Source organism: Sporolactobacillus sp. Y61 (assembly GCF_040529185.1).
Taxonomy (GTDB): domain Bacteria; phylum Bacillota; class Bacilli; order Bacillales; family Sporolactobacillaceae; genus Sporolactobacillus.
The window spans coordinates 2,479,872-2,537,542 of record NZ_CP159510.1; the positions used below are offsets into that span (position 1 = coordinate 2,479,872).

The 57,671-nt window shown below is 44.9% G+C and carries 58 protein-coding genes (2 of these 58 cut by a window edge); 11 read left to right on the forward strand and 47 right to left on the reverse strand.

Annotation, left to right across the window (positions count from 1 at the left end):
* The 10 genes from sigF to ABNN70_RS11795 all read right to left on the reverse strand — a co-directional run.
* Positions 1 to 744: the 5' portion of an RNA polymerase sporulation sigma factor SigF gene (gene sigF, locus ABNN70_RS11750; RefSeq protein ID WP_353947893.1), read on the reverse strand. 15 nt of this gene lie to the left of the window's left edge; 744 of the gene's 759 nt are visible here — the first part of the coding sequence; the start codon lies at positions 742 to 744; its stop codon lies off the left edge, out of view.
* 12 nt (positions 745 to 756) lie between these two features.
* Positions 757 to 1,197 carry an anti-sigma F factor gene (spoIIAB, locus tag ABNN70_RS11755; RefSeq protein ID WP_129928911.1) on the reverse strand — a complete coding sequence of 147 codons (441 nt, stop codon included), beginning with the start codon at positions 1,195 to 1,197 and terminating at the stop codon, positions 757 to 759.
* Position 1,198: 1 nt separating this feature from the next.
* On the reverse strand, positions 1,199 to 1,549 hold the full coding sequence (gene spoIIAA, locus ABNN70_RS11760) for an anti-sigma F factor antagonist (protein ID WP_129928910.1): 351 nt from the start codon (positions 1,547 to 1,549) through the stop codon (positions 1,199 to 1,201).
* Positions 1,550 to 1,695: 146 nt separating this feature from the next.
* Positions 1,696 to 2,868: a D-alanyl-D-alanine carboxypeptidase family protein gene (locus ABNN70_RS11765; RefSeq protein ID WP_353947894.1), complete on the reverse strand. Its 1,173-nt coding sequence runs from the start codon at positions 2,866 to 2,868 to the stop codon at positions 1,696 to 1,698.
* A 320-nt stretch (positions 2,869 to 3,188) separates the two neighbouring features.
* Positions 3,189 to 3,998 (reverse strand): purine-nucleoside phosphorylase, encoded by an 810-nt coding sequence (locus ABNN70_RS11770; protein ID WP_353947895.1) that lies wholly within the window; start codon positions 3,996 to 3,998, stop codon positions 3,189 to 3,191.
* Positions 3,999 to 4,022: 24 nt separating this feature from the next.
* Positions 4,023 to 4,913 (reverse strand): tyrosine-type recombinase/integrase, encoded by an 891-nt coding sequence (locus ABNN70_RS11775; RefSeq protein WP_353947896.1) that lies wholly within the window; start codon positions 4,911 to 4,913, stop codon positions 4,023 to 4,025.
* 4 nt (positions 4,914 to 4,917) lie between these two features.
* Positions 4,918 to 5,172, reverse strand: coding sequence for a DUF4227 family protein (locus ABNN70_RS11780; RefSeq protein ID WP_353947897.1), 255 nt, complete (start codon positions 5,170 to 5,172; stop codon positions 4,918 to 4,920).
* A gap of 418 nt (positions 5,173 to 5,590) precedes the next feature.
* Positions 5,591 to 6,091, reverse strand: coding sequence for a Fur family transcriptional regulator (locus ABNN70_RS11785; RefSeq protein ID WP_129928905.1), 501 nt, complete (start codon positions 6,089 to 6,091; stop codon positions 5,591 to 5,593).
* Positions 6,092 to 6,284: 193 nt separating this feature from the next.
* A complete protein-coding gene (gene spoIIM, locus ABNN70_RS11790) occupies positions 6,285 to 6,929 on the reverse strand; it encodes a stage II sporulation protein M (protein ID WP_353947898.1) in 645 nt (214 codons plus the stop codon).
* Between the two features lie 112 nt (positions 6,930 to 7,041).
* Positions 7,042 to 7,599 (reverse strand): NUDIX hydrolase, encoded by a 558-nt coding sequence (locus tag ABNN70_RS11795; RefSeq protein ID WP_353949430.1) that lies wholly within the window; start codon positions 7,597 to 7,599, stop codon positions 7,042 to 7,044.
* Positions 7,600 to 7,760: 161 nt separating this feature from the next.
* Here ABNN70_RS11795 and ABNN70_RS11800 point away from each other — a divergent pair, with 161 nt between their 5' ends.
* Positions 7,761 to 9,020: an MFS transporter gene (locus ABNN70_RS11800; RefSeq protein ID WP_353947899.1), complete on the forward strand. Its 1,260-nt coding sequence runs from the start codon at positions 7,761 to 7,763 to the stop codon at positions 9,018 to 9,020.
* Here the strand turns inward: ABNN70_RS11800 and ABNN70_RS11805 are convergent.
* Positions 8,961 to 9,602: a DNA-3-methyladenine glycosylase I gene (locus tag ABNN70_RS11805; protein WP_353947900.1), complete on the reverse strand. Its 642-nt coding sequence runs from the start codon at positions 9,600 to 9,602 to the stop codon at positions 8,961 to 8,963. The genes ABNN70_RS11800 and ABNN70_RS11805 overlap by 60 nt on opposite strands.
* Positions 9,603 to 9,625: 23 nt before the next feature.
* Complete coding sequence (locus ABNN70_RS11810; protein WP_165364243.1) at positions 9,626 to 10,168, reverse strand: isochorismatase family cysteine hydrolase; 543 nt, start codon at positions 10,166 to 10,168, stop codon at positions 9,626 to 9,628.
* Between the two features lie 155 nt (positions 10,169 to 10,323).
* On the opposite strand from ABNN70_RS11810, the gene ABNN70_RS11815 reads away from it, so the two are divergent.
* Complete coding sequence (locus ABNN70_RS11815; protein WP_129928900.1) at positions 10,324 to 10,638, forward strand: thioredoxin family protein; 315 nt, start codon at positions 10,324 to 10,326, stop codon at positions 10,636 to 10,638.
* A 117-nt stretch (positions 10,639 to 10,755) separates the two neighbouring features.
* Here the strand turns inward: ABNN70_RS11815 and ABNN70_RS11820 are convergent, their stop codons facing one another.
* A complete protein-coding gene (locus ABNN70_RS11820; RefSeq protein ID WP_353947901.1) occupies positions 10,756 to 11,694 on the reverse strand; it encodes a cation diffusion facilitator family transporter in 939 nt (312 codons plus the stop codon).
* A 204-nt stretch (positions 11,695 to 11,898) separates the two neighbouring features.
* Between ABNN70_RS11820 and ABNN70_RS11825 the strand changes: the two genes are divergently transcribed.
* Complete coding sequence (locus ABNN70_RS11825; protein WP_129928898.1) at positions 11,899 to 12,291, forward strand: VOC family protein; 393 nt, start codon at positions 11,899 to 11,901, stop codon at positions 12,289 to 12,291.
* A gap of 70 nt (positions 12,292 to 12,361) precedes the next feature.
* On the forward strand, positions 12,362 to 13,066 hold the full coding sequence (gene deoD / locus ABNN70_RS11830) for a purine-nucleoside phosphorylase (RefSeq protein WP_353947902.1): 705 nt from the start codon (positions 12,362 to 12,364) through the stop codon (positions 13,064 to 13,066).
* Positions 13,067 to 13,111: 45 nt separating this feature from the next.
* Here the strand turns inward: deoD and ABNN70_RS11835 are convergent, their stop codons facing one another.
* The 6 genes from ABNN70_RS11835 to ABNN70_RS11860 form a co-directional block, all read right to left on the reverse strand.
* Complete coding sequence (locus ABNN70_RS11835; RefSeq protein ID WP_353947903.1) at positions 13,112 to 13,564, reverse strand: NUDIX hydrolase; 453 nt, start codon at positions 13,562 to 13,564, stop codon at positions 13,112 to 13,114.
* A gap of 70 nt (positions 13,565 to 13,634) precedes the next feature.
* Complete coding sequence (locus ABNN70_RS11840; RefSeq protein WP_129928895.1) at positions 13,635 to 14,711, reverse strand: AI-2E family transporter; 1,077 nt, start codon at positions 14,709 to 14,711, stop codon at positions 13,635 to 13,637.
* 193 nt (positions 14,712 to 14,904) lie between these two features.
* Positions 14,905 to 16,158, reverse strand: a complete 1,254-nt coding sequence (locus ABNN70_RS11845) for a dihydrolipoamide acetyltransferase family protein (RefSeq protein ID WP_353947904.1) — start codon at positions 16,156 to 16,158, stop codon at positions 14,905 to 14,907.
* 95 nt (positions 16,159 to 16,253) lie between these two features.
* Positions 16,254 to 17,288 carry an alpha-ketoacid dehydrogenase subunit beta gene (locus tag ABNN70_RS11850; RefSeq protein WP_129928893.1) on the reverse strand — a complete coding sequence of 345 codons (1,035 nt, stop codon included), beginning with the start codon at positions 17,286 to 17,288 and terminating at the stop codon, positions 16,254 to 16,256.
* A 29-nt stretch (positions 17,289 to 17,317) separates the two neighbouring features.
* Positions 17,318 to 18,313 (reverse strand): thiamine pyrophosphate-dependent dehydrogenase E1 component subunit alpha, encoded by a 996-nt coding sequence (locus ABNN70_RS11855; protein ID WP_129928892.1) that lies wholly within the window; start codon positions 18,311 to 18,313, stop codon positions 17,318 to 17,320.
* Between the two features lie 123 nt (positions 18,314 to 18,436).
* Positions 18,437 to 19,219 carry an SDR family oxidoreductase gene (locus tag ABNN70_RS11860; protein WP_353947905.1) on the reverse strand — a complete coding sequence of 261 codons (783 nt, stop codon included), beginning with the start codon at positions 19,217 to 19,219 and terminating at the stop codon, positions 18,437 to 18,439.
* Positions 19,220 to 19,479: 260 nt separating this feature from the next.
* Between ABNN70_RS11860 and ABNN70_RS11865 the strand changes: the two genes are divergently transcribed.
* Together ABNN70_RS11865 and ABNN70_RS11870 are read left to right on the forward strand one after the other, a co-directional pair.
* Complete coding sequence (locus ABNN70_RS11865; RefSeq protein ID WP_353949386.1) at positions 19,480 to 20,790, forward strand: IS1380 family transposase; 1,311 nt, start codon at positions 19,480 to 19,482, stop codon at positions 20,788 to 20,790.
* Between the two features lie 337 nt (positions 20,791 to 21,127).
* Positions 21,128 to 22,360 carry an ammonium transporter gene (locus tag ABNN70_RS11870; protein WP_353947906.1) on the forward strand — a complete coding sequence of 411 codons (1,233 nt, stop codon included), beginning with the start codon at positions 21,128 to 21,130 and terminating at the stop codon, positions 22,358 to 22,360.
* Positions 22,361 to 22,504: 144 nt separating this feature from the next.
* On the opposite strand, the gene rnz is transcribed toward ABNN70_RS11870, so the two are convergent.
* The 3 genes from rnz to ABNN70_RS11885 are packed head-to-tail and all read right to left on the reverse strand — an operon-like array spanning position 22,505 to position 25,837.
* On the reverse strand, positions 22,505 to 23,443 hold the full coding sequence (gene rnz, locus ABNN70_RS11875; RefSeq protein ID WP_353947907.1) for a ribonuclease Z: 939 nt from the start codon (positions 23,441 to 23,443) through the stop codon (positions 22,505 to 22,507).
* A gap of 56 nt (positions 23,444 to 23,499) precedes the next feature.
* On the reverse strand, positions 23,500 to 24,702 hold the full coding sequence (locus ABNN70_RS11880) for a DNA polymerase IV (protein WP_129928889.1): 1,203 nt from the start codon (positions 24,700 to 24,702) through the stop codon (positions 23,500 to 23,502).
* Positions 24,703 to 24,721: 19 nt separating this feature from the next.
* Complete coding sequence (locus ABNN70_RS11885; protein ID WP_129928888.1) at positions 24,722 to 25,837, reverse strand: M20/M25/M40 family metallo-hydrolase; 1,116 nt, start codon at positions 25,835 to 25,837, stop codon at positions 24,722 to 24,724.
* 157 nt (positions 25,838 to 25,994) lie between these two features.
* Between ABNN70_RS11885 and prli42 the strand changes: the two genes are divergently transcribed.
* Entirely contained in the window at positions 25,995 to 26,099 is a 105-nt protein-coding gene (gene prli42 / locus ABNN70_RS11890) for a stressosome-associated protein Prli42 (RefSeq protein ID WP_165364242.1), read from the forward strand.
* Positions 26,100 to 26,102: 3 nt separating this feature from the next.
* Here prli42 and ABNN70_RS11895 read toward each other — a convergent pair whose 3' ends face one another.
* The 10 genes from ABNN70_RS11895 to ABNN70_RS11940 all read right to left on the reverse strand — a co-directional run bounded on the left by ABNN70_RS11895 (position 26,103) and on the right by ABNN70_RS11940 (position 36,245).
* Positions 26,103 to 27,182, reverse strand: a complete 1,080-nt coding sequence (locus ABNN70_RS11895) for a HAMP domain-containing sensor histidine kinase (RefSeq protein ID WP_129928887.1) — start codon at positions 27,180 to 27,182, stop codon at positions 26,103 to 26,105.
* Positions 27,182 to 27,856, reverse strand: a complete 675-nt coding sequence (locus tag ABNN70_RS11900; RefSeq protein ID WP_353947908.1) for a response regulator transcription factor — start codon at positions 27,854 to 27,856, stop codon at positions 27,182 to 27,184. The genes ABNN70_RS11895 and ABNN70_RS11900 overlap by 1 nt, the downstream gene beginning before the upstream one ends.
* A 299-nt stretch (positions 27,857 to 28,155) precedes the next feature.
* Complete coding sequence (locus ABNN70_RS11905; protein WP_353947909.1) at positions 28,156 to 29,412, reverse strand: dihydrolipoamide acetyltransferase family protein; 1,257 nt, start codon at positions 29,410 to 29,412, stop codon at positions 28,156 to 28,158.
* 17 nt (positions 29,413 to 29,429) lie between these two features.
* On the reverse strand, positions 29,430 to 30,416 hold the full coding sequence (locus tag ABNN70_RS11910) for an alpha-ketoacid dehydrogenase subunit beta (protein ID WP_353947910.1): 987 nt from the start codon (positions 30,414 to 30,416) through the stop codon (positions 29,430 to 29,432).
* A 12-nt stretch (positions 30,417 to 30,428) separates the two neighbouring features.
* Positions 30,429 to 31,424: a thiamine pyrophosphate-dependent dehydrogenase E1 component subunit alpha gene (locus tag ABNN70_RS11915; RefSeq protein ID WP_353947911.1), complete on the reverse strand. Its 996-nt coding sequence runs from the start codon at positions 31,422 to 31,424 to the stop codon at positions 30,429 to 30,431.
* A 26-nt stretch (positions 31,425 to 31,450) separates the two neighbouring features.
* Positions 31,451 to 32,869, reverse strand: a complete 1,419-nt coding sequence (lpdA, locus tag ABNN70_RS11920; protein ID WP_129928882.1) for a dihydrolipoyl dehydrogenase — start codon at positions 32,867 to 32,869, stop codon at positions 31,451 to 31,453.
* A 275-nt stretch (positions 32,870 to 33,144) separates the two neighbouring features.
* Entirely contained in the window at positions 33,145 to 34,143 is a 999-nt protein-coding gene (locus tag ABNN70_RS11925) for a DUF4003 family protein (RefSeq protein ID WP_353947912.1), read from the reverse strand.
* Between the two features lie 62 nt (positions 34,144 to 34,205).
* Complete coding sequence (locus ABNN70_RS11930) at positions 34,206 to 34,877, reverse strand: ABC-2 transporter permease (RefSeq protein WP_353947913.1); 672 nt, start codon at positions 34,875 to 34,877, stop codon at positions 34,206 to 34,208.
* Between the two features lie 99 nt (positions 34,878 to 34,976).
* A complete protein-coding gene (locus ABNN70_RS11935) occupies positions 34,977 to 35,870 on the reverse strand; it encodes an ABC transporter ATP-binding protein (RefSeq protein WP_353947914.1) in 894 nt (297 codons plus the stop codon).
* A gap of 6 nt (positions 35,871 to 35,876) precedes the next feature.
* Positions 35,877 to 36,245 (reverse strand): GntR family transcriptional regulator, encoded by a 369-nt coding sequence (locus ABNN70_RS11940; protein ID WP_353947915.1) that lies wholly within the window; start codon positions 36,243 to 36,245, stop codon positions 35,877 to 35,879.
* Positions 36,246 to 36,424: 179 nt separating this feature from the next.
* Here ABNN70_RS11940 and ABNN70_RS11945 point away from each other — a divergent pair, with 179 nt between their 5' ends.
* Positions 36,425 to 37,552 carry a mechanosensitive ion channel family protein gene (locus ABNN70_RS11945; RefSeq protein ID WP_353947916.1) on the forward strand — a complete coding sequence of 376 codons (1,128 nt, stop codon included), beginning with the start codon at positions 36,425 to 36,427 and terminating at the stop codon, positions 37,550 to 37,552.
* 137 nt (positions 37,553 to 37,689) lie between these two features.
* Here ABNN70_RS11945 and ABNN70_RS11950 read toward each other — a convergent pair whose 3' ends face one another.
* The 4 genes from ABNN70_RS11950 to ABNN70_RS11965 all read right to left on the reverse strand — a co-directional run bounded on the left by ABNN70_RS11950 (position 37,690) and on the right by ABNN70_RS11965 (position 42,584).
* Positions 37,690 to 38,004 carry a hypothetical protein gene (locus ABNN70_RS11950; protein ID WP_129928876.1) on the reverse strand — a complete coding sequence of 105 codons (315 nt, stop codon included), beginning with the start codon at positions 38,002 to 38,004 and terminating at the stop codon, positions 37,690 to 37,692.
* A gap of 260 nt (positions 38,005 to 38,264) precedes the next feature.
* A complete protein-coding gene (locus ABNN70_RS11955) occupies positions 38,265 to 40,061 on the reverse strand; it encodes an ABC transporter transmembrane domain-containing protein (protein WP_353947917.1) in 1,797 nt (598 codons plus the stop codon).
* Complete coding sequence (locus tag ABNN70_RS11960; protein ID WP_353947918.1) at positions 40,051 to 41,814, reverse strand: ABC transporter transmembrane domain-containing protein; 1,764 nt, start codon at positions 41,812 to 41,814, stop codon at positions 40,051 to 40,053. Before ABNN70_RS11960 ends, ABNN70_RS11955 begins: the two co-directional genes overlap by 11 nt.
* 335 nt (positions 41,815 to 42,149) lie before the next feature.
* Positions 42,150 to 42,584 carry an Hsp20/alpha crystallin family protein gene (locus ABNN70_RS11965; protein WP_129928873.1) on the reverse strand — a complete coding sequence of 145 codons (435 nt, stop codon included), beginning with the start codon at positions 42,582 to 42,584 and terminating at the stop codon, positions 42,150 to 42,152.
* Between the two features lie 234 nt (positions 42,585 to 42,818).
* Here ABNN70_RS11965 and ABNN70_RS11970 point away from each other — a divergent pair, with 234 nt between their 5' ends.
* The gene (locus ABNN70_RS11970) at positions 42,819 to 44,921 is read left to right on the forward strand and encodes a DNA topoisomerase III (protein ID WP_353949431.1); all 2,103 of its coding nucleotides are present in this window, start codon (positions 42,819 to 42,821) and stop codon (positions 44,919 to 44,921) included.
* 86 nt (positions 44,922 to 45,007) lie between these two features.
* Here the strand turns inward: ABNN70_RS11970 and ABNN70_RS11975 are convergent, their stop codons facing one another.
* From ABNN70_RS11975 to ABNN70_RS11985, 3 genes are all read right to left on the reverse strand, one after another.
* Positions 45,008 to 45,700 carry a GDSL-type esterase/lipase family protein gene (locus ABNN70_RS11975; RefSeq protein WP_129928871.1) on the reverse strand — a complete coding sequence of 231 codons (693 nt, stop codon included), beginning with the start codon at positions 45,698 to 45,700 and terminating at the stop codon, positions 45,008 to 45,010.
* A 120-nt stretch (positions 45,701 to 45,820) separates the two neighbouring features.
* Positions 45,821 to 46,306, reverse strand: coding sequence for a threonine/serine exporter family protein (locus ABNN70_RS11980; RefSeq protein ID WP_129929075.1), 486 nt, complete (start codon positions 46,304 to 46,306; stop codon positions 45,821 to 45,823).
* Positions 46,306 to 47,106: a threonine/serine exporter family protein gene (locus ABNN70_RS11985; protein WP_353947919.1), complete on the reverse strand. Its 801-nt coding sequence runs from the start codon at positions 47,104 to 47,106 to the stop codon at positions 46,306 to 46,308. The genes ABNN70_RS11980 and ABNN70_RS11985 overlap by 1 nt, the downstream gene beginning before the upstream one ends.
* A 389-nt stretch (positions 47,107 to 47,495) precedes the next feature.
* On the opposite strand from ABNN70_RS11985, the gene gpmA reads away from it, so the two are divergent.
* On the forward strand, positions 47,496 to 48,239 hold the full coding sequence (gene gpmA / locus ABNN70_RS11990; RefSeq protein WP_129928869.1) for a 2,3-diphosphoglycerate-dependent phosphoglycerate mutase: 744 nt from the start codon (positions 47,496 to 47,498) through the stop codon (positions 48,237 to 48,239).
* Positions 48,240 to 48,666: 427 nt separating this feature from the next.
* Here the strand turns inward: gpmA and ABNN70_RS11995 are convergent, their stop codons facing one another.
* The 5 genes from ABNN70_RS11995 to ABNN70_RS12015 form a co-directional block, all read right to left on the reverse strand.
* Positions 48,667 to 50,061 carry an amidase gene (locus ABNN70_RS11995; RefSeq protein WP_353947920.1) on the reverse strand — a complete coding sequence of 465 codons (1,395 nt, stop codon included), beginning with the start codon at positions 50,059 to 50,061 and terminating at the stop codon, positions 48,667 to 48,669.
* A 136-nt stretch (positions 50,062 to 50,197) separates the two neighbouring features.
* Positions 50,198 to 50,389: a FeoB-associated Cys-rich membrane protein gene (locus ABNN70_RS12000; RefSeq protein ID WP_165364253.1), complete on the reverse strand. Its 192-nt coding sequence runs from the start codon at positions 50,387 to 50,389 to the stop codon at positions 50,198 to 50,200.
* A gap of 20 nt (positions 50,390 to 50,409) precedes the next feature.
* On the reverse strand, positions 50,410 to 52,407 hold the full coding sequence (gene feoB, locus ABNN70_RS12005) for a ferrous iron transport protein B (RefSeq protein WP_129928867.1): 1,998 nt from the start codon (positions 52,405 to 52,407) through the stop codon (positions 50,410 to 50,412).
* A complete protein-coding gene (locus tag ABNN70_RS12010) occupies positions 52,404 to 52,643 on the reverse strand; it encodes a FeoA family protein (RefSeq protein ID WP_353947921.1) in 240 nt (79 codons plus the stop codon). Before ABNN70_RS12010 ends, feoB begins: the two co-directional genes overlap by 4 nt.
* Positions 52,644 to 53,036: 393 nt before the next feature.
* Positions 53,037 to 54,365 (reverse strand): IS1380 family transposase, encoded by a 1,329-nt coding sequence (locus tag ABNN70_RS12015; protein WP_353947865.1) that lies wholly within the window; start codon positions 54,363 to 54,365, stop codon positions 53,037 to 53,039.
* Positions 54,366 to 54,596: 231 nt separating this feature from the next.
* Between ABNN70_RS12015 and ABNN70_RS12020 the strand changes: the two genes are divergently transcribed.
* Positions 54,597 to 55,670, forward strand: a complete 1,074-nt coding sequence (locus tag ABNN70_RS12020) for an ATP-binding protein (RefSeq protein WP_353947922.1) — start codon at positions 54,597 to 54,599, stop codon at positions 55,668 to 55,670.
* 113 nt (positions 55,671 to 55,783) lie between these two features.
* Here ABNN70_RS12020 and ABNN70_RS12025 read toward each other — a convergent pair whose 3' ends face one another.
* The 3 genes from ABNN70_RS12025 to ABNN70_RS12035 form a co-directional block, all read right to left on the reverse strand.
* Entirely contained in the window at positions 55,784 to 56,077 is a 294-nt protein-coding gene (locus tag ABNN70_RS12025) for a YxcD family protein (protein ID WP_129928864.1), read from the reverse strand.
* Positions 56,065 to 56,508, reverse strand: a complete 444-nt coding sequence (locus tag ABNN70_RS12030; protein ID WP_129928863.1) for a hypothetical protein — start codon at positions 56,506 to 56,508, stop codon at positions 56,065 to 56,067. Before ABNN70_RS12030 ends, ABNN70_RS12025 begins: the two co-directional genes overlap by 13 nt.
* A 162-nt stretch (positions 56,509 to 56,670) precedes the next feature.
* Positions 56,671 to 57,671, reverse strand: partial view of a MalY/PatB family protein gene (locus ABNN70_RS12035; RefSeq protein ID WP_353947923.1) — the 3' portion only. 187 nt of this gene lie beyond the right edge of the window; only the last 1,001 of its 1,188 coding nucleotides appear in the window; its start codon lies beyond the right edge, outside the window; the stop codon is at positions 56,671 to 56,673.

Here is a 57,671-nt window from a genome sequence, read left to right on the forward strand (position 1 = left end):
ACTTTTTATTTCTTCAAGTATCTTTTTTTCCAGCCGGGAAACCTGTACCTGTGATATTCCAAGACGCTGAGCCACCTCAGTTTGTGTCTGGTCCTTGAAATAGCGCAGATAGACAATCAGCCGCTCTCGTTTATCAAGCTGTTCCAGAGCTTCTCTGACCACCATTTTGTCAAACCACTTTCCGTTGTCACCATCCGATATCTGATCGAGAATTGTAATTGGGTCACCATCGTTTTCAAAAACCGTTTCATGAATAGAAGAAGGTGAGCGGATCGCTTCCTGCGACAGCACGATATCTTCAGCGGGAAGTTCCAGCGCTTCAGCAAGTTCACTGATTGTCGGATTTCTTCCCAGTTTTTTAGACAATTCATCTTTTTTTTTCCGGACCTTAATGCCGGTTTCCTTCAGTGACCGGCTGACCTTTACCGCCCCGTCGTCACGGATAAAGCGCTGGATTTCCCCGATGATCATTGGGACGGCATATGTTGAAAATTTGACATCAAATTTCAAATCAAATTTATCCACCGATTTAAGTAAACCGATACATCCGATCTGAAATAGATCATCCGGTTCATACCCTCTGTTGATAAAACGCTGGACAACCGACCATACCAGTCGCATATTTTTTTGAACCAGGCGGTCCCGTGCATCATGATCACCTGTCTGGCTGCGTCTGATCAACTGCTTGACTTCTTTATCATCAAGAAGCGGCTCTTTCGCCTCTTTCCGGGGATTTAACTCCATGTGCATGTCTCCCTACTTGCATACTGCCTTGTTATGGGTTATCGCCTTAGTCATGAAAATCGTCGTACCCTTTCCCTGCACGGATTCGATAGTCACGTGATCCATAAAGTTTTCCATAATCGTAAAACCCATACCGGATCTTTCAAGCTCGGGTTTCGTCGTAAACAATGGCTGACGCGCCTGCTCAATATCCTGAATCCCTGCCCCGTCGTCATGAATACTGAGACTGAGCGCGCCATGATCCAGCTCAGCGCAGACACGGACGATACCCTTACCGGTGTTTCCGTATCCGTGAATAATGCAGTTGGTTACAGCTTCTGAAACCACCGTCTTAATTTCAGTCAGTTCTTCTAAAGTGGGATCCAGCTGGGCGACAAAAGATGCAACGGTTACACGGGCAAATGATTCATTACTGCTTATTGCGGAAAAGGTCAGCGTCATCTTATTTGTCATTTTAGGCCACCCCCAGGGAATGAAGTGCATATTGTTCATCTGTCTCAAGCCGGATGATTTTGAACATACCACTCAGTTCAAATAGTCTGCGAACTGTCGGGGAAATGGAGCAGACGACCATTTCTCCTCCAAGTCCGGCAATTTTTTTATATCGGCCAAGTATCACCCCAAGTCCTGAACTGTCCATAAATTCCAGTTTCCCGAGATTCAGAAGAATATGATGAACCGGCTCTTCATCCATTATCCTGTTCACCTGATTACGAAGATCATCAGCTGTATGATGATCAAGTTCTCCCTCCAGCCGGATACAGAGGACACCGAATTTAACTTCTAAATTGGTTTTTAAAGCCATGTGATGATTTCCCCTCTCTCATTTCTGTACTGAAAAGACGTGATTCTATTTAAATACACTTTTCTATGCAGAATGTAGTGATTCCTTCACACTGACATAACTAGTGTCCATTCGGCAAAATACGGACTGATCAGCCATCCATTAAATCAGTGTGCCAGAATAGACCCGGCACTTCTCTTAAATAACTGCCACCATGAGGCGCGTTTGATATTTTCTTTAACGACGAGAGGTGTACGTGAGATCGTTTTCCCTTTACTGCTGATGGTGTAATACCCAATCACGGTCCCTGCTTTGATCGGTGCCTGCAGATCTTTCTTAATTTGTGCGTGCTTTTTAAAGCCTTTTACGGATTCGCCTTTTTTCAAGAGCAGGATCACCGGCCTGCCTGTTACAACATCAATCTTTCCCGGATTCCCTTTATTGACATGTGCAACTGCTACGGTGTTATTTTTTTCAAGCAATTTCTGCGTGCTGTACCGTGCAAAAGCCTGATCCATCAGGCCGGCAATTTCTTTATTTCTTTCTTTAGGTGAACCCGCACCCATGACAACGGCAATCACTCTCATGCCATTCCGCTTTGCCGTTGCCGTCAGACAATACTTTGCTTCATTGGTGTACCCGGTTTTCAATCCGTCTGCACCCGGATAGGTTTTAATGAGTTTATTGGTGTTCACCAGCCAGAACTTCTTGTCCGTGTCCTCCCTCAGGTAGTCTTCGTACTTCGAAGTGTATCCAAAGACCTGTTCATATTGTGCAAGTTCACGCGCCATAATCGCCATGTCCCGTGCCGTTGTAAAATGATTCCCGACAGGAAGCCCGGTGGTATTCTGGAACCTTGTATGTTTCAAGCCAAGCCTTTTCGCCTCCCGATTCATATGACGGACAAAAGCCTCTTCAGTGCCACTTACATGCTCAGCCATAGCTACCGATGCATCATTACCTGAGGCAATGGCAATCGCACGCAGCATTTCGTCTACGGTCATCGTTTCTCCGGGCTCCAGAAAGACTTGTGATCCGCCCATCGAGGCAGCATGTTCACTGACATTAACTTTTTCATTTAAAGAAATCTGGTGTTTACTGAGTGCTTTGAAAATCAGCAATAATGTCATGACCTTGGTCATACTTGCAGGCGGCAGTTCTTTATCCGCGTTTTTCTGATAAAGTACCCTGCCTGTTTCCTGCTCTATGACAATAGCCGATTTTGCCCCGCTCTTCTTTGTATCTACTTCCTTTGTATTTTCCGCTGAAACGGAAGACGCAGGAGCAACAGCAGAAAAAACGAGTACACTGCAAATAAGCCAGGCATAAAATTGCTTCATGAACCCTACCTCCTCGTAATCATCATTTGCATTCTTTCCAGTATCCACTGTTTTATACGGCTGAACGAAGATAAAAAAAGGACATATTTCTCCCTCAGAAGGTACAAGGCTTAAATCATTCTACCCTTTCAATCTTAAAGCGGTAGAAAAGGCAACAGCAGCAATTATTGCAAAGGCTTTCATTTAATATGAAGAGAAACGGGCCGACTTTTGGAGTTCACATCGACTGGCAGGTTTTTTCTTATTCCCTCTTTTTCGTACAAAAAAAGGGCCGGGAACGAATAGATTTGTTCCCGGCCCTTCTGTCTCACAGAGAAAAGTCAGATATTTTTCACAACTGCCTGCACAAGTTGTATAAAGTGGTCTTTTACTTTATTCGCTGTTTCGATCACTTCGGCATGCGAAAGCGGCTGATCCAGAATACCACTTGCCATATTGGTAATGCATGAGATACCCAGAACCCGTAATCCCGCATGAGCGGCTTCAATAACTTCCGGGACGGTGGACATGCCCACCGCATCAGCCCCCATAATACGCATCATTCGAATTTCAGCAGGTGTTTCGTACTGCGGACCAGGCGTTGCCAGGTAGACCCCTTTTTTCACAGCCACATCAAGCTGATCTGCCTTTTCCTCAGCAAGTTGAATCAGTTGTCGGTCATAAGCGGACGACATATCGGGAAAACGCGGCCCTGATGTCTCATCGTCGGGGCCAATTAATGGACTCCCGCCAAGCATATTAATATGATCCTGAATGAGCATCAGATCTCCAGGCGAAAAGCTTGTGTTAATCCCGCCGGCTGCGTTAGTCACAATCAGATAATGGATGCCCAGTGCTTTCATGACGTCTACCGGAAAAGCAACCTGTCTCAGAGAATAGCCCTCATAATGATGGTATCTGCCTTGCATGGCAACCACTTCTTTACCTTCAAGGGTTCCAACGACAAATCGTCCGACATGTCCTTTTACGGTGGGTTCGGGGAAATAGGGAAGTGCATGGTAAGGTATGTAATCGGCATCTTGAATTTCATCAGCAAGATCACCAAGGCCTGAACCGAGAATCAGACCAATTTTTGGCTCTTTTGATGTTCTTTTTCTCATTTGACTGACGACTTCCGTAATCTCCTGCATGTCTGTTCCTCCAATCATTTTTTATTATCTTCTGGGATGAAAGCGAACATAAACATCCCGTAAACGACTGTTGCTGCGCCTCGGATATCTGTTTAATGCCAGTGAATGCTCTCTTCCCATTATTTCATCTACGGAAGCCATATCCGCGCCGTTCTCCAGCATCCGTGCGGTAAGCGTATTTCTGAGCGTTTCCGGAGATAAGGTTGAACCAATACCTGTCAGAGAGCCATAATTTTTCAGGATTTTCCAGACTCCCTGTCTTGTCAGTCGACGATGACGGTTATTAAGAAAGAGCGGGGAATTTTCCAGTCTGTCCTCCTGCGCTTTACGGACATCGTTTAAATAAATATGCAGCGCGTGTTTTGCAGATTGCCCCAGCGGTATCACCCGCTCGTTCCCTCTGATCCCCTTACAGCGGACAAAACCAAGCTGCAGATTCAGATCGGACAGATTCAGATTGATCAGTTCAGATGCGCGAATTCCGGTGGCATAGAGTAATTCCAGCATGGCCTGGTCTCTTTTTCCTGAGCCGGTGTCTGAATCAGGGGCTGAAAGAAGCCGATCAACTTCCTCATCAGAAAGGATTTCCGGAGGTGTCCGCTCAACACCGGGCAGGACAATCGCATAGGCCGGATCTGTATCCGCCTTTTTATACCGGTACAAATAGCGATGCAGGCCTCGTACCGCAGATGCCTTGCGTGCCACCGTCGCCGAAGCACGATGTCTGTCACGAAGCCAGTAAAAATATTTCATCACTGATACTTCTGAAACATCAGCCCATGCTGAACAATGCACTTCCCGGGTCAAAAAATCAACATATTGTTTTAAATCCCGTTGATAGGCTGAAAGGGTATTATCTGTTAACCGACGTTCCTGTTGCAGGGCTTCCAGATATTCATTGGCTTCTTTCAGCAAGGGATCATTCCCCCTCTCTCAGAAAATAGAGTATACGATTGATGGGATCATCAGCATGAAATGTCGGTAAATACGCTACACTTTCTCCTGCCCGCCCGGCCGCAACATCTACAGCACCTGATCCAGGTTCATCATAACGATGCAAATGGTTCTGATATCGATCAATCCAGCTCATACCGAAATAGAAGACTGTTGTCAGCAGAGTAAAGAGCAGAAACAGGCGGGACGCATCATAAATCAGCTTTAACCTTGTTCTCAATAGGATCCACTCCTCATCACATATCATGGTATTTTAGATGCCCTGTAAATGATATGCGGCGAGGACATGCATTCATACGTTGTGACAACCTGGGAGATACTGTCTAACTTATATTTTACCTGTTCTTTGTCTTTCGGAAAAGCCTGTAAATTAAAGAAAGACCTGCTGTTGTTGCAGGCGGCGCCAGAGCCTTGGCTTTTCTGAACATTTTTTTCGTAGCGGTATACCACCTTCTTAAAAGGAGTCTCTGCTATGTTCTAAAGAATGATTTTGATCTTCAGACTACACCATGAGTACACCGGGAATGATTAAAAAGGCAGTAATGACCAAAAATGAAACGAAAAAAAAACGCCATCAGGCGTCATCACCAGGGCTATCCATCCCATGCCTGAGGCACGTGATTTGCGCCCAATCATCATTAAACTTTTTCAGTTTCTTCTTCCAATACCTGTTCCCGAAGTTTTCGTTCTTCTTCTTCATGCCTTTCCTGGCAGCGATGACAGATACCATGGAAAGTCAGACGGTGATCTTTTACTTTAAAATGCCATTTGCGTTCCACGATATTTTCTACATCACCCAGAAGGTCCTCCTGAATCTCATCAACTGCCCCGCATTCAATGCAGACAAGATGATGATGAAAATGATTAGCTCCTTCTTTTCTCAGGTCATAGCGTGAAACACCGTCACCAAAATTAATCTTGTCAACAACTTTCAATTCCGAAAGCAATTCAAGTGTCCGATAAACGGTTGCAAGCCCAATTTCCGGTGCCTTTTCTTTGACAAGCAGGTAAACATCTTCTGCACTCAGATGATCCTGTTCATTCTCAAGTAAAACACTCACTGTTGCTTCACGTTGAGGTGTCAGTTTATATTTCTGTGCATGCAGCTGCTTTTTAATCCGGTTCATCCTGGCTTTCATTCAGACACCTCCCGCAGGATATCATTTGTCATATCAAGCTATTTCTTATTTCAATGTTCTGTTCATTGAAAATTATACCCCCGCGCAGTAATGGTGTCAATGATAAGTATAATCATTTTTACCTTGTAATTATTTTATTTTAAATCCTCGATCTTCTGTTATTTAAATGTGGATCCCCCGTATGATCTATTCGTCAGGAAACAAACAGACCAATCAGTGTTGGTGAGATATAGGCTTCATATCCACTCGCAATGACCGTAAAACAGGCGCAGATCAATAAAATCAGTGCATAAGAAATGAACTGGGGGAGGAGCGGCTCCCTGCGGGTTCGCATGAGCAGTTGCCTGATCATCTTCAGGGAACAGACAACAGCAACAACGGAAAGAAATAAATCCACAGGAATCATCAGCAGATTCTGCGGAAAAACGCTGACGGCAGCAGCCATAAAGCCTTGTAAACCCATCTGACTGACCAGAAAGCCAACGGTGAATCCAAGAACCATACCCCTGATGAAAATGAGAATAAAAATAATCGGTAATCCGATAACTGATAATCCGAGCACCCAGATCAATCCTGAATACTGCAGATCATTTAGCAGGCTTTCACGGAATAACACATGCGGATCAGCGATTTGCCCCTTTGCCAGTTCTCCAAAGAACTGCTCCAGATAATTAAGCAGATCATTTCTCGATTCAAATGGGAGACTGTTGACGATTATGGATCCAAAAACAATACCCATAAGAAACAGTGCGATTACAAATGTATAAAGCGATAAATAATTTCTGATGTGCCCCGTTACGATGTCTCTGATTCTGATCCCTGCTATTTCCCCAAGCATCGGACCGCCCCCTGTCATCATCCTCTGAGATTAAATCTATTAATTAATCTATGAACTTCAAAGGAAGTTATGACAGGATCCGGATTTCAATCAGATGTGTATGATAGGATATTTATTTCAATTTTCTCCCCTGCAGTGCAAGAAGACGCAGATATTGAACCGCATAGACAGACTTGGCATCTGCAATCTGATGCTCTACAACCATTCTTTCTGCTTCTTCCAGGCTGACCGCACAGACCTCAAGAAATTCATCATCATCCAGATGCTGTTTCCCTGGGGTCAGAGTGTCTGTAAAATAGATATGAAGCAGCTCATCAGAAAAACCGGGGGACGAATAAAAAGACGCCACTTTCTCAAGCTGCGTGCACTGATAACCGGTCTCTTCTTCAAGTTCCCGGTGTGCTGAATGATCAGGATTTTCTCCAGGCTCGAGCTTCCCGGCCGGAATTTCATAAATGATCCCGTCAAGGGGATAGCGATACTGCCGGACCAGCAGAAGTTTCCCCTGATCATTTACAGCAATGATCGCGACTGCTCCCGGGTGTTTCACGACTTCCCTTGTAGCACTTCGACCATCAGGAAGTGCCACCGTGTCCAAAAATAAGTGGACAATTTTCCCCTTGAATAGTTCTTTTGAGTCTGTCTTCTGTTCCGTCAGCCGGTCTGACATATGATCACAGCTTTCTTTTTTCTCCATTTTATCATACATCATCCCTTCTCTTCCGGCCCGTGATCACAATAAAGTTCACAATTCTGATGACGAATGGAAGAAAAACGTTTATAGTTTATTCATGTATCGTAAATTTGTCACTTTCAAAGTGGGTTGATCAAATGGCAGAATCCCAAATCAATCAAACAATAAGAAAATATCCTCAGTTTCTTGAGCCTGTGTTTGTTTCACGGGCTTTCCGTGCGTTATGGATTGGCAATACCTTATCCGTTTTAGGTTCTTCGATAACAAGTATCGTTGTCCCTGTCCTTGTTTATTCACTCAGTCAATCAACGGTAACCATGGGCTTGATCATGACGGCGTATATGTTGCCGAATGTGATCATCCTGCCCTTTGCCGGCCTGATTGTTGATCGTATGAATCGTGCGCGGCTCATGCAGGCAGCAGACATCATCAGATGTCTGCTAGCCTTTACAACTATGGGACTGGGGCTCGCCGGGCAGCTGACGATTCATCTTCTGACCTTCATTGCGGTGATTTTTGGATTGATGGACGGCCTTTTCCAGCCTGCTTTCTCCGCCATGCGGGCCACTGTGTTTGTACCGGAAATACGCAATTCTGCAAACGCCCTGAACCAGCTGAGCGTTCAGGGCATGCGTCTTCTGGGGCCTGCAGTTGGCGGATTCATTATCGGTATGCTTTCAGCCCCGGTTGGATTTGGGATTGATGGAATCACCTTTCTCATTTCGTTCATCTGTCTTCTTTTCTTAACCCGTGAAGGCAGAATGTATAAACACGTTCGGCCTGAAAAAAAGGTTTCATTTTTCCGCGAATGCTTTGCAGGGATTGATGTCATAAGAAAACAAACATGGCTTTGGGTAACCATTATCGCATTTAGTCTGATTAATATTTTCACAACCGGTGTGATTGCTATTCTGATCCCCTGGCTGATCAACATTCATGAAAAATATCCTCCATATGTATATGGTATCGTCATGTCAGGAGAAGCCATCGGAGCTGCCATCGCAGCATTCATTTTCGGCATGAGGAAAACATGGAGATTTCGCGGCTTCATCGCTTACGCCGGTGTTGGCCTTTCCGGATTCTGCCTGCTTCTGATGCCTGTCGCCAGCTCAGAAGTGCTGCTGATTGTTTTGATGATTGTTGAAGGCTTCGGAATGATGACTTTCGGGCTCATCTGGGAAACCAGTCTTCAGGAACAGGTTGCTCCTGAAGCATTTGGCCGGGTCGCAAGTCTGGATATGCTGGGTTCCTTCGCACTTCTTCCGGCGGGGTTCCTGTTTACCGGCTGGTTTGCAGATATAGTCGGAGGGGTTGCCGCAATCATGATCCTGGGTCTTTCAGTTGTGATCGCTGTTTTTCTCATCCTGTTTGTACCGGGAATCCGTAAGTTTGACTGAGCGATGATCCAACCGATTCTGGTCCCGAATCTGAGCATAGCAAAAACACGTTGTTTCGTGATCATTAACCATGCCGACGGCCTGCATAAACGCGTAACAGATCGTCTCTCCGACAAAGCTGAAGCCGCGTTTTTTTAAATTTCTGCTCATCATGCGTGACTCAACGCTCGAAGAAGGTATCTCAGAGGCAGAATGATAGCAGTGTGTGATCGGCTGTCCACCAACTATGCGCCATAAGTAGGTGCTGAAAGACTGTTCCTTCTCTAATTCCAGAAAAGACCGGGCGTTTTGAATGATCGACCTGATCTTCCTGCGATTACGGATGATCCCGCTGTTCTGCATCAGCGCGCCGACCTGATCTTCAGTAAACTCTGAAATGATTTCCGGATCAAAACCGGCAAAGGCTCTTCTGTATGCTTCTCTCCGCTTTAAAATGGTAATCCAGCTCAGACCTGCCTGCATGCCTTCGAGACATAACATTTCAAATAATTTTTTTGAATCATAAACCGGTCTTCCCCATTCACGGTCGTGATAGTCGATATAGACAGGATCATCTGTATGCCAGTCACATCTATGAGGCATGGTCTCACTCCTTCAATCCGCTATTATTCAACAATCTCAGTTTTAAATATGGCCTGCATGTGTTTCAGAAAAAGTTCATGCTGACCTGTAAAAGTTGCCATCCCTTTGCTGTGTGCAACGGTTCGGTACCCGCGTGAATACGCACCGTAACACGTCAGAAAATCACATATATCCGTGCACACACCTGTCAAATGCACGGTGTCTACATGCAGCGAGCGAAGAATCTGATCCAGGTTTGTGCCGATAAATGCGTCATATTCCGGCTTCGGAACGAAAATGACGCCCGCATCCTCTTTATGAGCAGAATACCAGCGACCCAGTCCCCCGTACAGCTCAGCGCCATGTGTTCCCTTGATATTGTGCGGCGGCCACAGTTTGAAATGCGGATCGTTTTCTTCATGGGCATCCATACAGAAAATGACTGGTTTATCTTTATCATGGAATTGTTGCGCCAGTGAGACAATATAGGGAACAATCTCCTGTGCCGGCTTACCGGCTGTCAGGCCACCGTCATCTGCCACAAAATCATTACTCATATCAACAATCAGCAGGGCTTCTTTTGTCATAAACATTTCCTCCATTTCTATTTTTTATTTATATCCACTTTAACACGTGACCCGCGAAATAAGAAGTAAGGTGATGCCAGGCGGTAAAGATTGCGAAAGCGATACATCCTGTTAAAATAATAAAGAAGGAATCACAACGAGGGGATGTCTCTGTCATGAAAGCTATTGAAACGAAAGAGGAATTTAATAAAGTAATTAGCAGCCCGGATACCGTCATCATTAAATTTGAAACAACATGGTGCCCGGATTGTAAACGACTGAACACCTATGTGGATGATCTCGTGAAAGAGAACAGCTTTAAGTGGTACTCTGCAGACCGAGATAAATTTCCGGATTTAGGCGAGAAATATCAGGTCCTTGGTGTACCCAGCCTGCTTGCCTTTAAAAACGGTGAAAAAAAGGCCCATCTCCGGGCTGATGACAAATCTCCGGACGAAATCAGGGATTATCTGAAAGCCGTTCAGCCATAATCATGAAGAAGCGACCGAATGACGGCCGCTTTCTTTGTATACTTTTAAATCTATATCTATTAAAAATTTTTTGGACAAATCATTCAGCGTGTGACCGGCCGGTTGGCAGGTTTTACTTCATGCCTTCTTCTTCTGATGAGCGCAATCGGAAAAGCACGTTTCAAATGTTGTTCCTTCAATCTGCACCGTTGAATGCATCAGATGGTAGTCACTGAGTATGTGCTGTACATCGTTCAGGATGCGGTCTCGATCTGTCCGGTCTGCAACAATCAGGTGGCAGCTGAGAGATAAAAAGCCTGAAGTAATCGTCCAGATATGCATGTCGTGCAGACTGATCACCCCTTCAACTCCGCAAATCCTGTTTCTGATTTCTTCAAGATCAAGATTGTCCGGCTTACCTTCCATCAGAATATTAATCGAATCTCTCAGGACCTGCCACCCGCTTCTGATAATGACGGCCGAGACAATAAGACTCGCTAACGGATCGGCAAACTCCCACCCGAACAGGTAAATAAGAACAGCAGCAACAATGGCACCGGCTGAACCGAGCAGGTCGCCAAGAACATGAATAAACGCACTGCGCACGTTCAGATTTTCTTTATTCTCTCCTCCTGACAGTATCCAGGCAACGAAAATGTTGACGATTAACCCGATGAAGGCGATGACCAGCATGCTTCCGCTATGAATCGGTGCCGGATGGGAAAACCGCTGGAAGGCTTCATAAATGATCCATACAGAAAGGACGAGTAACAGGACACCATTAAAAAGAGCAGCCAGAATTTCAAATCGTCTATATCCAAAAGTTTTTGTCTGATTGGCAGGAATCTTTGAACCTACCATCAGTGCAGTAAAACTCAGTCCCAGTGATATTGAATCACTCAGCATATGGCCTGCGTCCGATAATAAAGCCAGACTGTTACTGAGCAGACCGCCGACAGCTTCAACAATCATAAATCCGGTGATCAGTAGAAAACCGGCCAGTAATGCAGTCTGATTTGATGTTTGATGATGATGATGTGGACCTTGCGTACCCCTCTGTTCCGGTCTGTTATCCATAATCCATTCCACCTTTAACTTGAAACCCTGTATACCCTTTCTTCCTATAATATGGTTCGCAAGTGTTTAAAAGTCAAGGGGGGAACTGGCCTGAAATTCACCTTTTTCCGATATATCTTAAATGGAAACCCCAATTGACGGCTCACTCTCACTTGACTCATAATCAAATGGAAGATCATTTCTATTATTCAGGAGGCCATAGCCATGTCCCTTTTGCGATTTCATCACTGCGCGATCATCTGTTCCAATTACCGGAAGTCTAAACATTTCTATACAAAAGTTCTGGGCTTCCGCGTACTTCAGGAAACATATCGCAAAGAAAGGAAATCCTATAAACTGGATCTGCAATTGGAAAACAATGAAAGCAGCCGGATTGAACTCTTCTCCTTTCCTGATCCACCTGCCAGGCTGACCCGGCCTGAGGCGTGTGGTTTACGTCATCTGGCCTTTGCCGTGAACAGTGTCCGGAAAACGGTTCAGGAGCTGAACATGAAGGGGGTGGTTTGTGAACCTGTCCGAATAGATGAACTGACCGGTAAACCGTTTACTTTTTTCAGAGATCCTGATGACCTTCCTCTTGAATTGTATGAATGCTGATAACGATCATCACACAGGTCGCCGGTCGTGCTAAAATAAAAAAGGTTACATAAACACAAGGGGGATAACTATGAGTATTCATATCGAGGCAAAGCCAGGTGAAATCGCCGACAGTATTTTGCTGCCCGGTGATCCGCTCCGTGCGAAATATATCGCCGACACATATCTTGAAAATTCCGTTCAGTATAATCAGGTCAGAGGTATGCTGGGGTTTACGGGGACCTACAAAGGGAAGCGTATTTCTGTTCAGGGAACAGGGATGGGTATTCCCTCAATATCTATTTATGTGAACGAACTGATTCGGGATTATGGCGTCAGGAACCTGATTCGTGTCGGGACATGCGGCGGGATACAGAAGGATATTCATGTTCGGGATGTAATTTTAGCTATGTCTGCAACAACGGATTCAGCAATCAATCATACCGTGTTCCCGAATATGGATTTTGCTCCTACAGCCAACTTTGAACTGCTAAACACGGCTTATCACTTGGGAAAAGAAATGGGAGTTAATCTCCGAGCCGGTAATATTCTTTCTGCAGATGTGTTCTATCGTGACACGATGGATATCATGAAAAAACTGGCTGATTATGGCGTTCTTGCCGTAGAAATGGAAACTACAGCACTTTACACTTTAGCTGCAAAATATGGTGCACGGGCCTTAACGATTCTGACGGTCAGTGATCACATATTCACTAGTGAAGATACAACTGCCGCAGAAAGGCAGACAACCTTCAATGATATGATCAGAATTGCTCTTGAAACAGCCATAAAATAATTGACGTGGAGATTAAAAAGAGGGTCGGAAAAACCGGTCCTTTTTTTAATCTTCTGTTAAGATTTCATTCAGAATTTTTCTGTGGTTCTTTAACATTTTCTCTGGTAAATCATCCGGATTCATAAAAGCAAATGAAACAGATTCTGCCGGATCCATGATGAGTTCACCCTTGTAATCACTTGTCTGATAAGCGATGGTTACAGGATAAAACTGATCACCGTTCTCTGCAATGGCATACATATTTGCACCAGAAAAGACACCAGCAAGCTTCAGCCGATCAATTGTCAAACCAGTCTCTTCCCTGACTTCACGCATCGCCGTTTCTTCTGAAGATTCACCAGGCTCCATTAAGCCACCGGGCAGTCCCCACGTATTTTCCGGATAGCGGCGTTTCTGCAGCAGAATGTGTCCCTTTGAATTACTGATCACGGCAACTGCTCCGACAAGAATCAGTGGCCGGTGACCGACCATCGAGCGTATTTCTTCTATATATCCCATTTTCTTCTACACCCACCTGTTTCAGACCCTTTGAATGATACCGGAACATAAGAGATTTCCATTCACTGTTTCATCTTTTTCTCAACTGTATTAATTTATAGACTCTGGTGACGATCACTTTGCATACAGCATAGAACGGTATCGCAAGAATCATACCAATGATCCCGGCGAGGTTACCTGCGACAAGCAGCAGACAAATAATGGTCAGCGGATGTACATCAAGTTTCCTTCCCATCACCATAGGTGAAATGACATTCCCTTCAATCTGCTGGACGACGATAACTCCGGCAATGACATAGATAGCAAGAACCGGCTCCTGAATGAATGCAACGATGGCAGCGGGAACCGTTGCAATAAACGATCCGATAAATGGAATCAGATTTGTAAAAAGAATAATAAGTGCAAGAACCAGAGAATAGTTCAGGCCGATGATCAGATACCAGATGTAAATTAAAATAAAATCAAACATCAGGACGATCATCTGTCCTTGAATGTATCCGCTCAGTGCTTCATCCATATCCCTGAGGATTTCCTTTGCTTTACCCCTGTGTTCTTTGGGAATGAGCGTTAAGACGCTGGCGGACAGCCTGTCGCCGTCTTTAAGCAGATAAAATAAGATAAAGGGAACAGTAGCAATAATCAGTATCGTACCGGTTACCGACTGAATAATATTCAGGATATTATTTCCAATTGAACTTGCTATTGAAGTCAGCGAATTTGAAAATCTGTTCGTGATATCGACATACGAAATTTCGTTCAAATTGAGTCGGTCAAACAATTCACTGTACTGAAATTTATTCATTTGATTGCCAAGCTGCTGAACGAGGCCAGGCATGCCCGTGATCAGGGAAAGGAACTGATTATAAAGAATAGGGCCGACCCAGATGATCAGCATGGTAATCAGACTGAGCACGATCAGATAGATGATAAGTATGGCGATCATTTTCGGGATCTTCAGACGAACGAGCCCCTTTACCAGCGGCCTTAACAGATAGTAAAGAAGACCCGAAATAATAAGCGGAGCTGCAAGAGACGTAAACAAAACGCCTATGGGTTGTAAAATAAACGTCAGCTTCGATCCGACCATTAAAATGACCAGAATCAGCAACAGCCAGACAAAGAATCTGAAATATCTCGAATTCGGCATACATGTTCCCCTTATCGTTATGATTGATTTCGAATGTCATAACCTAATCTCTAAGATTATTTAGCAAGTCCTGCCAATATTGTAACCTATTTTCCGGTCTTTTATCCATCAATCCGTGCACATACATGTAAAAAAAACAGCTTCCCATGTAACGGAAGCTGGCCTGAGGCTGATATTTTTTTACTTTACAGAATCATAGAACCAGTTTAAGAGGTGCCTCAAGATTTTTCTTTACAGCAGACAGGAATTCAGCGGCCTGTGCGCCGTCTATAGCCCGATGATCAAAAGTAAGACTTAAAGGTAATACACTTCGTCTCTGCAATGCGTCTCCAATATATACGGGCTGATCACTGATCGTTCCGACACCTAATATCCCAATTTCAGGGGGATTGAGAACCGGCGTAAAGAATCCGATACCATACGTTCCAAGTGAGGTCACCGTAAAGGTGGATCCGCTAAGCTGGAGACGATCCATCGCACCCCCACGTGCAGCTTTACTTGCTCTTCTGATTTCTCTTGAAATGGCACTGATTGATTTCTTATCTGCATCTTTTATAACAGGAACAACAAGTCCCTCATCCAAGGCTACAGCAACACCAAGATTGACGCTGTCATAAGTTGTGATGGTATTTCCTTCATAAAGACTGTTCATCTTTTTATAATCCAGTAAAGCCTGAATAGCCGCTTTTGCAATAAAGTCTGTAATGGTCAACCGTACTTCATCATTAATCTGGTAGGCTTCCCTTGCTTCTTTCTGGAATGCAATTAAATCAGTTACATCGGCAGTAGATTGAAGGGTCAGCTGGGCTGTCTTCTGCAAGCTGTCATACATACGCTGTGCAATTACTTTTCTCATGCCGGTTACTTTTCGTGAGTTGCCCGCAGCTTCCGGCTTTGCTGCCGGTTTCACTTCACTGGCAGAAGGTGTACTTGCAGGTTTATTGACCTTGTTTTTAATCGCTCCGGCCACATCAGCTTTAGTGATTCTTCCCATCGGACCGGTGCCTGTTACGGTATTCAGATCAATGTTTTCCGTTTTCGCCAATTTCCGTGCAGCCGGTGAAACCCTCAGTCTGGGCTGCTCGGGAACGGCAACCGGTTTTTCAGATGCCATGGCAGGAGAGACTTTAGGAGAGACTTCAGAAACCGGAGAAGCGGGTTCCGTTTTCTCAACAACGGCACTCTGCTCCTGTGTCGCAACCGTTTCTCCATTCTGGCCAATATAACCAAGGGGCTGACCTATAGGGACGACGGCATCTTCTCCTGCTTCAATATCAATGAGAAAGCCGTCAGCCGGTGCCTCTATATCCTTCTCTATTTTATCTGAACTGATTGAAACAACGGATTCTCCCTTTTTTACAGGATCGCCCTTATGCTTCAGCCATTCTACAACTGTTCCTTCATCCATTCCCATTCCCATTTTTGGCATAATTATCTCAGTAGCCATTGATGCCACTCCTTTCCAGTATAAGGAAAAGGCGGGCTGGTCGGCCACCAACAAAGTCAGCCGGCGCCCGTCCTTCAAAGAAAGCTGTCACCTTTTCACGCAGTTGTGAATACTTTGTCCCCAACCATCTCTCTGAATGCTTTGATAATTTTTTCAGGCGAAGGCAAATATAGCTTTTCAAGTGGTGGAGAGAAGGGCACAGGGCTGTGTGGTGCGGTCACGCGCTTGATCGGAGCATCAAGATAGTCAAATGCTTTGTCTCCCACAATTGCTGCAATATCTGTTGCTGCGCTGCATCGCGGATATGCCTCATCCACAATAATCAGGCGCCCGGTTTTCATGACAGATTGAAGGATCGTCTCCTCATCAAGCGGGGACAGGGTCCTTGGATCGATGACTTCAGTTTCAAACCCTTCCTTTGCGAGCTGGTCAGCTGCATCCAAAGCAGTATAGACCTGTTTCCCTATAGCAACGATTGTAAGATCCTTACCTGGGCGTTTAATTTCTGCCTTCCCAAGAGGAATGGTGAAGAACCCTTCTTCAACCTGCCCCTTCTTTGCGTACAGGGTTTTATCTTCAAAAACGATCACCGGATCATCATCGAAAATGGCACTCAGAAGCAGCCCTTTTACATCATTTGGACTGCTTGGTACGGCGACTTTCAGTCCGGGAATGTGTGTAAAAAGCGCGTACAGGCTCTGGGAATGTTGCGCTGCAGCATTGAACCCCGCACCATCTATCGTACGAATTGTAAGTGGTACCCTGGCTTTTCCGCCAAACATATAATGGAATTTTGCAGCCTGATTCATAACTTCATCCAGACAGCTTCCAATGAAATCGTTGAACATTAATTCCGAGATCGGGCGAAGTCCTGTGACAGCAGCTGAAACAGCTGCGCCCATATATCCAGCCTCAGCAATAGGTGTGTCGAGGACTCTGTTACGGCCGAATTCTTCAACAATTCCTTTTGATACACCGAAAACGCCACCCCAGGCACCTTCATCCTGTAAATGATCAACCTCTGCACCGCCGGCAACGTCTTCACCCATCAAGACAACGTTTTCATCTTTTCGCATGGCAAGACGTATGGCATCATTGATCGCATCTGAATAACTCATTTTAACAGTCACAATGCTCACCTCCATATATTTTCCGAAAATCAATAGGAAACGTATACATCCGTCGTTAATTGCGAGGCGTCCGGGAATGGACTACTCTCAGCGAATTTAACGGCATGGTCGATTTCTGCTTTAACTTCCGCACCGATGTCCTTAATTTCTTTTTCACTCAGCAGCTTCGATGATTTGGCATGCTCTTCAAATATACGGATCGGATCATCCTCATTTAGTGCACGTTCCTGTACTTCTTTGTTCTTATACGTCTGAGTATCTCCTTCGAAATGTCCGTAGTCGCGATAAGTCAGGCATTCAAGAATCGTTGGCCCCTTACCGCTTCTGGCACGTTCGACCGCTTTTCCGGCAGCTTTATAGACGGCCTGTACATCACGGCCGTCAACTGTTTCTCCGGCAATTTTATATACTTTGGCGAAATCGGAAACACGATCACAGGCGGAGGCATAATCAAAGGTTGATGCCTCACCAAAACCGTTGTTTTCATTGACAAAAATGACCGGGAGTTTCCAGATAGCCGCTATATTGATTGCTTCATGGAACGTACCATGATTGCTCGCACCGTCTCCGAAGAAGCAGACAGCGACATTGTCCGTTTTTTTCACTTTTGCAGTAAGTCCGGCACCAATTGAAAGCGGCAACCCGGCACCGACTATACCATTCGCACCAAGCATGCCTTTTGACACATCTGCAATATGCATCGACCCGCCTTTGCCTTTACAAAGCCCCGTTGACCTGCCGAATATTTCAGCCATCATGCCATCAAGATCACAGCCTTTTGCGATACAGTGTCCGTGCCCGCGGTGGGTACTTGTGATACTGTCACTGTCTGTCAAATGAGCGCAAACACCGACAGCTACAGCTTCCTCACCTGCATAAAGATGCACAAATCCCGGAATTTCGCCCTTTTCAAAAATACCATGTACGGTATTTTCAAACTGACGGATTTCCTGCATTTTTTTGTAAACCCATTTCGCTTTTTCAACGGTCATGTCTTTTGCGGATGCCTTTGTACCTGCTTGCATTCTGACTCCTCCCGTCATATTGTTGCTTATTGCTTCATATCAGCCATAGTTGCCCGAGATGTAAGCGTTTTCTTACATATTTATAATAGCCTATTTCAACATGATTTGCAAAAAAAATTTCCATCATTTCATCTTCATCCACCGACCGCCCAGGCGTTCAGAAATACGCGGGAACCACTGATAAAATTTCGCCCCCAGACCCATATACCACGGAATATTAATTTCCCGTTTCCGTTCTTCTATTGCTTGAATAATTTTTTCAGCAACAAATTCCGCATCCAGCATAAACCGATCGATTTTTGCCGAATAACTTCCTTCAGGATCCGCCCTCTGAAAAAAATGAGTCCGGATCGGTCCAGGATTAATGACCGATACATTGACGCCATAATCGGCAGTTTCAAGTCTCAATGCATTTGAAAATCCGATAATCGCATGTTTTGTTGCGGAGTAGACCGACGATTTTGCTGTCGCCAGTTTCCCGGCAATTGAAGCAACATTGACGATATGACCCGATCGACGGGCCAGCATTTGTGGGAGAACAGCGTGTGTGCATGACATCGTCCCAATGACATTAACAGAAAACATGCGCTCTGCATCTTTTATTGTCGATGAAACAAAGGGTTCAAACCGGCCAAATCCGGCGCAGTTTATGAGGATATCTACTCTTCCATATTTATCCATAATCCTGTTAAATATGACCTTGACTTCTTCCGGATGACCGACATCCAATGTATAATAATCCGCCTGTCCTTTCTGAAGACTGATTTTTTTACACACTTTCATTAATTTCTCTTCATTTCTGCTGATTAAAATTGTTTTCGCTCCCGCCGCCGAACAGCGAAAGGCTGTTTCCTTCCCTACCCCGCTCGACGCACCTGTAATGACAACGATTTTTTCTTTCATCATCGACCTGAACACCTCTTTCCTGGTGGCTGTTTTTTTCATGATATAATGTGCCATCCTTAATGGAAAACGAATCATCATTTTCCGAATCCGTACATTTAAAATAATAAACCCTAGTTTATTCACAGAATTTCTCCAAAACGCTCAGATGCTTGATCTGATCACTTTTCTCGATTACACCCTGTGCATGAAAAAAGTGCACGCAAAAAGGATCCAAATCTGGTAAAATTAAGTCACCACAACACCAGAGAGGATCCTTTATGATGACTACTTTATCGCAAATCACGTTAGATTTCAATCGAAAAATCAAACTATCAAACGATGGTGGTGAACTTTCTTCAGATAGCGGTCAACTGCTTTTTAAGGAGTTTGACGAGAAAATCGGTTTCTCAAAGACGTTTGAACGCCATTTGATACTGAATGATTCGCGCAAGAGTCCGTTCTATTCCAACGCAAAACTCTTTCGCCAGAAGATCTATCAGCTGCTGGCCGGTTACTCCGAGGATGACTCAGCCGATGCATTGATTCATGATCCCGTGTTTACCCAGGTTGTTGAAACATCCAAACTGGCGTCACAACCGACGTTATCCCGCTTTTATTATCGTTTCGACCAGAATACTCTTGATCAGCTCGCAGTGGCCAATCAGAAATTACTGGACAAAGTTCATCGATATCGCAAGAGCCGGGCACTGATTATTGACCTGGATTCCACTCACGTCGATACGTACGGCAAGCAGGAATCCTCAGACTATAATGCACATTACGGTACCATCGGCTTCCATCCATTGGTGGCGTTCGACGGGGCGACGGGAGATTTTTTGAAGGCGAAACTGCGTCCCGGAAATCGCTATACTTCTCATGGGGTCGCGGACTTTGTTCGGCCGATTCTGGAACACTACAACGAGCACTTTCCGGAAACCACGCCGTTCCTTCGTGGCGACAGCGGTTTTGCCACGCCTGAGCTCTACGAGCTGTGCGAAGAAGAATCCGTCTACTACGCGATTCGCCTGAAGTCGAATGCCATACTCCAGCGGATGGCTGAGGAGCTTCATCCCAACGATGCGTCGACCGGGGAGACCCAGTGTTACTATGAAGAAATGGCGTACCAGGCGAAGTCTTGGGACAAGCCCAGAAAAGTAATCGTTCAATCGGTTCGCCCGGCTAGCGAACTCTTCTTCACGCATACCTTTATCGTGACCAATCTGGTTGAATGCTTCTCCCCGAAACAAGTCGTTCTGACTTATCAGAAACGAGGGACCATGGAAAACTACATCAAGGAAGCCAAATCCGGATTCAGTCTGGATCAACTGTCCAGTCACAAATTTGAAATTAACGAAGGCCGATTGATGCTCAGCCTGATCGCCTACAATTTAACGAACTGGATGCGTACACTGACGTTTCCAGAGGGGCAGAAGAACATGCAAATTGAAACCATTCGAACCCGGATCGTGAAAGTGGCCAGTAAGTTGGTGAGGTCGGGGCGCTCCCTTTATTTCAAGCTGTCCTCCAGCTTTGTCTATCAGGACTTCCTCTGGAAAGTACTCGGACGGATTCAAAAACTTCAAATCGAATAGTGAAAGGGCACTCAGTTTGGTAGCATCAAAACGTTTTCATCAGGCCAACGGGGAAAGTCCATCTCAAAACGGTCCATTGTTGAGCGAAAGTTCAGAAATTAATCTTTCGAGTACGTTTTACGCGAAAAAGTAGACAAAATTAGGCAACCTCGTCCCGATAAACAAAAATCTCAAGAAACGATGAATGGTGAATAAATCAGGTAAACTAATATTGAACAAAATGTTTCTATTGTAAAGGCTTACATAAATAAATGAATATTTTTAAAATTTAGCTGTAACATTTACTGACACGTTATGTTATAATTATTCCATATTAAATGAGGGGAGCCTTAACTAAATGAAGGAATTAACTTTGAGCACTGATTCTTTATGGATTTTGCTTTCGGCAATTCTGGTCATTCTTATGCAGGCAGGTTTCGCTTTTCTTGAAGCTGGATCTCTGCGAAGCAAAAATGCCGGTCATATCACCGGCAAACAGATTATTACCCTGGCGATAGCATCGCTTGTTTACTGGGCAGTCGGATATGGAATTGCATTCGGAGACGGCAACAGTTTCATCGGTCTGTCTGATTTCTTTCTCAGCGGTGTCCCAAGCGGCTATGATTCTATCTTTTTCTTATTCCAGATGGCTTTCGCAGCCGTATCGCTTGCTATTGCCTGGGGCGGATTTGCAGAACGTGCTAAATTGTCCGTTTACTTCATCTTCGGTACCTTATTTATTGCCATCATTTATCCTGTTGTCGGCCACTGGGTATGGGGCGGCGGCTGGTTGAGCACGCTCGGCATGCAGGACTTTGCCGGTTCTACGGTTGTTCACCTTCAAGGTGCGACTGCCGCACTGATCGGTACATTGCTTCTCGGACCAAGAATTGGCAAATTCACAGGGAAAAAGCCAAATACGCTGCCGGCACACAGCATCCCGTTCGTTTATCTAGGCACCTTTATTCTTTGGATCGGCTGGTTCGGATTTAACGCCGGCAGTACGGTCAGTGTAGGCAATGGTCAGTTCTTCGGTTATGTCGCTCTGACGACGAACCTCGCAGCTGCATCCGGAGCATTAGGTGCACTTGCCGCAGCCAAAGCGCTGTCAAAGAAGGCAGATATTGGGGCTATGTGCAATGGCGTTCTTGCCGCACTGGTTGCAATTACCGCATCCTGTGCATTTGTTGAACCCTGGGCTGCTGTCGTCATTGGTGCTTTTGCCGGTGCATTTACTTACTGGACATCCATCGCTCTCGAAAAGAAAGGCCTGGATGATCCGATCTATGCTTTCTCCGTACATGGTATCTCAGGTGTTATAGGTACACTTTCAACCGGCTTATTTGCCGCACCGGAACTCGTTAAAACCGCCGGCGTCGGCAGACCAGGTCTGTTCTATGGCGGCGGCCTGACCCAGCTTGGCGTGCAGGCACTTGGTGTTGTTGCAGCATTTGCATTCGTTGCTGTAGCTTCTCTGATCGTGCTCAGCATTATCAAAGCAACGGTTGGCCTGCGTGTTTCTGCAGAAGCAGAAAAAGCCGGGCTTGATATCAGTGAACATGGTACTTACGGCTACGGTGAAAAAGAATAACGATACCTGCTTAAACTCTTAGATGATTCATTAAAAAAGGGATCTCCTTACTGGAGATCCCTTTTTATACCTGCTCTTTCTGCAGAAGCTTTGCATCTTTCAATATCAGGCAATCCGTGCCTCGGCGGCGTCAACGATTTGCTTTTAGCCTGAGCGATGGTTAGCGCTGGTTTGATAAACCCATAAATCATGAGCCAGCATCGTGCCAGGAAATATCTGTCTTGCCTCGTTAAGCAATTTCTGCTGCTCCAATTTTTGATATCTTGAACTGATATGGGTCAGAATGAGTAAAGAGGCACCCGCTTTTCTGGCAATCGAAGCGGCCTGGACAGAAGTCGAATGATGATAGTTATGGGCAAGTCTGGAAGATTCATGACGAAATGTCGCTTCATGAACAACAATTTCGGCATCCTGCGCCAGTTTTACTGCTGCACGGCAGGGACGCGTATCACCTATAATGGCAAACCTGCGACCCTTTTTTGTTTCCCCAAGAAAGTCAGAACTGTTCAATGTTCTCCCGTCCGGAAGAGTGACTTGCGGCGAAATTTTAAACTGTTTGTAAATGGGACCTGGCTGGATACCCATCTGCTTCAGTTTATCAACGAGCAATTCCCCCGGCTGATCTTTTTCTATAATCCTGTACCCATAACTGATGATCCCATGATCCAATTGATCTGCTTCAACAAAAAAATGCTGATTTTCAAAAATACATCCTGAATTTTCAATTTCACGGATATCGACAGGATAATGTAAATGCGTTCCTGATACCCCCACCGTCGTCTCGATAAAGGTTTTAATCCCCTTGGGTCCGATGATCAATAAAGGCGATTCCGCCCCCTGAAATGACCTGCTGCCAAGGATGCCCGGCAAGCCGAATATATGATCTCCATGCAGATGTGTGATAAAGATAACAGACAGTCTCGTCAGCTTTACAGACGAGTAGAGAATCTGTCGCTGCGTTCCTTCGCCACAATCAAAAAGCCAGAGATCTCCGTCATATTCAGGAAAACCCACGGCCAGTGAAGTGACATTTCGTTCTTTGGCAGGCATGCCCGCTCCTGTCCCCAGAAATGTAAAATCCATGACATCCACCCTTTTATTTATGCAACATTTTCAAGCTCAATTTGATTTTCTGATATTCATTTTTTCTTTTGACTTATCAGGCTGGCAGCCGTCTGCAGTGCCTTACTGCCAAATTTAGCATTCACAGCATTGATCAGTTTGATTAATGGCTCCCGGGCCGCATCCTCCTGATATGTAAAAAGATCAAGTTGTTTATTTGCCTTTCCTGTCGGCTGAAATGAAGAAACAGTGACGCCAAGAAGTCTTACCGCTTTACCGTTCCAATGCGCCTTAAACAGACTAAGTGCATTGCTCAGGATATCTTCCTTATACGCAATGGGCTGTACTGTTGTGACGTGCCGCGTCACAGTCTTCCAGTCATGATACCGGATCATAACTTCCAAACCATAGCCGACGATGTGCTTCTCTTTCATTTTTTTCGCAATCTTATCTGATAAACGATCAAGAGTTACCTGAATAAGCTGTAGAGAGCGGGTATCACGTGGGAGAGTGACGGAATGGCCAATACTTTTAAAACGTTCCCATGCGTCAGGATCCACTGGTCGATGATCTATGCCCCGTGCATGTTCCCATAACCTTCTCCCTGTGATGCCCAATCTGCCGGATAGCATCCGCTGGTCAGTCGCAGCCAGATCACCAATTTTCATAATCCCCATTGCCTGCAGACGCTTTTCCGTGCTGGGTCCGACGCCATGCATCTTTCCTATTGGAAGCGGCCACATATTTTGCTCAAGATCCCTTTTTCGCAGAACAGTAATACCCATTGGCTTTTTCATATTAGAAGCCATCTTAGCAAGAAATTTATTTGGAGCAATACCAATACTGCATGGAAGACCTAGTTCAGAAAAAATACGGTGCTGTAAATTCCCGGCAAGTCGAAGTGGATGACCGTCAGCGATCAGATCCGTCACATCCATATAGCCTTCATCGATAGAAGCCTTCTCAACTTCCGGTGTACAGCTTTTTAACAGATGAAAAAGTGTATCAGAAACAGCACGATAAAGATGAAAGTCTGGATGCTTAACAATCAGATCCGGACACACTTTTCGTGCTTCCTGAACTGTCATTGTTGTCCGAACGCCTCGTCTTCTGGCCTCGTAACTGCTCGTTACGATAATCCCATGCCTCTCTTCAGGTTTTCCTGCAATAGCCAGCGGCTTTCCACGCCATTCCGGATGATTGACTAATTCAACGGAGGCATAGAAACTGTTCATATCAATGTGAAAGATGACTTTCCTGTTTATATGAGCCGTTTCCATGTGACATCCTCCTTCTGTTTTAATGGACAGCTTCTTTAATCAGCGCGAGCACTAACCGGCTTGTATTCTCCAATTCACTGACCGACATTCTTTCTCTGGTTGTATGTATATGCTCATAGCCGACAGCAAGATTAACTGTTTGAATGCCCTTACCGTTAAGCACATTCGCATCACTACCGCCTCCACTTTTCTTCAGGCGAGGTTTCTTATCGATTGATATGATCGCACGTTGTGCAAGTCGGACCAGATCATCTTCAGCATCGAAATGATATCCCGGATACATAAAATTCGACTGAACATCGGCCCGTCCTCCCATGTATTCAGCCGTTTTTTGAAAGGCTTCACCCATTTTCTTTACCTGTTCATCAAGTTTTACTTTAACAAGCGATCTGGCTTCAGCAAGTATCTGCACATAATCGCAGACTATATTCGTTGAAGTCCCGCCTTCAAATCGGCCAATATTCGCCGTTGTATCCGGATCAATCCGTCCAAGCGGCATTTTTGAGATCGCTTTTGCGGCCATGGTAATGGCCGATAGACCCTTTTCCGGAGCAACACCTGCATGGGCCTGCTTTCCAAAGAGCCCGACTTGAAATTTGGTTTGGAAAGGTGCCGCAACAATGATGTCACCGACAGGTCCACTGCTGTCTAATTCAAAACCATATTCAGATCTTATCAGCCGGGTATCCAGTGCTTTTGCCCCCAGAAGTCCTGATTCCTCGCCTGCTGTAACAATAACCTGTAACTGAGCATGTGGTATATCCTTCTCCCGGATAACATAAAGGGCTTCGATTAATGCAGCCAGTCCGGCTTTATCATCCGCTCCCAGAATCGTTGTTCCATCAGACACAACATAACCGTCTTTTATCGTCGGATGAATCTTTTTCCCGGGAACGACAGTGTCCATATGACAACCGAAGAAAATGGATGTACCTTCGGCTGTACCAGGAAGTGTACAGATCAGATTCCCTGACTGATGCCCTGTTATTTTTCCTGCCTGATCTTCCTCAACACGTAAACCTAAGTCAGAAAATTTATGTTTCAGCAGATTGGAAATTTTCTTCTCTTGACCCGTTTCTGAATCCGTTTTAATCAGTTCCAGGAATACTTTCATTAAACGTTCCCTTTTGATCAATCGTATCACCTTTCCAAAAGCGATATTTTTTTATCTTCTTCTTTTCATTTTATCATATCAAAGTCTGAGATTCAGTTCGTGACAACATTGAAAAAACCGGCGCATACAGGTTATAATAATTTGAGTTGAGATCATTGATAAGGAAAGAGAATCAATTATGCAGAAAAAACTATTTAAAATGGTCATCTATGTGATGATCGGTGCTCTGTTACTGTCAACAGTAGCAGGAGTCATTGTTGCACTGGCCGGATCTTTCGGATAAGTATCAGGGCAAACCTGCCTCATCCGTCCCCATTTTAAAAAATCTGACCGTAACCGTCGTCCCTTTTCCAAATGTACTTTTTACATCTATCTTCCCGTGGTGTACATCCACGATCTTTTTTACTATGGAAAGCCCCAGGCCGTTCCCTCCTGCTTCCCGGTTACGTGACCGGTCGGCTTTATAGAACCTTTCAAACAGGTGCAGCCTTTCTTCCTCACGGATTCCGATACCATCATCCGAAATGCAAAAGACAGTCATATTCTTTTTTTGAAATAAGTGAATGGATATGTGCCCGTCAACGTGTGTAAATTTCAAGCTGTTCTGGATCAGATTTGTCCAGACCTGTCCCAACAGGTCACCATCAGCTGTAATGGTGACAGGATGAAGCTGAATATTCATGTGTATCTTTTTCTCCGTCCATTGCGGCTCAAACGGGAGCAGGGCGGATCTGATCTGTCGATCAACCCTGTATGGCTTCATCGTAACCGGATGCCTGCCACTTTCAAGAGACGTCAGTTTCAGCAGATTATCACTCAGTTTTGACAGTCGGTCACTTTCCGTTAAAATAATATTCAAATAATGATGGCTTTTCTCTGCAGTTAAATTATTGTTCTCAAGTGCTCTTGCAAATCCTTTTATAGAGGTTAATGGTGACTGAACCTCATGGGAGATGTTTGAAATAAATTCCTGCCGAAGACGTTCCAGCTGCCCCAGTTCTCTTGCCATATAATGCATATTGTCGGCCAGCTGAATAAACGGATTATTTTTTGAAGGAGGACCCGGAATAAAATCCGGCAAATCCAGATGAATTTCGAAATTACCTTTAGCCATTTGCTGCATGGCCTGAATCATCGCCTGAAAATAATTTAATTTTCTGGGCCTGAGAATATATCCGATCAGGATACAGAGGGCAGAAAACAGGGAGATGCCCAGTATTGAGCTCACGATATGATGAAATAAAGGATGAAGCGATACGTCATAAGTTACGGCGATCCATCCGATGAAAAAATAAAATCCGCCCCAAAATATACTGAGTATCGTTAAAAGGGTACAAATGAATATGAAGATTCTTATATATTTCATCAGCACTCTTCCAGTCTGTAACCGAGACCGCGTACTGTTTTTATTTGAAAACCGGTATTCGGTCCGGAAAATCGCTTACGCAGTCTCTTAATGTGAACATCAACCGTTCGTTCGTCCCCTTCGTAATCATAACCCCAGATCTTTTCAATCAGGTCATCTCTGGTATAGGTGCGCCCCGGTGTGCCCGCCAGCATAAAAAGTAATTCAAATTCCTTCAGAGGCAGTGTCAGGATTCGGTTACTCAACCTGACCTCATAGGACTTCCGATCCAGTGTGATGTTCCCGATATGAATGGACTGTGAAACTGAAACCTGGTAGCGTCTGAGCAGTGCCTTAACACGCATCACCATTTCTATCGGTTCAAAAGGTTTAACGAGATAATCGTCCGCCCCCAGGCGAAATCCTCTGACTTTCTGCATCGTCTCACCCCTGGCAGTAAGAATCAGAACAGGAATCTGATCACCGGAACCTCTCACCTTTTTACATAGCGTCCAGCCATCCATGTGTGGCATCATGATATCGATGATCATCAGACCGATGGCACCAGCCTTAAGAATGTGAAGGGCCTCTTCTCCATTACTCGCTTCGATACACGCCATCCCTTCATTCTGCAGGAAAACCGTAACGAGTTCTCTAATATTCGGATCATCATCAACAACCAGAATTTGATTCAATCAGGACACTTCCCCTTTTATTTACAGGTCTATGTATCATCATGTCAGACTAATATGAACATCATATTACATGCCTGATGATTATTTCTTCTAATTTAATAGCGTACAATTTTTCAATGGTTCGATCAAATGCAAAGTCATCAGTTCAGCAATCATGATCAGCAAATATAGAAAATATATAAAGAAAAACTTGCGCAGCCAGGCTACTGGCGCCGGATGAGCCCTGGCTGCCTTTATAATCCATTAAAAAACCACATTCTGCTCCAGCTGGCAGAATGTGGTTCATGTGGGAATATGGATTAATATATAGGTGTATTTTCAGGTGAAATATTTTCCAGGCGTTCCTTGATCCGGGCCAGAAATTGACCAGTAATCAGTCCGTCAAGAACCCGATGATCAATCGATATACACAGATTTACCATATCGCGGATGGCAATCATGTTATTCACAACAACTGGTCGTTTGACAATTGACTCAATGGAAAGAATGGCTGCCTGCGGATAGTTGATGATAGGCTGGGATTGGATGGAACCGAAAGATCCGGTATTATTTACGGTGAATGTCCCGCCCTGCATATCGTCCGGTGTCAGTCTGTTTTCACGTGTACGCCTGGCAAGGTCGTCAACAGCAGTTGCCAGTCCTTTAATACTCAGTTCATCGGCATGCTGAATCACTGGAACATAAAGCGCATCGTCCGAGGCAACAGCAAGCGAAATATTAACGGACTGCTTTTCAATGATTTTGTCTCCTGCCCAGGTACTGTTCATGCGCGGATACTCTTTTAAGGCAGCAACAATCGTTTTGATAAAGAATGGAAGAAACGTCAGCTTTGCGCCTTCCTTTTTATGAAAAATATTCTTGACCTGGTTCCTGTAGTTAACCAGGTTGGTGACATCCACCTCGATCATGGTCCATGCATGTGGAATTTCATGCTTGCTGCGAACCATGTTATGCGCTATCGTTTTCCGGACCGCAGTCAGGGGCACATCGATATCTCCGGGATCACTTCGTACCGGCGAAGCAGACACAACCTTCTGTCCCTGGGACGGAGCAGTTGAAAAACTTTGCGCCATTTTTTTCTCAGGCAATGGGCCTCTTTTTTCATCCGTTTTTGAAGTGATATATTTTTCGACGTCTTTACGGGTAATTCTCCCGCCTCTTCCACTTCCGGTCAGTTGTTCCAGTGCCACATCGTTATCCTGTGCCAGTTTGAGTACGGCTGGAGAATAGCGTTTTTTCATCGTGCCATCTTCTGGTTTTCCATCAGTTCCCGCGGATGAAGATCCTTCTTTCAGCTGTTGCCCGGCAACTGTACCTTCGACCTCTATCGTACAGATTGGCTGTCCAACCGGAAGCGTATCTCCCTCATCAACGAGCAGGGCTGAAATGGTTCCGGAGAAACTCGAAGGGATTTCAGCATTTACTTTATCTGTTGTCACCTCAGCAATGGGGTCATACTTACTGACTTGATCCCCTGCGGAGACGAGCCACTGATTGATTGTTCCTTCTGTAACGCTCTCTCCGAGCTGAGGCATTTCCATTTGTCTGGTATTCATCTTATCTCTCCTTTCCCTCAAAATTCCGCCAGATCGCGGATCCTCTTTTCCACTTGCTCAGGATTCAGTAAAAACCGTTTTTCCAGCGGCGAAGCATATGGCATAGCCGGAACATCAGGGGCAGCAAGGCGCTGCACCGGTGCATCCAGATCAAACAGACAGTGTTCGGCGATGATGGCTGCAACTTCACTGATCACACTGCCTTCTTTATTATCTTCTGTAATAAGGAGAACTTTCCCCGTCTTTTTCGCTGCATCGATGATGGCTTCCTTGTCCAGAGGATAGACCGTACGAAGATCGAGAATGTGAGTAGATATGCCTTCTGTTTCTGCAAGCTTTTCTGCTGCCTGAAGAGCAAAATGGACTGCCAGACCATAGGTAATAACGGTCACGTCATGCCCCTCCCGTTTCACGTCCGCCTTACCAATCGGCAGCACATAATCCTTATCCGGCACTTCGCCTTTGATTAAACGATAGGCGCGTTTATGTTCAAAAAAGATCACTGGATCATTATCGCGGATGGCAGCCTTCAACAATCCTTTTACATCGTATGGGGTTGAGGGCATGACAATTTGCAGCCCGGGTACGTTGGCAAAAATGGCCTCCATTGACTGTGAATGATAAAGCCCGCCATGTACACCCCCGCCATAAGGTGCACGGATCGTCATCGGTGCCGTCCAGTCATTGTTGGACCGGTAACGCAATTTCGCCGCTTCTGATATAATCTGATTGGTCGCCGGTAACATAAAGTCGGAAAACTGCATTTCGGCAACAGGGCGCAGTCCGTACATCGCTGCTCCAATACCCACACCAACAATTGCTGATTCAGCAAGTGGCGTATCAATGACCCGTTTTTCCCCGAATTCATCATATAATCCTTTCGTCGCCTGGAAGACGCCGCCTCGTTTGCCGACATCTTCACCCATGACGATAACATTCTCATCCCGTTCCATTTCTTCCTTAAGTGCCTGTGTCACTGCTTCTATATATGAAATGACTGCCATCGTTGTCCCCCCTCAGTCCTTTTCCTCATATACGTCATGCATCAGGGTATCCGGCGCAGCAAACGGGGCCCTTTCCGCATAGTCTGTCGCATCATCAATTTCTTTCCGAATCCTTTCTTCCATCTCTTTCTCTACATCTTCAGTCAGTATATTGAGCTTACGAAGATAGGAAGCAAACGTCAGTACGCCATCATATTTTTTATGTTTTTCTACCTCATCTTTTGTCCGGTAAGTCATATCATTGTCATCACTTGTATGCGGCGTCAGTCTGTAGCAGTCAGCTTCCAGAAGTGATGGTCCCTCTCCACGGTGGGCACGATCCGCCGCTTCTTTAACAGCCGCATAAGCAGCCAGAGGATCATTACCGTCAAATGTTTTGCCGAACATGCCGTATCCGGCAGCCCGGTCGGAGACATGTTCACAGGCCAGCTGATGCTTCAGGCCAACGGAAATCGCATAGTGATTATTTTCACACATAAAAATGACCGGGAGTTTATGTACACCGGCAAAATTACAGGCTTCATGAAAATCTCCCTGATTGGAAGACCCTTCACCGAATGTCACAAAGCTGACAACGTCATCCCCTTTAAGTTTTGCAGCAAGGGCAATACCGACTGCATGAGGATTTTGCGTTGTTACCGGTGAAGAATGGCTCAGCATCCGTAATTTTCTATAACTGAAATGCCCGGGCATCTGTCTGCCGGACGAATTCGGATCCTCTGCTTTTGCAAAATTATTCAACATCATTTCCTTAACTGTCATACCCCATGCAAGCACAAAACCATAGTCCCTGTAGTAAGGAGCGACATAGTCTTTCTCACGATTCAGGGCTAAAGCCGCACCAACCTGTGCCGCTTCCTGTCCCTGACAGGAGACGACAAAAGGGATCTTTCCGGCACGATTAAGCAGCCAGAGCCGTTCATCTATACGCCGGGCAGTCAGCATAATTTCGTACATTTTTAAAACATCCTGATCGGAAAAACCAAGCTTATGATGACGATTTTCCATAACTCGTTCCTCCCTGTTTACTTGAATCATATATGAATCGCCTTCCCATCTGCGGCAAGAGCCGCTTCTCCGATAATCTCCGACAAAGTCGGGTGCGGGTGAATGGTTTCTGAGAGTTCCCATGGTGTTGCGTCCAATAGTCGGGCAAGAGAAGCTTCGGAGATTAGATCCGTTGCGTGCGGCCCAAAGATATGGACGCCAAGAATGTCGTTGTTCTCTTTATCTGCGATAATTTTGGCGAACCCTTCCGACTCACCATAAACCAGGGCTTTGCCAATTGCCCCGAATGGAACTTTGCCCGTTTTAATGACATGTCCTTCTTTTGCCTCCGCTTCTGTCATGCCGATTGAGGCCGCTTCAGGACGGGTATAAATGCACTTTGGAACAAGCAGTGGATCAAGCAGAGTCGGCTGACGGCCCGAAAGGTGTTCCACGGCAATCATTCCTTCACGCGCTGCGACATGCGCCAGCTGAAGCCCGCCGATGACATCGCCGATCGCATAAATATGGGACTCTTTAGTCTGACCGCAGCTGTTCGTTTGAATATACCCTTTATCCGTCTCAATGGAAGTATTTTCCAGTCCTATATCTTCTGTATTTGGGATCCGGCCAACAGAAACAAGCATCTTTTCCGCATGGAATGCTTCCTGCCTGCCATCCACTTCAGCTTTTACAGATAGATCATTTGTTATCTTTAATGTTTCCGGCAAAAGCTTTGCGCCAGTCACAACATGAATCCCCCGCCTTTTGAAATTTCTCTCCAGAGCCCGTGAAACATCATCATCTTCAGTTGGGACGAGATGGTCAGTATATTCAATCACGGTCACCTCTGCACCAAAATCGGCGAGCATCGATGCCCACTCTGCTCCGATAGCCCCACCGCCGATGATCATGATGGATTCAGGACAGGATTTAAGTTCAAGCGCATCATCAGAAGTCAGAATCCTTTCACCATCCATGTCAAGTCCTTTCAGTGGGCGTGGACGTGACCCAGTTGCAATAATGACGTTCTTTGAGGTCAGAATTTCATTTTCCCGGTCATCGTTGTATGCAACAGAAATCGATCCCGAAAGCGGGGAAAAAATAGACGGTCCCAGCATACGCCCGTAGCCGGTGAATACATCTATTTTTCCCTTTTTCATCAGTTGCTGAACCCCTTTGTGAAGTTTCTCAATGATCTGATGTTTTCGCTCCTGAATCCGGGAAAAGCAAAGGATAGATTCTGGTACGTCCACACCGTATGAACCTGCGTTTTTAATCGTTGCATAAACCTCCGCGCTCCGCAGCAGAGCTTTTGCAGGGATGCAGCCTTTGTGCAGGCAGGTGCCGCCGAGTGCGTCTTTTTCGACAATCGCTGTTTTTAATCCGAGCTGGCTGGCACGGATAGCAGCGACATAACCGCCGGTGCCACCTCCTAATAGTACCAGGTCATAATTTTTAGCCATAAAAAAAGTCACTCCCTCTTACTTCTTTATCATACGTATAGAGTGCCTGCAAAGTTTCAAACGCTTAGTTTATCTTCTGTTACTTTTATATAGTTTACTCTTCTTCAGATTGAGAAACAATCTTCTTTCATCCCGCATGAACGGGCAGCATCCCCCTCAGGGATCATAAGGGTAAACGAACATGCCCGAGCGGGGGATAACCGCCCTGCATGCCCGATGGGTTTAACGAACAATCAGTGAGAGACGAAGCCCCCCCTTACTCTTGACGTTTCACTTTATTGATTTCCTCCGTTCGAAGAAGCAGCGATAACACCGGCAGAGGCCGAAAGGGAAGCGGCCGTCACCGCTTCCTGAACACGGATCAGATGGTCAGCCAAAACAATCAGTCCGGTATCTGCTTTTTGGTTTGTGCCCTTTTCATTCATGAGCGCACAGATATAAAGATACGACGCTGTCATGAAGTATAAATTTTTATCAATAAACATGCTGAGTTTTTCTTTTTTCAGTTTTTCAGTCAGGTTCAGGACCTCAATTACCGTATGATGTGTCTCTTCACACAGTGCAAGCAGTCCGTATACCGGATAACAGTCTGAGCGAAGCCGGATATGATGGTCTGAGATCAGATCTTTTATAGATGCGCATTTTTCAACGACCTGCCGATTATAGTGATCGAATAAAGATGCAAACATACAGGCAAGACTTTGAAGAGCATTATTTTTTCTGAAACCAAGCTGCTGAAGGGCAGAAAAATAGTGTTCTTCACGTTCGACAAGGATCGATGCGTTTTCATTAAGTTGAGCAAGAAGAACGACAAGCGTCACATCGCTCTTCTGCGTCAGGACAAAATGTCTTTTTTTTAGCAGCTGGTATATCTGGTCCGCCCTCCCCGGAACATCCTGAAGCTGACTGTCTGATGAACAGGTAAGACATGCGGCTGCGAGATAGGTCTGCTGCGATCTTGAAAAACCGGAATGAATCAGCTTCCGATACATCTCGAAGAAAGACTTTGTTTCTGTTTCTCCATTGTTTTGAAGGATTAACATCGCGCTGATGCAATATCGTATATCCCTGGTCAGAACGCTGAACCAGCCTGATTCCTTTTTTAATTTACTATCTCTCGTTGTAAATTCATCTTTTTCAAAGAGACGACCTGCCGCAGTATATTGAGAGGCTATGTTCAGTAACAGGTTTGCCTGTACCATTCTCAGCGCATGTGAAACACGTTTCATATTCTTTACAAGCAATCCTGTCTCGTTATCCAGATTAACCGGCATAATCACTTCTCCTCCCGAGCTCCATCCTGTGTCTGTCCACCCTTATTTTACCATAAGTGTGCTCAGAACTCTTTTTTTTCGAAAATATGAGTGGACAAGAAGTACGAAATAAGAGACACGAGAAGGGTCAGAATGATCAAGGGTATCACTGGGTGATCGAAAGAAAAGCGAATCACTTCCGGAACAGACTTCTGCAAGTTCATTTTCTGCCAGGAAATAAATGTCCCTGTTGCAATCATTATCGCAAAGAAAAGGCCGATTCCGACCATGGACGCCACCCTGTATCCAAACCTGAAGAAAATCGGATAAAAAATCGATGAAAGGAAAATGCTCAAACAGAGCGACATAATCCCCGTTTCAATGCTCAGAGGGTTTAGAAGATGAAAATTCAAAATAGAGTTGAGCAACAGAATAAGCACCGTACTGCTGATATAAGCGAACACCCACCAGATCAAAATCATCAAATATTTGGAGAGAATCATTGATCGCCGGGTGACAGGCAGACTGATCAGCAGTCGATTATTCCACTTATCCCCTTCATTCGTATTAAAGTTAGAGGCTATGATCATATAGTAGGCGATAAAACCAATCCCTGTGCCGCATAACACGATACCCATAAATTCCGATCCGGTTACGTCATTTCCTGCAGTAATAAAATAGAGCAAAAGCAGGAGCGGTGCCAGATAAGCTGACACTCTTTGTGTGTATATATCTTTTACCATCAGATGAAACATCCTGTACGCCTCCATAACAATAATTTATAGCCGTAATGATAACTGATCAGACAAGCCGTACGACACATCCCCAACCGTTTCATCACGAAGGGAAACACACTAATTTTCCTCACTCATCCATAAAGAAGGTTTATTCTTCTCTTTTTTCACCAGATAGTACATGATTTCTTCAAGGTTTGGCCGCTCAAGGTGAATATTTGATTTTGAAACCAGTGATTGAGCTGTCGCCGTTTCAATAAAGGCTTCAAAACCAAGTGGCGTTTTGTTGAAGGCAATCGGTTTACAGGAGAGAACATCGGAAGCAGCGTTTTTCGGTCCTTTAACAAGTAAATAGGATTCAAGCAGTTCATCGGTCTCCATACTGGCTGCAATCTTCCCATCAAGAATAAAGGTGATATAATCAGCGACCTTCTCCAGATCAGTCGTGATATGCGTCGAGAAGAAAATGGCTTTATTTTCATCCTGAATCACCTCCATCAGGACATCAAGAAGCTCCCTTCTGAACACCGGATCCAGACCGGACGTCGGCTCATCCATAATAATCAGTTCCGCATGATGGGACAATGCGATCGCCAGGGCGAACTTCATCTTTGTTCCTTTTGAAAAATCTTTCATCTTTTTGTCCAGCGGGACATCGAACTTGTCGATATAATGATAAAAAAGCTGATCATCCCATTGCGTGTAAAAAGGTGCGATCACTTTTTTATTTTTATCTGCTGTCAGATGCTCAAAAAACACATCCTGATCATACACAAAACCGATTCTGTCTTTTATCCCCTTCATATTACGGTCCATGGGTTCTCCGAACAGACGGATTTCGCCGCTGTCGATATGCATCAGATCCATGATGCAGCGAATAGTCGTACTCTTGCCAGCTCCATTCGGTCCAATGAAACCCATGATGAATCCCTTTTTCAGAGAAAAGCTGACATCACGAAGTGCAAAATCTTTGAATGATTTGTTCACCTGGCTTAGTTCTAAAATATTCTCCATTTTCATTCACCTCTTCATTTCTCTGATCATCCTGACGAGCTGTTCCTTATCAATGTTGAAGGATTCGCAGTCTCGCACGATTTCACTCAGCCGTGCTCTGACCTCACTCAGCTTTTTTTTACGTAATTGATCCTTATCCTGTCGGCTGATGAACGAGCCCTTACCCGGAATGGTAAAGATATATCCCTCCTTTTCCAGTTCTTCATAGGCTCTTTTTGTCGTGATGACACTGACTTTCAATGTTTTTGCGAGGATCCGGATTGAGGGAAGCGGCTGATGATCAAGCATCTGCCCATTCAGAATCTGAGCTGTGATCTGCTCTTTAATCTGCCGATAGATCGGCTGATCTGTTGTATGGCTGAGAATAATATCCATAGGCAACACCTATCGTATATACTGTATATGTTCAATATATACAGTTAGGCTGATGATGTCAATATCATTTTTACAGCTGGTCTTTACTTACAGCAGAATACCCGGCCATAAATTATTATGAATCTGATACCTGATCGTGCTAAGATATTCTTATTGAGAAGACTGATGAGGTGAACCACATGGAAAGTCTGGAGTGGATGGGGAAAATTACGTTAATGGACGGCATCATTTCCTGCTCCATTATTCTTGTATTTTTTATCATGGTATTTATACTGCAAAAATACATCCCAAATTTATTAACAAAGCTGAGTCGTGGTAAAATCGATGATAAGCTGATTTCAGCTTTACGGAAACCCGTTGTTCTTATTTTAATCACTACAGGAATCTTTCTTGCCCTCTCCTTCCTTCCTGTACCACGAAACTGGCGAACGCTTTTCTCTCTTTTTTACAAATCGATCGCCACTTTTTCTATTGGATGGGGTTTCTATATCCTTTCCGGATCGATCGGAATTTTTTTCAATCACATGGGAACGCGATACGATCTTCAGTTCAATGATATTGTCATCCCGTTCCTGTCCAGAATCGCCAAATTTCTTGTTGTTGTTATGACCCTGTTCATGATTCTTGATCAGTGGAATTATCATGTGACCGGTCTGATTACCGGCCTCGGTATAGGGGGGCTGGCTGTTGCGATGGCTGCCAAGGACACGCTCAGTAACCTGTTCGGCGGTTTCGTCATTATTACCGACGCCCCATTTACCATAGGTGACCTGATCCATTCGGGTAATATCGAGGGATTTGTTGAAGATATTAATTTCAGGTCAACCCGGATCAGAACACTGGATCAGGCACTTGTCACGGTGCCTAATTCCACGCTGGCCAATCAGCCGATCACGAACCTGTCGAAGATCGGAAAACGTCGGGTATATCTGACCATTCCTCTTGATCTTGAAACGCAGGAAAAGAAGGTCGATCTTTGTATTCGCCGTATACGAAAGATGCTCATTCAGGATACGTTAGTAGATCCGGAAGATGTAATGGTTTATCTGGACCAGATTACTTCTTCCGGTATTAAACTGATGGTACACTTTTATGTAAAAACTCCGGACTTTAAAGTATGGATGGAGTCAAAAGAAAAGTATAATTTATCCATTTTGAATATACTGAAGGAGGAAGGCATTGATCTGGCTACAGACCGTTCACGGATAGTATTTGATGCGGCTGAAGAAAAACGGTTTACAGATCGTGAAAAGCAGGAGTCAAATGATTCAGGGGATCGCAGGCGCTCACGTGATCATCATATTTGAAGAAAAAAGGACCGACCGGGAGTATCCGAGTCCTTGTTTTCTGATGACATTCCTGGAAAAAATTCATACTTTTTTAAAAATATAAGCAAAGGAAAGCGGGACAATGCGTTCATCCCCGCTTTCCTTTCTGTTTCATGTCATTTTTCCTGTCGGTACAGTCCCGGATTTTCTCTTGCATTTTCTTCAGATATTTTAATGGAACCCTTGATCTTCTGATATAAAAGATCGGCATTTTCTCCTTCAATGACGAGAAGAATTTCTTTACTTTTAATCATCGATAAATCACGAATAGTTTTGGGTAAATCATTTATAGAAATAGTTTTATCTCCTGATGAAAAATACGCGGTACATTCACTTTTCCTGATAATCTCATACAGGCGAAGTGCATGCCTCAGGGTGAGAGCACTCATGGATTTCATGGGAACTTTGATCGAAACAATCTGTTTTGTCATCGTTAACAATCACTCCTTGCTCATTTTCTCTGCGCACTATTTCCTTTTTATTATAGGTCATTCCTGATGTTGAGAGAAGGTAAAAAATGCCGGTATGTTGAAGAAAAGCCTGCAAAAGCCGGACCTCTGTTGGCTGATCCTCAGTTGCACGTACACCATCGTCCATAGAATGTTACAGGTTTTATCGCATAAAAAGAGGCTTTCCTGTTTGTTTGGGAAAGCCTCTTTCTGGTGAACAACCCTGATGCGCAGAATTTGAATCATTGCATCAGCGAAGTCCCCTTTGCCATCCGACCGTGCTGTAACTGATACATCTTATAATAGAGCCCTTTCTCCTTCAATAAAGACTGGTGAGTCCCCCGCTCCACAATTTCACCCTGGTGAAGGACAAGAATCTGATCCGCGTCCTGAATAGTGGAAAGGCGGTGTGCAATCGCAATTGTTGTTCTCCCTCTGCGCATTTTTTCCAGAGCAGATTGAATCGCTTCTTCCGTTTCTGTATCCACACTCGCAGTTGCTTCGTCAAGCACCAGGATCTTCGGATTGAGGGCCATTGTCCGGGCAAAGGAGAGCAGCTGTCGTTGTCCGCTTGAGAATGTCGCTCCTCTTTCTCCGATTACTTCATGATATTTGTCCGGGAGTTTTTCAATAAACTGATCCGCCTGAACGAATTTTGCTGCCTTTTTCACTGCATCATCAGAAACCTGATGACTGAGCCTGATGTTGTCGGCAACATCACCCACGAACATGAACGAATCCTGAAGAACCAGACCAATCCTGTTGCGCAGTTCATTGTCCGAAAAAGTGGGTAATGGCTTTCCATCGATATATATATCACCATGTATGACAGGATAAAAGCGCATCAACAGATTGATGATGGAGCTTTTCCCGCTCCCGGTATGTCCGACCAGCGCAACCGTTTCACCAGGATTCGCTGTAAAAGTAATATTTTTCAATATGTCCGTTGTACCATCATAAGAGAACGTGACATGTCGAAATTCTACTTTACCCTCTCTGATCGAAGGAGATTCGGTTCCTATTTGTACCGGAGCCATTCGGTCATCATCAAGCAGCCCGAAAACACGTTCAGCCGAAACAAGTGCCTGCTGGAAAATGTTTAACTGCTGCATGATCGTATTGACCGGATCAAAGAATCGATCAAGATAATTTATAAAGGCATATAAAACGCCAATTTGAACAACATGGTCAAATGACTGAATGCCAAAGAAACTGAGGATCATCATCAGTCCGATCAGATAAACGGAATACACGGCGGAGCGAAGCATCAAAGCATTCAGGCGAACACTTTTCAGCATGGCTGATTTATGGTCGGCGTTAATCTTTCCAAATTCCCGGCGCAGTCTTCTCTCCTGACGCATCGCCTGAATCATGGCCATACCCTGGAGGGATTCATTAAGTTTTGCATTCAGTTGGCTGAGCTTGACGCGAGTCGTTCGATAGACTTTCGAACTCAGTTTCCCATATATCCATGTGAGTCCTGTCAGGAACGGCATTAAGATCAGGCAGATGAGTGCCAGCCGTACATCGAGGATAAACATCCCGACAAAAATACCGATGATCATGATCCCGCTGCTGATGAATGCGGAGAGCACACTGACATAAAGCTCCTTGATCGCTTCCGTATCATTAGTGATTCGTGAGACAAGACTTCCGCCTGGAGTCTGATCAAAGAAGGTCAGCCCTAGATACTGAACTTTACTGAAAACGTCTACTCGCATTTTTTGAATTACATTCAGTGCAATCTTCTGAAAAGAGAGAAGCTGAAAATAGTTAAACAGGGCGGAAATGGCATATAATCCAATAAATCCTGCCGCGAGAAGCGTGAGTGGTCCCCAGGGAAAGTGGCGCGGCGTCAAATAATCATCAATAAATATTTTCATGATAATCGGGCCAAAAACATCGGCTGCAGTAGCGATGAGCAGCATCCCGAATGCTAGTGCCAGACTTTTTTTAAAATCCATAAGATACGCAATCAGGCGCCTCATCACATGTTTATCTGCCCGATGCTTCTGTTGCCGGACGAGCTCAGCTCTCATCTGATTTCCCCCCTTCTGTTACCTGTGATTCAAGCTGCTGGTGAGCATACATTTCTGCATACCAGCCGCCCTGTTCTAACAATTCCTCATGATTACCGTGTTCAGTGATAGACCCCTCACTTAAGACAATAATCAGATCCGCATGTTCCACTGCACTGAGCCGGTGAGCAGATATCAATGTGGTCTTGTTTTTACGTTCTTTTTTCAGTGCCTGTAGAATAGCTACTTCCGTTCGTGCATCGACAGCGGATAATGAATCATCAAAAATCAGAATTTCCGGATCTGCGAGGAGTGCACGGGCAATGGAGACGCGTTGTTTCTGCCCCCCGGACAGAGTGACGCCACGTTCACCGACCACCGTTTTATAGCCATCGGGAAAATTCAGAATATCATCATGAATATTGGCTAATTTTGCCGCATGTTCGACTTCGGCTTGTGTTGCCTCCGGCCTGGCAAAAGCGATGTTCTCAGCAATAGTCGCTGAAAACAGGATATGATCCTGAGGGACATAACCGATTGCACTTCTTAATGCATTAAGTGTCACATTTCGGATGGGTACGCCGCCAATTTCAATACTGCCATTCTGCAGATCGAATTCCCGCAGCAGTAAACGGAGCATCGTTGTTTTCCCTGCACCGGTTTTACCCACGATGCCCAGCGTCTCCCCCTGCTTCAGGGAGAACTTTATCCGGTTTAATGCGGGACGATCGTTTCCGGGATATCGGAACGACTGAATGTCATATCGGATATCACCGGTTGGGACAACGGCTGAAGCCCCTTCAATATCCGTTATTTCCGGTTTGACCGCAAGCAGGCGCCTGATCCGGTCGTAAGATGCACTTCCACGCTCGACAACATTAAAGAGAAACCCAAAAGCAAGCATGGGCCAGACCATCCGACCAAGATAGAGTGTAAAACTGGTTAACAGACCTATGGTCAGTGTACCGTTAATCACGAACCCGGATCCAAATGCCAGCGCGAGAAAAAAGCACAGTGCCACAATGAATGTAATTGTCGGATCAAACAGCGAGTCAATTCTGGCAACAGCCAGATTTTTATTCACCACATCTTTGGATGCTTTACGAAACATATTGATTTGTGCTTTTTCTTCACCGAATGCTTTGATTACGCGAACTCCCGATACATTTTCCTGCACTTTGTCATTCAGGCCTGAGAAAGCCTCCTGTGCAGACCCGAACCGTTTATGTAGCTGTGAACCATAATACATGGTCAGGACAACCATGACCGGCATGGGCAATAAAGCGATGATCGTCAGTTTCCAGCTGATCAGTACGGACATGGTAACAATCACCATGGCTCCCATAGTCAGTGAATCGACAAGGGTCAGAATTCCTTCTCCTGCGGCACCCTGCACGGCATTAATATCATTTGTCGCGTGTGCCATCAGGTCACCAATTCTCCTTTTCTGATAAAAGTTTGGAGATAATCTGGTGAAATGTTTATACAGATCATTACGCAGCTGGTTAGCCAGAATGATGGATGAACCAAAGATCAGCTGCCTCCAGATATAGCCTGTGAAATAATAAACAACCCCGACAAGGACCAGAAAAAGGATCCACTTTACGAGCATGATCGGAGTCAGACTTCCGTTTTTCATATCGTCAACAACGATTCCGACGACATATGGCGGGATCAGGGACAGGAAACTGGAAGCCATGAGGAACAGGATTCCAAACAGATATTTATATTTTTCCTGTTTAAAAAACCACCATAAATCAATAAATATTCGCAATGCAACACCCCTCCTGAAACGCCCTTTAAACATTTACACACAAAAAAACCGCAGGAGAAGAACTAACCCTCTTCTTCTGCGGGAAATAAACAGTATCTGACAAATACAGCTACAGTTACGTTTATCTGTTATCCGGGCAGTGGAAAAGAGATGAGTGTCAGCTTATCACCAAATATCTTCATTCTATGGGCACCTGTACCCACGTTTATCTGAATTTTCATGACACTCATCCTCCTCCAACAAATCAATGCTCTCATTATATAATCTAATTTCATTTTAGTAAATAAAAAAAGGGAAAAATCCAAATGGATTTTTCCCTTTTTTTAAATTTAAGCTTAATCAATGGAGATCTGTTTATTTTTCCTGCCAGATACTTCCCTTTTAGGAAGTATGACAGTGAGAACCCCATCCTTAAAAGAGGCTTTAATTTTTTCATCGTCAACATTATCCAGGGCGAATTTCCGGGCATATGAGCCGGAAGAACGTTCCTGACGGATAAAGCTTCCATCCTCTGCTTTTTCGTTCGATTCACGGGTACGCGACGCCTCAATGGTCAGTACACCCTGATCGAAATCAAGATGAATATTGTCTTTACTAAACCCCGGCAGATCGACTTTTACACTGTATTCATCCTTCTTCTCCGCAACATCGGCCGCAAAAGACTGAATACCCGGTGTTCTCATAAAATTACGTCCCCATTCGTCAAACCAGGAAGGCAGGAAATCAAAGAACCCATCATGATTTCTTTTTGTTGGATACAGATTTGCCATCATACATTCCTCCTTGAATGTCGATAGGTCATATGATTCATTTTTCATAGCCCTATCTTTTAACCTCTTTATCATTGCCATCTCTTTACATTCTTATTATAGCCTATTGGTCAAATAAGGTCAATGTTATATTTGACCTTTTTTGACCTTTAGATTTCTCCCGGCTGAAACTTTCTCACCAGTCCGATATAATGGAGAGGATCTCCTACGAAACAGAAAGGACTGTAAAATATGTTGAAAACACTCATCCTGGCTGAAAAACCGAGTGTCGCGCGTGATATGGCCCGCGTGCTCAAATGTCAGCGTGTCAATAAGCATTTCATTGAAGGTGACCGTTACCTCGTGACCTGGGCACTCGGCCACCTGATTGAGCTGAAAATGCCGGAGGAGTACGATATAAGATATAAAACATGGCGTCTGGAAGACCTGCCTGTTATACCGAAAAAAATGGAAACAAAGCCCATCAGGCAAACGAGTGCCCAGTTCCATGCTATAAAAAAGCTTTCAGGAAGAGCCGATCTGAAGGATCTGGTGATTGCGACCGATGCAGGGCGTGAAGGCGAACTTGTTGCCCGATGGATCATTGAAAAAATCCACTGGCGTAAGCCTGTCAGACGACTGTGGATTTCGTCACAGACGGATAAAGCCATTCATGAAGGGTTTCGTAATCTGAAACCGGCAGAGGCATACAATAACCTTTATAAGTCGGCCGTTTGCCGTTCGGAAGCAGACTGGCTGATCGGACTGAATATTTCTCGTGCTCTGACGACGAAATACAATGATTCACTGTCTGCCGGTCGGGTTCAGACTCCCACTCTTTCCATGATTATTCATCAGGAGAAGAAAATTAAAGCCTTCCATCCACAGCCCTTCTGGACCATCAGTGCAGCAGTCGGAAGCTTTACCGCGACATGGCAGAACGGCAGTCAGACGAGGATCCTGAATCAGGATCGGGCAAATAAAATCATTCAGAAACTGAGCGGAAAGAAAGCCACTGTTCGGCATGTCATGACAAAGAAGAAAACAGAACGCCAGCCTCTTCTCTACGATTTAACCGAATTACAGCGCGATGCAAACAGAAAATTTGGTTATTCGGCCCGAAAAACACTGAATATCCTTCAGGTTCTTTATGAACGATATAAAATTGTGACCTATCCGCGGACAGATTCCCGTTATCTGACTAAAGACATTGAGCCTACAATGCGCGAGCGGCTAAAAGCTATTTTGTCTGCCTATAGTGGCGAAGTCAGACCGATTCTTCACAAAAAAAACACGCACGTTCGGGCTTCTTTTGTCTTTAATGATCGTAAAGTTGGCGATCACCATGCGCTGATTCCAACTGAAGAACCGGTTTTCATTCAGGATTTATCTGAAGATGAAGTGCATGTGTATGATCTGATCATCAGACGTTTTCTATCCATTTTTTATCCTGAACGGACATACATGCAGATGCGGGCAGAACTCAGCTCTTGCGGAGAAACACTCGTCATCAATCAGACTCTGGAAACAGATCCTGGTTTTACCGTGCTTTCCCATAATCACAGAAATGAAGTCAATCAGCCTGCGGATACGTTAAAGCAGGGGGACGAACTGCCTGTCCTCGACCTCCTGATTCATCATAAAATGACCGAGCCACCGGCAAGGCTTTCAGAAGCAGACCTCCTGACAAAGATGGAAAAATTCGGGCTTGGGACGCCGGCAACACGTGCAGATATCATTGAAAAACTGATTCAGTCTGAATCGATCAGAAGAGAGTCGGGTGGCCGTCTGGCTCCGACATCAAAAGGACAGCAACTGATCCAACTGGTAAACCCGGATCTTAAATCCCCGGATCTGACTGCCAGATGGGAACGTGAACTGGAGAACATTGCCAGAGGCTCAGGAAATCCTGATCACTTCATGAAAGAGATCAGAAATCAGACAAAACAGCTCGTACAGGAAGTCCGAACGAGCGACAATACGTATAAAATACAGAATCTGACTAAAAAAAAATGTCCGCAATGCGGATCACCGATGAAAGAATCCCGAGCAAGGGACGGCGGCCGCATCCTGATCTGCATCAACAGGGCATGCCATTATCGAAAGAGAATGGATCCAAAGCTATCCAATCACCGTTGTCCACACTGCCACAAGAAGATGGAAATCCACAAAGGCAAAGCAGGTGCATACTTCCAGTGCCGGACATGCGGTATTGTAGAAAAAGCAGAAAACATCGGAAAAAAAATAAATAAACGTGAAACACGGCGACTGATGAATAAAATAAATAACAAAAATGGATCATTTAGTAACAGTCTGGAAGATGCATTAAAAGCCGCAATGAAAAAAGAGCAGGAATAGTTTTTCTGAGCCCTTTCCCTGTAAAAATTTTGTACTTTCTTATCGTATAAAAAAAGAGAAGCCCACAGGCTTCTCTTTTTTTATGCTCATGCATGAACCTGCACCGCACGTTTCAAATGTGGCATATTACTGAAAATAATCTCTGCAAGCGCATGATAACCTTTAGAGGTTGGATGCAGTCCATCCTCGTTTATCAGATCGGAAAAATTTCCTTTTAATTTGAATGCTGAACGGATATCCACACAAGGAACATTGATCTTCTTTACCAGATCCTTAAGTGCACGGTTATACATGCCGTGCCAGTGTTCAATCCCTCCGCACCATCCAATCCAGTGACCGATGGCGTGACTGTAATGCTTCATCAGTGAGCGATAATAGCGTACCGGATCAAGTGGCAGCAGACTGAGGATAACAGGAACTGCCCCTGCTGAGGCAATTCTTTCTACTATCACTCGGATATTCGATAAATAGTGATCAAGGGGTACGATGGGAATGTGCTCTTCATCAGGCAACTGAGCAACCTGATCCCATCTGAAGTTGCAGTCGTTTCCCCCAATATTAATCAGCACCAGATCCGGATGCAGCTGCAGGACATCTTTATCCAGTCTTTTCACCAGAAGATCGGAGTTATCATTAAACACACCTTTGTTGATCACTTCATCATCCTCACCGAGGAAACGCTGCAGCAGTGCCGGATAATTATCTTTGATAATCCTGAATCTTCCGCGGGCACAGGTGATCCCACGCGTCACGCTATCACCAAAACAGACAATCCTCAATATATATTCATCTCCTGGACCTCTACGCATTCCTTAAGTAACCGGGCAAGCGATAAAGGAACTATTTATTATATAGTAACAAAACAGCAACCCTTTTTACAGAAATTACGGGATTTGGTTCTATTTTCTTACAGTCATACTTCTGTCTGACCTGGCTTGGACTTTTCGATAGTTCCTTTTGAAAATCTGATAGACCACCTCGGCAAAGATCAGGCCCATAGCAATAGCTCCTGACAGGATCAATGCTTTCCCGGCGAGATGAAGCGCAAGATTATACTGATCCCCGACCGCCTGCTTCATCACTGTATAAGTCAGCCCTCCGGGAACGAGAGGAATGATTCCTGAAACACTGTAGACGATGACAGGATTTTTAAACAGCCGTGCAAATACCTGACTGAGTAAGGCAATAACAAAGGAAGCAGCAAAGGTTGCAGCAAAGTCATTGCCATTCCACTGATACCCAAAAAAATAAATGAGCCAGGCAATCATACCGATCAATCCACCGTGAATCAAGGGTTTCCGGGGAATATTATAAATGATCCCAAAACCGCACGTTGCAAGAAAACTGGTTACCGACTGAACGACAAATGTCACGGTTGCAGACATCATAGTGAAGCGCCCCCGTTCAGGGCCAGACAGAAAGCAACACCAATGCCTATGGCAAAGGCAGTGAGGCCGGCCTCTGCCGTCTTTGACATTCCGGACATCAGATCTCCTGCCATGATATCCCGAACCGCATTTGTAATGGGAACGCCCGGTACCAGGGGCATGACTGCTCCAATAATGATCTTGTTCAGTTCCACGCCTATCCCCAGTCTGATACTGAGCACCGCAATCAAACCCACAATAATTGAAGACATAAATTCAGAGAAAAATTTAATTCTTGTCAGACTGTGAAAATAGATCATACCTGCCTGACCTGCGCCACCGGCAATGAATGCAGGAATGACATCTTCCCACCTGCCAAGAAACATCAGGAGAAAGCTGCTGCTGGCCACTGCTGCTGCCAGTATCTGCATCCAGATCGGATAAGCTCGATCAGAATGGTCAATTTTCCTGAGCCGGCTATGTAGTTCAGATAAACCAAGATATCCTTTATCAACTTCCCGCGACAGGCTGTTCACCCGTGTCACCTTTCGAAGATTTGTTCCCCGGTGTCTGATCCGAATCATTTTCGTGACATCCTGAGCTTCAATAGAAAAAATGATCCCGGTTGGTGTGACAAAGCTCTGTGCTTCTTTTTCCAGAAAATTTCCTGCTATTCTGTTCATTGTATCTTCAACCCGGTATGTCTCCGCCCCGCTCTGAAGCAATATCTTTCCCGCCAGGATACAAACAGAAGCTACTTCATGAATCATGCCGCTGTTTTCCCCTTCGACCCTTTTGGATTTCAGGAAACCATTCATTCTCTCGATCTTCTTTCTCTGTAATAATGACGCAACAACATGCCTGTAAAAAGAGATAATTGCCAAATTTTGCGACAGCCGGCAATTCATAGCATTCTAATAAGTAAAATCATTATAATATGGTTCGCAGAAGGATAACAAGACCTTCACAGAGTTTTTACAGATGAAAATGTGAAACAGAAAAAAAAGCATGATATAATGAACGGGTGTAGAGATTCATCGGGTCTGTCATACCATGCCGCTTGACGTCGATGAACGTGTAAAACAAAAGAATATCGCCAATACTTTGAATGAATGTCTGGTAAAACAGGAAGGCGAAGATATCGTCGAAATACACCGTAACTTTCCGGCGATCCTTTTTGAAAAAATGAGAGGAGTGATTTTACCTGATGGTTAAACTTGTATTAATCCGTCATGGACAAAGTGAATGGAACCTGGAAAACAGGTTCACCGGATGGACTGATGTTGACTTAACGGAAAAAGGTGAACAGGAAGCGACAGAAGCCGGTGAAATTCTGAAAAAAAACGGTTATACCTTTGACTTTGCCTTTACATCAGTACTCACAAGAGCTAATCACACGCTCTGGAATGTGCTTCATGCATTGGACCTCACCTGGATTCCTGTAAAACATACCTGGCGTCTGAATGAACGCCATTACGGTGCTTTACAGGGCCTGAACAAAGCAAAAACAGCAGAAAAGTACGGTAAGGAACAGGTACATATCTGGAGGCGTTCTGCTGATGTACGGCCACCTGCTCTTGAAAAAACAGACGAGCGCTATCAGGCACAGCTTCACGATCCAAGATATGCTGAACTGTCTGAAGCTGAACAGCCACTCACCGAAGACCTTCTGGATACGGTTGACCGCGTTCTGGTTTACTGGAATAAAGAAATCGCTCCAAGAATTAAAGAAGGTAAGAAAGTGGTTATTGCAGCACACGGTAACTCGCTGCGCGCACTGGTTAAACATCTTGATCAGGTTCCAGCCGATCGTATTATCGGACTGAATATTCCTACCGGCACACCGCTCGTTTATGAGCTGGATGAGAATCTACAGCCGCTTAACAGATATTATCTTGGTGCAGACGGACCACTTGATAAAGAAGTACTTCCATCTGCCGAAACAAAATAATATCATCTTCTCAGGCACTTCCGTGTTAATGGAAGTGCCCTTTTCTTTATATAGTCAAAAATTCTATGGATGATCGTGCAGAGAAAACGCTGGCTCAACCGGCAAGTTTTTCTTCATAAAGACATCTGGAAAACCTGCTGATCGATAACCAGATTCCTGTTTTCGGAGAATTAAAACGCTATGAAAAAAAAGAAACAGTCTCCAAATAAAATGGAGACTGACACGTTCGCCATACCCGTCCGGCCATCATCCCCGGTACGGATGCTACATTCATTTCCGGTAAGGGCAGACCGGAAATATTGTAGTCGGAACGCTCTGATTATAGCTGGGTAAAAAATCCTGAGTGCAAATTGATGGGCAAATCAAAATCATCTACAATCAAAATTGTAACCCTTTTCAGTACATATGTAAAGGCTCTCATATTGATTTATTTATCTTTTCCTGCAAGAGTCGTCATATTGACCATGGATTCAGCCCATTTTGCAAACTGGAAAAGACATCTGTCCTGAAGATGGCCGGCGATACATTGCATGCCGACCGGCAGACCTGCTCTTGTCCGGCCTATTGGCAAAGAACAGGCAGGTTCTCCAGTAAGGTTGACAGGACTTGTCATCATCCAGTCGGATTCGGGATTAATCGGTTGCCCATTAACCGAGGACGGCCCTTCCTCATTATAGGGGTAAGCCACAGCAGCAAGTGTCGGAGAAATGAGCACGTCGAAGGATTGAAACTGTTTCTGAAACATACGCCACAGATAAGTCCTGTACGCGTTCATTCCCAGATATTCTTCAACCGTGGCATCCTCTCCTCTGTGAATCATTGAAATCAGGGATGCCGATAATTGGTCTTTGCAGTCACGCATCATTTTTTTTGATTGAACGGCCAGTCCAATCATCCAGAGGCGATTGAAATACCGGACGTAATCGCTCAGATTCTTTTTCATTTGAATATCGGCGGGCTCGACAATTGCCCCTTCTTTTTCCAGTTTATTCAATGTCGTGTGAAAAATCTGTCGTATCTCTTCATCAACAGAATACATGCCAAAATCCAGGGTATAACCGACACGAAACGGCCGTTTTCTTTCAGTCAGCGTACTCGTGACAGAAGGCGTCAGCGGGTCCAGTGAAAAGGGATCCCATATTGACGGTCCCTGTATCACATCAAACATTAACGATGCGTCGTACACTGAACGGGCTATCGGTCCATAGCTGATAAACGGAACTGTGTTGGAAAAAACACTTTCCGGATGATTATCACAGGGAACTCGCCCAAAACTCGGTTTAAAGCCGAACACGCCACATAAGCTGGATGGAATCCGAATTGATCCTCCTCCATCACTGCCTTCAGCTATGGGGCAGAATCCGGCAGCAACTGCCGCCGCAGAGCCCCCACTGGAGCCGCCCGTACCGTTTTCTAAATTCCATGGATTTCTTGCGGGCGGGAAAATACGACTGTTTGTCGTTCCTTTATGCCCAAATTCAGGTGTGTTCGATTTCCCCAGAATGATTGCCCCGGCTTGCCGTAATCGGGAAACAATCGTCGCATCTCTCTCAGGTACATGATTCTTATAAACCAGACTGCCATATGTCGTTCGAATCCCCCGTGTATTCGTCAGGTCTTTAATGACTACAGGCAGGCCTTCAAGCGCACGCGCTGACCCGGAAGCATAGAGTCGTTCGGAAACAGCAGCGGCCTTCAGGGCCTGTTCTTTATTCAGTGTCACTAAAGCATTTAATTGCGGATTCAGCCGATCCACTCGTTTAAACGCACTTTCTATCGTCTCAACCGGAGACAGTTCGTTCTTTCGATAAAGTTCCAGCATGTCCGACGCCTTCAGACAACATATTTCCACCTGACCACCCTCTCTTCTATTTTTGTTAACTTAATTATTGCATAAGTTTACAATTAACAGTATAGAATAAACCGGCCAGCTGGAACAAGCCTGACCGGGCGATGAATTATCGGTTTGAAAGATCTTTTTCCCGAACAGGGACGGCAGTCTGACTCATGCATTGGCAATGCGCCTGTTCACAGGATTTTTTTAATGCACACGCTGCGCATTTCCCCTTCCGGCTCGTCTGTACAAATCTGACGAGCATCCATCCTGCATAGCCGAAAATCAACATACCGAGAATGATGCTTAATGCCATGCCCATGGTAAATCGCCTCCTTAATCAAATCCCAGTAATAAGCCCGTTCGATAAACGATAAATGTAACGAGGTAGGCCAAGACAATACAATACCCGACCGCAAACCATGTCATTCTGCCGGTTCCGGTTTCCTGTCTGATTGCCGGAACTGTCGACAGGCAGGGCACATACAGCAGAGTGAAAACCATGAAACTATAGGCCTCCAGGGGTGTAAAAGCCTGTTTTATTGACTCTGAAAGGGATATACCTCCTGCCGTATGATAAACAATACCAAGAGTTGAAACGACCGATTCTTTCGCAAGAAATCCGGTTATCAGTGCAGAAGCAGCTTGCCAGCTTCCAAAACCGAGCGGGGCAACGATTGGTGCAATCGCCGTACAAATGATGGCCAGGAAACTCTGCTCAATCGGCACGTGCATTCCGTCAGGTCCCAGATAGGATAGCAGCCATACAAGGACCGTCCCGCCAAGAATAAACGTCGTCGCCTTTTTAATGAATCCCTTAGCCTTATCCCACGTGCTTCTTACAAGCGTTCTCAGATTAGGCACTCTGTATGGAGGCAGATCGACGACAAATACCGATTGAGACGTTTTCATAAATAATGAAAAGAGCTTTGCCATGAGCAATGCGATAACGATGCTCATAGCGTAAAGTGAGAGAACAACCAGTGCCTGATAACGGGCAAAAAACACCCCTGCGAACAGACTATAGACGGTCAGCCTTGCCGAGCACGACATAAGCGGTGTGATCAGAACAGTGAGCAATCGCTCTTTAGGCTGTTCAATCGTTCGGGCAGCCATAATCCCCGGAATATTACATCCGAATCCAATCACAAGTGGAATAAAAGCTTTTCCGTTTAACCCAACCATTTGCATCACCCGATCCATAACGAGTGCAACTCTGGCCATATATCCGGAATCCTCTATCCAGGAGATAAAAAAGAAAAGGACGATGATCTGTGGAACAAAGACAAGAACACCACCTATCCCGGAAATAATCCCGTTCAGGATAACATCTCTTATCAGAGGAACAACACCCAGATTTAGAAGTAAATCGTGAGTCCATTGAGTAAGCGGACCGGCAAAAAAGCCATCAAGTATATCTGATACAGGATTACCAATCCAGTTAAACGTGGCATGAAAAATAAAATACATGATTCCGAGAAATATTGGAATTCCGAGAAATTTATTGGTGACAACCGCGTCAATTCGGTCAGTAGCAGTGTGTGACCTGGTTTCCTGCTTTTGCACAACCTCGGGCAGAATCGTTTTAATAAACTTATTTCTCTGACTGCGCATCCAGCCGGAAACCGTTGTCCCGTGTTCGGTCTGAACAGTTGTCTGAAGTTTCTCCCTGATCGATCGTATCTTCTCATACTGAGGAAAACGTCTTGCATAGGCTTCAACCGCCTGATTACCGTCAAGGAACTGAACAGCAAACCAGCGTCTGCTGTCAGCCGGCAGATCAATTGCAGACGATATATCTGAAATAGCTTCTTCTGTATTTAAACCGTAATCAATCCGAAATCCGTTGTGGTGATTTTTCACGCCTCCGGTCAGCATGTCCTGAATGACATGGCAGCCTCTTCCCGTGCGAGCAACAATCGGAACAACCGGAACGGACAGCTTTTCAGCCAGTCGCTGCGGATCGACATGGATTCCCCGATGCCTGGCAACATCCATCATATTCAATGCAATGATCACCGGATGTCCAAATTCAAGCAGGTCAATCGTCAGATTGAGATTTCTCATCAGTTGTGAGGCATCGATAATGTTTAAAGCTACTGTAAACGATTCATCCAGCAGAAAAGAAGCAACAACAGATTCGTCTTTTGATACAGGTGACATGGAGTAAATGCCGGGTAAATCAATAAGCGAACCTGCGTGGTCTTTCAATCGACCTACTTTTTTTTCAACCGTTACGCCACTCCAGTTTCCGACAAATTCATAAGATCCGCAGAGAACATTGAATAAAGAGGTTTTCCCTGTATTCGGGTTTCCAAAAAGTGCAGCCCTCAACTCTGTTCACACTCCACGAAGATGGATCTGGCTTCATTGAGCCGGATACCTACACACTGGCCACATGTTTCAAACATGCATGGGCCTCCGAATGGTAATAGTGCTTTGCAACAAACGACTTCACCTTCACTGACACCAAGATCCATGAGACGTCTGCGAGCCACTTGATTTATTTTCGACAAATCAATAATTTTTGCTTCCATTCCCGGTTTCAAATCAGCCAAAAACATGACCATGCCCCCCGGTCTTACTTCATTTTTTTGATAATGATAATTGTTATCAGTTAAATTTTAAATCAAATCCCCCACCGTGACAATGGATAAAACTGAAATATTTATTTTTACTTCTTGTGATTTTTGATAAAATACTGACTTTCATGACATGATTGTTTAAAAGATAAAATGTTTTCCTAAACCTGAATTATTCATAGCAGCTTATTTTCTATGGTTTAGGTGGTAATTTCGCAAAGGATTTTACAGATTTTTACTAAGCGAACAACTTAACGATGATTTTGAATGCCTGTTGGCCCGCATGGAACATGCGGACAGCCATTTTCTCGTTTTCAGGGCAGACGAATCCCGTCGTTTCCAACAGAAATTCTGAATTTTTTAAGATTGATGGTCTGGACACTATGCCAATGCCGGCAACCGATGGATTTGATCCAGCGTCTGCCGGAAGGCCTTTTGGTAAAGACAGTGACTGCAGAGTCGGAAAATGAGCGAACGGCCGGAATGAACGAGCCTGCCGGCAATCTTGATCAGGCGAAGGCGCACAGTATCCATACAAAGCCGCTTCTTTTTAGCGGATTTCGGCAGACAGAGCAGGCGAAACCCGGCTTCAATATTGCTTGCCAGCATACGAATCTGCAGTTTCACCGCGTTGGCTTCAAAACGGGTGCTGCTCAGCTGATCAAAGGCAAAACCGTTCTTGCCTTCCTTGATCAGGTTTTCCATCGTGCCCCGGTTTTGATAGAATTTAATGACGCGTTTAGCGGGAAGGCTCATATTCGTGACAATAAAGGTCGGTTGGAAAAAGAGCTCACCTTCCGGGCGCTCCAGTTTCACAACAACTCGCCGGGCCTGATCCCAGGAAGCCGCCTGGTACTGAAATTCACGATAAAACACGACTGGAGAACCGACTGGCATGGCGTGCTTTTTCTGACGGGCTTCCACAAGCCGCTGTGCTTTTTCAGCCAACCGGGGGTTGGCCTTCAAACGGATGGCGTAAAAAACCTCTTTTTCCTCACACAAGCTGTACAGCCCGGGAACGGCGAAGCCACTGTCTCCCCGGACGGCCAGATCCTGTCCGGGATTGAGCGAGCGATAGTGTGCCAGCACCGGACGGATAAAATCGACGACACCACGGGAGGTGTAGACATTGCCGGAACGTAGTTCGGCTTTCAGGCAGTAGCCGGTCAGCGAGTCAAACAGGAGAAGCGGATGGTAGCCGGTGTCCTGGTAATGGGCATTGTAGGCCGCGCCTTCCTGATGCCCGGCGGTCTCAAAATTGGCTGAATCCACGTCAAGCACTACCTGCTGACTGGGCCTGAGGGCATAGAGTCGATCCAGGTAAGCTTGATTGACGGCTTCCAGCGATTGAACGGTGTCGGCATCCACGCGTTGATTAAAGCGGGACAGCCGCGGTTGGGAAGCCAGGTGCTTCTTCTCAAGCAGGGTCGTAAATATGGGATCTGTTCCCAACTCATCGGCCTGGTCGTCGGTGTGATAGCCAGCCAGGTGCTGATAGATTTTCTGAATCACCACCTTTGGGTTGGTGTGCCTGGCATGAGTGACCGGATCGTTCACGTACAGTTTTTCCTGGATCAACTCACTGAGGCCAGTCTTTTCATCGAATTCTCGATAAAGTAATAAGCCGGAATCGGAAGAAAGCGCGCCGCCTGAGAAACTGGCTTTAATCTTTTTATTGAAGTGGAACGTTGATTCCTTTACACTGGACATATGAGGAGCCCCCTGTATGTTTGGTTTCGCTTAACTTAATCATACAAGGAATGAGCTCCTTTTTCATTCCCTTTTTTCACTTTTCAGGTGAAAAGTGAAAATCGCTGTAAACCTTGGTGGCTCAACGACAAGCAAAGTTCATACCGCGGGCCATGAATATTCTAGGCTAAATTTTGCATATAAATTTACAAATACCGCATTTAATTTATACTTTTATTGGGAGGATTGGATATGAATGACAGAGCCGGATTGACAGACACAGCATGTGCATACAGGGAGATCCTGGATCATACAAATGATGCAATCATTATTCTTCAGGGAGAACATACGGTTTGGGCGAACAAACCGGCAAGAAAATATTTTGCTGCTACTGAATGGACTGAGGCCAAAGAGATTTTTCTCCCTCATTTTTTAAAAAAACAGGATTTGATGAAACTGCAGAATATCATTCATCATGTCATTTCTTACGGTCAAAAGGAATCGGTTGCCACGATTCGTCTTCCTGTCATTATACCAGACGGAACGGTTATTCAGTCAGAAATTCATATTCATCCATTCACATTTCATCACACACCCCTGGTCCAATTGACAATCAGAGACATCGGAGATATAAAAAATGCTGAACTAAACCTGATGCAATCTGAAAAATTATCGGTAATTGGTGAACTTTCTGCCGGAATCCTGCATGAAATCAGAAACCCTCTGACATCCATTAAGGGTTTTCTGCAATTAATGCAGAAAGATCCTGTACCTGATAAAAATTATATTGAGATTATCCTTAATGAAGTCAACCATATAGAAAATATTGCCACCGGACTGCTTAATTTCACAAAACCTCAGCCGGAGCATTTTGTTAAACTGGAACTTGGCAGCATATTAAAAAATACCCTGTTCTTATTTGAAACCCACGCAGTCAGGAAACATATTTCCTTTGACGTGATCGGTGACGGTGACGCACATCTTATTTTAGGTGATAAAACCCAGATGAAACAGGTTTTTATAAATCTAATCAAAAATGCAATCGATGCTATTGATGATGACGGAAAGATATCCATTTCACTGATATCTGCTGATTCCCGCGAAATCATAAAAATCAGTGACTCCGGAAAGGGAATGCCTTCAACCATCATCACAAAGCTGGGTAAATCCTTTTTTACCACAAAAGTCAGCGGTACCGGACTCGGACTGATGGTCACGTTCAAAATAATTAACAACCATAACGGTAAAGTGTCTATTGAAAGTAAAGAAAACAGGGGAACGACATTCACGTTGACGTTCCCCTGTTACTCCGTTGCACGCCCTTAATTTAAGGGCGTGTCCTTATATTCTTCTATGTATATGTAAATAAAAAAAGCCTCTCAGAGGCTTTAGTGTAAAAGCTTGCCAGTCGGCAAGTTTTACTTCTCTTATTGATGATTTTAAGCACGATAATGGACAATGATCCCCAGCTGTTCGTCAAGTTCCAGTTTTAAAGAGGCTGCGAATGGGTCTGTATGCATCTGGGTATCCAGCCAGAAGCGTACGGCTTCAATAATATTTGAAGCGACAAGGACCTGTCTGCGCCCATTAAACCAGGTTTCTGCCGAGAAACCATAGTCATCATCATACATGAGTTCCACCTTGAATGCTTCAGGTGACGCTGACTTCTTATCGGCCAGAAACAGGCATATAGCGTTCACAATATCCTGTTCCTGAATGATTACCTCCTCCATGGATTACTGTCCTCAGCTCTTCTCTTTTTTGTTCGATTGGTAAAACTGCTTATGATGTAACGAATTAATGCGATAATCGCAACGATCGCAAGAATGTTAATAAGCAATCCGGCCATCATGCCGAACCCGCCGAGGTGAGATAACAGGCTGCCAAAAAGCAGACCCGACAGACCTCCAAAAATCATCCCCTTCATAAACGAACCGCCTGAGAAATTTCTTTGTGAGGTTGCCGTGCGATTCACATTGGAACGCTGCTGCTGCTTATTGCCAAATAACGAATTGGTGTTCGTTTTATTTGAGTTAAACGACTTAACTCCCGAACGGTACCCCTTTGCACTGGCCTGATTGTCATCCTGTTGAAAAACAAAATTACCGGCCGGTGTAAAAATCAGTGCAAGAGCGAGAAACGATGCCAGTATTTTTTTTAACATTTCATTTTGTCCCCCCATTTATTTATAAGCATAGATATCTCCACTTATGATTTACGAAACCGTATCGACGAGGTTTCATCGTTTTTCGTGGAAACGTGTTAATTCCCAGTATTATAATTATTCGAACGATCAACGAATATTTGACGGAACTATGAACAATTTTTATCGTTTTAATGTATCGACTGCCCTTTTCAGTTGCTTCATGGCTTTTTCGACATAGGCATGCGGACATGCCAGATTGATCCGGACAAATCCTGCACCTTCCTCTCCGAATGTGTATCCCGGATTGAGCGCCAGGCCGGCTTTTTGAACCATGAAATTTTGCAGTTCCCGCTTCCCCAGGCGGAGCCTGTGACAATCAATCCATCCCAGGTAAGTGCCTTCCAGTGGAGACATCGACAGCATGGGTAAATGATCTCGAAAAAAGGTGGATACATAATCTGCATTCCTTTTTATGTAATCAAGACATTGATCAAGCCAGGAAGATCCCGACCGGTATGCTGCTTCAGCAGCAATCATGCCTGCTGTATTCGGTTCACTGAGATTGAAGCGTCGAATCTGATTCATGTATTTTTTTCTCAATTGATCATTTGGAATGATGATATTAGAAACCTGCAGGCTGGCAAGATTGAACGTCTTGCTGGGCGCTGTGCAGATAATGGCATGTTGTTGTGCTTCTTCAGACAGACTGGCGAAGGGAATGTGATGGAATCCTTTAAAAATGAGATCACTGTGAATTTCATCTGAAACAACCAGAACATGTGAAGCAGCAGCAAGTTCTGCAACACGCAGTAATTCATCACGGGACCAGACGCGGCCGACTGGGTTATGAGGGGAACATAAGAGCATTAATCTGACGGATGGATCAGACATTTTTCTTTCCAGATCGGTAAAATTCATATGATATCGTCCACGTTCACAGACCAGCGGATTTTCAATAAGTCCTCTCCCCTGATTAATCGCAGCTTTTATGAAAGGAGGATATACCGGCGGCTGGACCAGGATCTTGTCCCCCGGTTTTGTGAACCCGTCGACAATCAGATTCAATGCTGTAACGACTCCCGGACTGTGACAAATCCAGCGTTTTTCTATCTGCCATTCATGACGCCCTTTCATCCATTCTCTGACGGATTCAAGATAACTGTCTGTCCTTTCCGTGTAAC

Excerpts from the sequence above, each read along its gene's own strand:
- spoIIAB (WP_129928911.1), bottom strand. The coding sequence starts at position 1,197 with ATGACAAATAAGATGACGCTGACCTTTTCCGCAATAAGCAGTAATGAA.
- spoIIAA (WP_129928910.1), bottom strand. The coding sequence starts at position 1,549 with ATGGCTTTAAAAACCAATTTAGAAGTTAAATTCGGTGTCCTCTGTATC.
- ABNN70_RS11765 (WP_353947894.1), bottom strand. The coding sequence starts at position 2,868 with ATGAAGCAATTTTATGCCTGGCTTATTTGCAGTGTACTCGTTTTTTCT.
- ABNN70_RS11770 (WP_353947895.1), bottom strand. The coding sequence starts at position 3,998 with ATGCAGGAGATTACGGAAGTCGTCAGTCAAATGAGAAAAAGAACATCA.
- ABNN70_RS11785 (WP_129928905.1), bottom strand. The coding sequence starts at position 6,091 with ATGAAAGCCAGGATGAACCGGATTAAAAAGCAGCTGCATGCACAGAAA.
- spoIIM (WP_353947898.1), bottom strand. The coding sequence starts at position 6,929 with ATGCTTGGGGAAATAGCAGGGATCAGAATCAGAGACATCGTAACGGGG.
- ABNN70_RS11795 (WP_353949430.1), bottom strand. The coding sequence starts at position 7,599 with ATGTCAGACCGGCTGACGGAACAGAAGACAGACTCAAAAGAACTATTC.
- ABNN70_RS11800 (WP_353947899.1), top strand. The coding sequence starts at position 7,761 with ATGGCAGAATCCCAAATCAATCAAACAATAAGAAAATATCCTCAGTTT.
- ABNN70_RS11805 (WP_353947900.1), bottom strand. The coding sequence starts at position 9,602 with ATGCCTCATAGATGTGACTGGCATACAGATGATCCTGTCTATATCGAC.
- ABNN70_RS11810 (WP_165364243.1), bottom strand. The coding sequence starts at position 10,168 with ATGACAAAAGAAGCCCTGCTGATTGTTGATATGAGTAATGATTTTGTG.
- ABNN70_RS11815 (WP_129928900.1), top strand. The coding sequence starts at position 10,324 with ATGAAAGCTATTGAAACGAAAGAGGAATTTAATAAAGTAATTAGCAGC.
- ABNN70_RS11820 (WP_353947901.1), bottom strand. The coding sequence starts at position 11,694 with ATGGATAACAGACCGGAACAGAGGGGTACGCAAGGTCCACATCATCAT.
- ABNN70_RS11825 (WP_129928898.1), top strand. The coding sequence starts at position 11,899 with ATGTCCCTTTTGCGATTTCATCACTGCGCGATCATCTGTTCCAATTAC.
- deoD (WP_353947902.1), top strand. The coding sequence starts at position 12,362 with ATGAGTATTCATATCGAGGCAAAGCCAGGTGAAATCGCCGACAGTATT.
- ABNN70_RS11835 (WP_353947903.1), bottom strand. The coding sequence starts at position 13,564 with ATGGGATATATAGAAGAAATACGCTCGATGGTCGGTCACCGGCCACTG.
- ABNN70_RS11840 (WP_129928895.1), bottom strand. The coding sequence starts at position 14,711 with ATGCCGAATTCGAGATATTTCAGATTCTTTGTCTGGCTGTTGCTGATT.
- ABNN70_RS11845 (WP_353947904.1), bottom strand. The coding sequence starts at position 16,158 with ATGGCTACTGAGATAATTATGCCAAAAATGGGAATGGGAATGGATGAA.
- ABNN70_RS11855 (WP_129928892.1), bottom strand. The coding sequence starts at position 18,313 with ATGCAAGCAGGTACAAAGGCATCCGCAAAAGACATGACCGTTGAAAAA.
- ABNN70_RS11860 (WP_353947905.1), bottom strand. The coding sequence starts at position 19,219 with ATGATGAAAGAAAAAATCGTTGTCATTACAGGTGCGTCGAGCGGGGTA.
- ABNN70_RS11865 (WP_353949386.1), top strand. The coding sequence starts at position 19,480 with ATGACTACTTTATCGCAAATCACGTTAGATTTCAATCGAAAAATCAAA.
- ABNN70_RS11870 (WP_353947906.1), top strand. The coding sequence starts at position 21,128 with ATGAAGGAATTAACTTTGAGCACTGATTCTTTATGGATTTTGCTTTCG.
- rnz (WP_353947907.1), bottom strand. The coding sequence starts at position 23,443 with ATGGATTTTACATTTCTGGGGACAGGAGCGGGCATGCCTGCCAAAGAA.
- ABNN70_RS11880 (WP_129928889.1), bottom strand. The coding sequence starts at position 24,702 with ATGGAAACGGCTCATATAAACAGGAAAGTCATCTTTCACATTGATATG.
- prli42 (WP_165364242.1), top strand. The coding sequence starts at position 25,995 with ATGCAGAAAAAACTATTTAAAATGGTCATCTATGTGATGATCGGTGCT.
- ABNN70_RS11895 (WP_129928887.1), bottom strand. The coding sequence starts at position 27,182 with ATGAAATATATAAGAATCTTCATATTCATTTGTACCCTTTTAACGATA.
- ABNN70_RS11905 (WP_353947909.1), bottom strand. The coding sequence starts at position 29,412 with ATGAATACCAGACAAATGGAAATGCCTCAGCTCGGAGAGAGCGTTACA.
- ABNN70_RS11910 (WP_353947910.1), bottom strand. The coding sequence starts at position 30,416 with ATGGCAGTCATTTCATATATAGAAGCAGTGACACAGGCACTTAAGGAA.
- ABNN70_RS11915 (WP_353947911.1), bottom strand. The coding sequence starts at position 31,424 with ATGGAAAATCGTCATCATAAGCTTGGTTTTTCCGATCAGGATGTTTTA.
- lpdA (WP_129928882.1), bottom strand. The coding sequence starts at position 32,869 with ATGGCTAAAAATTATGACCTGGTACTATTAGGAGGTGGCACCGGCGGT.
- ABNN70_RS11925 (WP_353947912.1), bottom strand. The coding sequence starts at position 34,143 with ATGCCGGTTAATCTGGATAACGAGACAGGATTGCTTGTAAAGAATATG.
- ABNN70_RS11930 (WP_353947913.1), bottom strand. The coding sequence starts at position 34,877 with ATGTTTCATCTGATGGTAAAAGATATATACACACAAAGAGTGTCAGCT.
- ABNN70_RS11935 (WP_353947914.1), bottom strand. The coding sequence starts at position 35,870 with ATGGAGAATATTTTAGAACTAAGCCAGGTGAACAAATCATTCAAAGAT.
- ABNN70_RS11940 (WP_353947915.1), bottom strand. The coding sequence starts at position 36,245 with ATGGATATTATTCTCAGCCATACAACAGATCAGCCGATCTATCGGCAG.
- ABNN70_RS11945 (WP_353947916.1), top strand. The coding sequence starts at position 36,425 with ATGGAAAGTCTGGAGTGGATGGGGAAAATTACGTTAATGGACGGCATC.
- ABNN70_RS11950 (WP_129928876.1), bottom strand. The coding sequence starts at position 38,004 with ATGACAAAACAGATTGTTTCGATCAAAGTTCCCATGAAATCCATGAGT.
- ABNN70_RS11955 (WP_353947917.1), bottom strand. The coding sequence starts at position 40,061 with ATGAGAGCTGAGCTCGTCCGGCAACAGAAGCATCGGGCAGATAAACAT.
- ABNN70_RS11965 (WP_129928873.1), bottom strand. The coding sequence starts at position 42,584 with ATGGCAAATCTGTATCCAACAAAAAGAAATCATGATGGGTTCTTTGAT.
- ABNN70_RS11980 (WP_129929075.1), bottom strand. The coding sequence starts at position 46,306 with ATGTCTGCAACCGTGACATTTGTCGTTCAGTCGGTAACCAGTTTTCTT.
- ABNN70_RS11985 (WP_353947919.1), bottom strand. The coding sequence starts at position 47,106 with ATGAATGGTTTCCTGAAATCCAAAAGGGTCGAAGGGGAAAACAGCGGC.
- gpmA (WP_129928869.1), top strand. The coding sequence starts at position 47,496 with ATGGTTAAACTTGTATTAATCCGTCATGGACAAAGTGAATGGAACCTG.
- ABNN70_RS11995 (WP_353947920.1), bottom strand. The coding sequence starts at position 50,061 with ATGCTGGAACTTTATCGAAAGAACGAACTGTCTCCGGTTGAGACGATA.
- ABNN70_RS12000 (WP_165364253.1), bottom strand. The coding sequence starts at position 50,389 with ATGGCATTAAGCATCATTCTCGGTATGTTGATTTTCGGCTATGCAGGA.
- ABNN70_RS12010 (WP_353947921.1), bottom strand. The coding sequence starts at position 52,643 with ATGGTCATGTTTTTGGCTGATTTGAAACCGGGAATGGAAGCAAAAATT.
- ABNN70_RS12015 (WP_353947865.1), bottom strand. The coding sequence starts at position 54,365 with ATGTCCAGTGTAAAGGAATCAACGTTCCACTTCAATAAAAAGATTAAA.
- ABNN70_RS12020 (WP_353947922.1), top strand. The coding sequence starts at position 54,597 with ATGAATGACAGAGCCGGATTGACAGACACAGCATGTGCATACAGGGAG.
- ABNN70_RS12025 (WP_129928864.1), bottom strand. The coding sequence starts at position 56,077 with ATGGAGGAGGTAATCATTCAGGAACAGGATATTGTGAACGCTATATGC.
- ABNN70_RS12030 (WP_129928863.1), bottom strand. The coding sequence starts at position 56,508 with ATGTTAAAAAAAATACTGGCATCGTTTCTCGCTCTTGCACTGATTTTT.